The 55291-nt window shown below is 63.6% G+C and carries 58 protein-coding genes (2 of these 58 only partly in view); 25 read left to right on the top strand and 33 right to left on the bottom strand.

The genetic code is table 11. From position 1 onward, the window contains the following. On the top strand, positions 1-347 hold the 3' portion of the coding sequence (locus RFN28_RS10300; RefSeq protein ID WP_320287237.1) for a DUF1176 domain-containing protein. The gene continues 703 nt to the left of window position 1, outside the view; the window shows 347 of its 1050 coding nt (coding positions 704-1050); its start codon lies beyond the left edge, outside the window; the stop codon is at positions 345-347. A 29-nt stretch (positions 348-376) separates the two neighbouring features. Here RFN28_RS10300 and RFN28_RS10295 read toward each other — a convergent pair whose 3' ends face one another. The 7 genes from RFN28_RS10295 to RFN28_RS10265 form a co-directional block, all read right to left on the bottom strand. Then, positions 377-1228, bottom strand: coding sequence for an alpha/beta hydrolase family protein (locus RFN28_RS10295; RefSeq protein WP_320287288.1), 852 nt, complete (start codon positions 1226-1228; stop codon positions 377-379). 237 nt (positions 1229-1465) lie between these two features. Beyond that, on the bottom strand, positions 1466-3088 hold the full coding sequence (locus RFN28_RS10290; RefSeq protein WP_320287236.1) for an NTP transferase domain-containing protein: 1623 nt from the start codon (positions 3086-3088) through the stop codon (positions 1466-1468). Continuing rightward, positions 3085-3789, bottom strand: coding sequence for an XdhC family protein (locus RFN28_RS10285; protein WP_320287235.1), 705 nt, complete (start codon positions 3787-3789; stop codon positions 3085-3087). Before RFN28_RS10285 ends, RFN28_RS10290 begins: the two co-directional genes overlap by 4 nt. Before the next feature lie 65 nt (positions 3790-3854). Continuing rightward, positions 3855-4193 carry an XdhC family protein gene (locus tag RFN28_RS10280; protein ID WP_320287234.1) on the bottom strand — a complete coding sequence of 113 codons (339 nt, stop codon included), beginning with the start codon at positions 4191-4193 and terminating at the stop codon, positions 3855-3857. Between the two features lie 61 nt (positions 4194-4254). Next, entirely contained in the window at positions 4255-5505 is a 1251-nt protein-coding gene (locus RFN28_RS10275) for a vWA domain-containing protein (RefSeq protein WP_320287233.1), read from the bottom strand. Positions 5506-5510: 5 nt separating this feature from the next. Then, positions 5511-6440, bottom strand: a complete 930-nt coding sequence (locus RFN28_RS10270; protein ID WP_320287232.1) for an AAA family ATPase — start codon at positions 6438-6440, stop codon at positions 5511-5513. 29 nt (positions 6441-6469) lie between these two features. Next, entirely contained in the window at positions 6470-6964 is a 495-nt protein-coding gene (locus tag RFN28_RS10265) for a flavin reductase (protein WP_320287231.1), read from the bottom strand. 180 nt (positions 6965-7144) lie between these two features. On the opposite strand from RFN28_RS10265, the gene RFN28_RS10260 reads away from it, so the two are divergent. Beyond that, positions 7145-8215, top strand: a complete 1071-nt coding sequence (locus RFN28_RS10260; RefSeq protein WP_320287230.1) for a branched-chain amino acid ABC transporter substrate-binding protein — start codon at positions 7145-7147, stop codon at positions 8213-8215. Beyond that, entirely contained in the window at positions 8215-9231 is a 1017-nt protein-coding gene (locus RFN28_RS10255) for a P1 family peptidase (RefSeq protein WP_320287229.1), read from the top strand. The genes RFN28_RS10260 and RFN28_RS10255 overlap by 1 nt, the downstream gene beginning before the upstream one ends. A gap of 8 nt (positions 9232-9239) precedes the next feature. On the opposite strand, the gene RFN28_RS10250 is transcribed toward RFN28_RS10255, so the two are convergent. Continuing rightward, entirely contained in the window at positions 9240-9491 is a 252-nt protein-coding gene (locus RFN28_RS10250) for a DUF2171 domain-containing protein (protein ID WP_320287228.1), read from the bottom strand. Positions 9492-9823: 332 nt separating this feature from the next. Here RFN28_RS10250 and purB point away from each other — a divergent pair, with 332 nt between their 5' ends. Then, positions 9824-11131, top strand: a complete 1308-nt coding sequence (gene purB / locus RFN28_RS10245; RefSeq protein ID WP_320287227.1) for an adenylosuccinate lyase — start codon at positions 9824-9826, stop codon at positions 11129-11131. 240 nt (positions 11132-11371) lie between these two features. Here purB and RFN28_RS10240 read toward each other — a convergent pair whose 3' ends face one another. Continuing rightward, entirely contained in the window at positions 11372-12184 is an 813-nt protein-coding gene (locus RFN28_RS10240; protein WP_320287226.1) for a VOC family protein, read from the bottom strand. Positions 12185-12394: 210 nt separating this feature from the next. On the opposite strand from RFN28_RS10240, the gene RFN28_RS10235 reads away from it, so the two are divergent. Together RFN28_RS10235 and RFN28_RS10230 are read left to right on the top strand one after the other, a co-directional pair. After that, entirely contained in the window at positions 12395-12943 is a 549-nt protein-coding gene (locus tag RFN28_RS10235; RefSeq protein ID WP_320287225.1) for an RBBP9/YdeN family alpha/beta hydrolase, read from the top strand. 176 nt (positions 12944-13119) lie between these two features. Beyond that, positions 13120-14289: an acyltransferase family protein gene (locus RFN28_RS10230; protein WP_320287224.1), complete on the top strand. Its 1170-nt coding sequence runs from the start codon at positions 13120-13122 to the stop codon at positions 14287-14289. A 31-nt stretch (positions 14290-14320) separates the two neighbouring features. Here RFN28_RS10230 and RFN28_RS10225 read toward each other — a convergent pair whose 3' ends face one another. Together RFN28_RS10225 and RFN28_RS10220 are read right to left on the bottom strand one after the other, a co-directional pair. Beyond that, complete coding sequence (locus RFN28_RS10225) at positions 14321-15094, bottom strand: HpcH/HpaI aldolase family protein (protein WP_320287223.1); 774 nt, start codon at positions 15092-15094, stop codon at positions 14321-14323. Positions 15095-15197: 103 nt separating this feature from the next. Further along, entirely contained in the window at positions 15198-15518 is a 321-nt protein-coding gene (locus RFN28_RS10220) for a DUF1476 domain-containing protein (RefSeq protein WP_320287222.1), read from the bottom strand. A 277-nt stretch (positions 15519-15795) separates the two neighbouring features. Between RFN28_RS10220 and purC the strand changes: the two genes are divergently transcribed. The 5 genes from purC (at position 15796) to RFN28_RS10195 (ending at position 18980) form a co-directional block, all read left to right on the top strand. Continuing rightward, on the top strand, positions 15796-16590 hold the full coding sequence (gene purC / locus RFN28_RS10215; RefSeq protein WP_059185109.1) for a phosphoribosylaminoimidazolesuccinocarboxamide synthase: 795 nt from the start codon (positions 15796-15798) through the stop codon (positions 16588-16590). Positions 16591-16651: 61 nt separating this feature from the next. Continuing rightward, positions 16652-16891 (top strand): phosphoribosylformylglycinamidine synthase subunit PurS, encoded by a 240-nt coding sequence (gene purS / locus RFN28_RS10210; RefSeq protein WP_320287221.1) that lies wholly within the window; start codon positions 16652-16654, stop codon positions 16889-16891. A 315-nt stretch (positions 16892-17206) separates the two neighbouring features. Continuing rightward, positions 17207-17875 (top strand): phosphoribosylformylglycinamidine synthase subunit PurQ, encoded by a 669-nt coding sequence (gene purQ, locus RFN28_RS10205; RefSeq protein ID WP_320287220.1) that lies wholly within the window; start codon positions 17207-17209, stop codon positions 17873-17875. 57 nt (positions 17876-17932) lie between these two features. Further along, positions 17933-18343, top strand: a complete 411-nt coding sequence (locus RFN28_RS10200; RefSeq protein ID WP_320287219.1) for a hypothetical protein — start codon at positions 17933-17935, stop codon at positions 18341-18343. A 7-nt stretch (positions 18344-18350) separates the two neighbouring features. Continuing rightward, on the top strand, positions 18351-18980 hold the full coding sequence (locus RFN28_RS10195; protein ID WP_320287218.1) for a Pr6Pr family membrane protein: 630 nt from the start codon (positions 18351-18353) through the stop codon (positions 18978-18980). Positions 18981-18997: 17 nt separating this feature from the next. Here RFN28_RS10195 and RFN28_RS10190 read toward each other — a convergent pair whose 3' ends face one another. After that, a complete protein-coding gene (locus RFN28_RS10190) occupies positions 18998-19234 on the bottom strand; it encodes a DUF1127 domain-containing protein (RefSeq protein WP_320287217.1) in 237 nt (78 codons plus the stop codon). A 93-nt stretch (positions 19235-19327) separates the two neighbouring features. On the opposite strand from RFN28_RS10190, the gene RFN28_RS10185 reads away from it, so the two are divergent. The 5 genes from RFN28_RS10185 (at position 19328) to RFN28_RS10165 (ending at position 25352) form a co-directional block, all read left to right on the top strand. Then, the gene (locus RFN28_RS10185; RefSeq protein ID WP_320287216.1) at positions 19328-20737 is read left to right on the top strand and encodes an aminotransferase-like domain-containing protein; all 1410 of its coding nucleotides are present in this window, start codon (positions 19328-19330) and stop codon (positions 20735-20737) included. Positions 20738-20897: 160 nt separating this feature from the next. Further along, positions 20898-23138 carry a phosphoribosylformylglycinamidine synthase subunit PurL gene (purL, locus tag RFN28_RS10180; protein ID WP_320287215.1) on the top strand — a complete coding sequence of 747 codons (2241 nt, stop codon included), beginning with the start codon at positions 20898-20900 and terminating at the stop codon, positions 23136-23138. A gap of 95 nt (positions 23139-23233) precedes the next feature. Continuing rightward, complete coding sequence (locus RFN28_RS10175; RefSeq protein ID WP_023674714.1) at positions 23234-23467, top strand: BolA/IbaG family iron-sulfur metabolism protein; 234 nt, start codon at positions 23234-23236, stop codon at positions 23465-23467. A 150-nt stretch (positions 23468-23617) separates the two neighbouring features. After that, positions 23618-23953: a Grx4 family monothiol glutaredoxin gene (gene grxD, locus RFN28_RS10170; RefSeq protein WP_040969554.1), complete on the top strand. Its 336-nt coding sequence runs from the start codon at positions 23618-23620 to the stop codon at positions 23951-23953. A 154-nt stretch (positions 23954-24107) separates the two neighbouring features. Further along, positions 24108-25352: a multidrug effflux MFS transporter gene (locus tag RFN28_RS10165; RefSeq protein ID WP_430677697.1), complete on the top strand. Its 1245-nt coding sequence runs from the start codon at positions 24108-24110 to the stop codon at positions 25350-25352. A gap of 30 nt (positions 25353-25382) precedes the next feature. On the opposite strand, the gene RFN28_RS10160 is transcribed toward RFN28_RS10165, so the two are convergent. The 4 genes from RFN28_RS10160 to rpsD all read right to left on the bottom strand — a co-directional run bounded on the left by RFN28_RS10160 (position 25383) and on the right by rpsD (position 28316). Further along, the gene (locus RFN28_RS10160) at positions 25383-25790 is read right to left on the bottom strand and encodes a UCP034077 family protein (RefSeq protein ID WP_320287214.1); all 408 of its coding nucleotides are present in this window, start codon (positions 25788-25790) and stop codon (positions 25383-25385) included. 71 nt (positions 25791-25861) lie between these two features. Continuing rightward, positions 25862-26689, bottom strand: coding sequence for an inositol monophosphatase family protein (locus RFN28_RS10155; protein ID WP_320287213.1), 828 nt, complete (start codon positions 26687-26689; stop codon positions 25862-25864). Then, complete coding sequence (ttcA, locus tag RFN28_RS10150) at positions 26679-27590, bottom strand: tRNA 2-thiocytidine(32) synthetase TtcA (protein WP_320287212.1); 912 nt, start codon at positions 27588-27590, stop codon at positions 26679-26681. The genes RFN28_RS10155 and ttcA overlap by 11 nt, the downstream gene beginning before the upstream one ends. 108 nt (positions 27591-27698) lie before the next feature. Beyond that, complete coding sequence (gene rpsD, locus RFN28_RS10145; protein ID WP_278202326.1) at positions 27699-28316, bottom strand: 30S ribosomal protein S4; 618 nt, start codon at positions 28314-28316, stop codon at positions 27699-27701. 406 nt (positions 28317-28722) lie between these two features. Here rpsD and RFN28_RS10140 point away from each other — a divergent pair, with 406 nt between their 5' ends. Next, entirely contained in the window at positions 28723-28926 is a 204-nt protein-coding gene (locus RFN28_RS10140) for a hypothetical protein (protein WP_320287211.1), read from the top strand. Positions 28927-29057: 131 nt separating this feature from the next. Here RFN28_RS10140 and RFN28_RS10135 read toward each other — a convergent pair whose 3' ends face one another. The 4 genes from RFN28_RS10135 to RFN28_RS10120 form a co-directional block, all read right to left on the bottom strand. Next, complete coding sequence (locus RFN28_RS10135) at positions 29058-29240, bottom strand: DUF3008 family protein (RefSeq protein WP_192253902.1); 183 nt, start codon at positions 29238-29240, stop codon at positions 29058-29060. Positions 29241-29297: 57 nt separating this feature from the next. Next, positions 29298-30098, bottom strand: a complete 801-nt coding sequence (gene murI / locus RFN28_RS10130) for a glutamate racemase (RefSeq protein ID WP_320287210.1) — start codon at positions 30096-30098, stop codon at positions 29298-29300. A gap of 117 nt (positions 30099-30215) precedes the next feature. Then, entirely contained in the window at positions 30216-30824 is a 609-nt protein-coding gene (locus RFN28_RS10125) for a hypothetical protein (protein ID WP_320287209.1), read from the bottom strand. 80 nt (positions 30825-30904) lie between these two features. After that, entirely contained in the window at positions 30905-31744 is an 840-nt protein-coding gene (locus tag RFN28_RS10120; RefSeq protein ID WP_320287208.1) for an RNA methyltransferase, read from the bottom strand. Between the two features lie 207 nt (positions 31745-31951). Here RFN28_RS10120 and RFN28_RS10115 point away from each other — a divergent pair, with 207 nt between their 5' ends. Genes RFN28_RS10115 through RFN28_RS10105 form a run of 3 tightly spaced genes read left to right on the top strand, consistent with a single transcriptional unit; the run spans position 31952 to position 34532 of the window. After that, positions 31952-33163, top strand: a complete 1212-nt coding sequence (locus RFN28_RS10115; RefSeq protein WP_320287207.1) for an NADP-dependent isocitrate dehydrogenase — start codon at positions 31952-31954, stop codon at positions 33161-33163. A gap of 2 nt (positions 33164-33165) precedes the next feature. After that, complete coding sequence (locus tag RFN28_RS10110; RefSeq protein ID WP_320287206.1) at positions 33166-33900, top strand: hypothetical protein; 735 nt, start codon at positions 33166-33168, stop codon at positions 33898-33900. A 5-nt stretch (positions 33901-33905) separates the two neighbouring features. Beyond that, positions 33906-34532, top strand: a complete 627-nt coding sequence (locus RFN28_RS10105; RefSeq protein WP_320287205.1) for a glutathione S-transferase family protein — start codon at positions 33906-33908, stop codon at positions 34530-34532. A gap of 249 nt (positions 34533-34781) precedes the next feature. On the opposite strand, the gene alaS is transcribed toward RFN28_RS10105, so the two are convergent. Both alaS and recA read right to left on the bottom strand, forming a co-directional pair. Further along, entirely contained in the window at positions 34782-37451 is a 2670-nt protein-coding gene (alaS, locus tag RFN28_RS10100; protein ID WP_320287204.1) for an alanine--tRNA ligase, read from the bottom strand. Positions 37452-37853: 402 nt separating this feature from the next. Next, positions 37854-38951 carry a recombinase RecA gene (gene recA, locus RFN28_RS10095; RefSeq protein ID WP_320287203.1) on the bottom strand — a complete coding sequence of 366 codons (1098 nt, stop codon included), beginning with the start codon at positions 38949-38951 and terminating at the stop codon, positions 37854-37856. 281 nt (positions 38952-39232) lie between these two features. On the opposite strand from recA, the gene RFN28_RS10090 reads away from it, so the two are divergent. Together RFN28_RS10090 and RFN28_RS10085 are read left to right on the top strand one after the other, a co-directional pair. Continuing rightward, complete coding sequence (locus RFN28_RS10090) at positions 39233-40171, top strand: carbohydrate kinase family protein (RefSeq protein ID WP_320287286.1); 939 nt, start codon at positions 39233-39235, stop codon at positions 40169-40171. Between the two features lie 50 nt (positions 40172-40221). Further along, entirely contained in the window at positions 40222-41139 is a 918-nt protein-coding gene (locus RFN28_RS10085; RefSeq protein WP_320287202.1) for a pseudouridine-5'-phosphate glycosidase, read from the top strand. A gap of 250 nt (positions 41140-41389) precedes the next feature. Here RFN28_RS10085 and RFN28_RS10080 read toward each other — a convergent pair whose 3' ends face one another. After that, positions 41390-41713 (bottom strand): TfoX/Sxy family protein, encoded by a 324-nt coding sequence (locus RFN28_RS10080; RefSeq protein WP_320287201.1) that lies wholly within the window; start codon positions 41711-41713, stop codon positions 41390-41392. A gap of 89 nt (positions 41714-41802) precedes the next feature. Here RFN28_RS10080 and RFN28_RS10075 point away from each other — a divergent pair, with 89 nt between their 5' ends. Continuing rightward, positions 41803-42300, top strand: coding sequence for a GFA family protein (locus RFN28_RS10075; RefSeq protein WP_320287200.1), 498 nt, complete (start codon positions 41803-41805; stop codon positions 42298-42300). Between the two features lie 133 nt (positions 42301-42433). Here RFN28_RS10075 and sufA read toward each other — a convergent pair whose 3' ends face one another. The 7 genes from sufA to RFN28_RS10040 all read right to left on the bottom strand — a co-directional run bounded on the left by sufA (position 42434) and on the right by RFN28_RS10040 (position 49655). After that, entirely contained in the window at positions 42434-42814 is a 381-nt protein-coding gene (gene sufA, locus RFN28_RS10070; protein ID WP_320287199.1) for a Fe-S cluster assembly scaffold SufA, read from the bottom strand. Positions 42815-42922: 108 nt separating this feature from the next. Continuing rightward, on the bottom strand, positions 42923-43309 hold the full coding sequence (locus tag RFN28_RS10065; RefSeq protein ID WP_320287198.1) for an SUF system Fe-S cluster assembly protein: 387 nt from the start codon (positions 43307-43309) through the stop codon (positions 42923-42925). A 5-nt stretch (positions 43310-43314) separates the two neighbouring features. Continuing rightward, positions 43315-44556 (bottom strand): cysteine desulfurase, encoded by a 1242-nt coding sequence (locus RFN28_RS10060; protein ID WP_320287197.1) that lies wholly within the window; start codon positions 44554-44556, stop codon positions 43315-43317. 103 nt (positions 44557-44659) lie between these two features. Beyond that, positions 44660-45940 carry a Fe-S cluster assembly protein SufD gene (gene sufD, locus RFN28_RS10055; protein ID WP_320287196.1) on the bottom strand — a complete coding sequence of 427 codons (1281 nt, stop codon included), beginning with the start codon at positions 45938-45940 and terminating at the stop codon, positions 44660-44662. 25 nt (positions 45941-45965) lie between these two features. Then, complete coding sequence (sufC, locus tag RFN28_RS10050) at positions 45966-46721, bottom strand: Fe-S cluster assembly ATPase SufC (RefSeq protein ID WP_320287195.1); 756 nt, start codon at positions 46719-46721, stop codon at positions 45966-45968. A gap of 26 nt (positions 46722-46747) precedes the next feature. After that, positions 46748-48265, bottom strand: a complete 1518-nt coding sequence (gene sufB, locus RFN28_RS10045; protein ID WP_320287194.1) for a Fe-S cluster assembly protein SufB — start codon at positions 48263-48265, stop codon at positions 46748-46750. A 229-nt stretch (positions 48266-48494) separates the two neighbouring features. Then, on the bottom strand, positions 48495-49655 hold the full coding sequence (locus RFN28_RS10040) for a cysteine desulfurase family protein (RefSeq protein ID WP_320287193.1): 1161 nt from the start codon (positions 49653-49655) through the stop codon (positions 48495-48497). Positions 49656-49907: 252 nt separating this feature from the next. On the opposite strand from RFN28_RS10040, the gene RFN28_RS10035 reads away from it, so the two are divergent. Further along, complete coding sequence (locus tag RFN28_RS10035) at positions 49908-50582, top strand: alpha/beta hydrolase (protein ID WP_040969528.1); 675 nt, start codon at positions 49908-49910, stop codon at positions 50580-50582. A 25-nt stretch (positions 50583-50607) separates the two neighbouring features. Here the strand turns inward: RFN28_RS10035 and RFN28_RS10030 are convergent, their stop codons facing one another. Both RFN28_RS10030 and RFN28_RS10025 read right to left on the bottom strand, forming a co-directional pair. Then, positions 50608-51459 carry a phosphatase PAP2 family protein gene (locus RFN28_RS10030; RefSeq protein ID WP_320287192.1) on the bottom strand — a complete coding sequence of 284 codons (852 nt, stop codon included), beginning with the start codon at positions 51457-51459 and terminating at the stop codon, positions 50608-50610. 40 nt (positions 51460-51499) lie between these two features. Further along, on the bottom strand, positions 51500-53143 hold the full coding sequence (locus RFN28_RS10025) for an ArnT family glycosyltransferase (RefSeq protein ID WP_320287191.1): 1644 nt from the start codon (positions 53141-53143) through the stop codon (positions 51500-51502). Between the two features lie 234 nt (positions 53144-53377). Here RFN28_RS10025 and tyrS point away from each other — a divergent pair, with 234 nt between their 5' ends. After that, the gene (gene tyrS, locus RFN28_RS10020; RefSeq protein ID WP_320287190.1) at positions 53378-54631 is read left to right on the top strand and encodes a tyrosine--tRNA ligase; all 1254 of its coding nucleotides are present in this window, start codon (positions 53378-53380) and stop codon (positions 54629-54631) included. An 8-nt stretch (positions 54632-54639) separates the two neighbouring features. Here tyrS and RFN28_RS10015 read toward each other — a convergent pair whose 3' ends face one another. Then, positions 54640-55291, bottom strand: partial view of a YhdP family protein gene (locus RFN28_RS10015; RefSeq protein ID WP_320287189.1) — the final stretch only. Its footprint extends 2759 nt past the window's final position; only the last 652 of its 3411 coding nucleotides appear in the window; its start codon lies off the right edge, out of view — the gene reads right to left on this strand; its stop codon occupies positions 54640-54642.

Here is a 55291-nt window from a genome sequence, read left to right as displayed (position 1 = left end):
AGAGCGCGGTCTATTACATCTATGACGACGTCGCCGGCGTCAGACAGCTGCAGTTTGCCGCGCCGGAACTCGACATCCGCTACGAGAACAACAACAGCGAGGGCAAGGTCGAGGGCATCCACATCATCGGCTTCCAGACCGACGACCAGCTGGTCAATTCCGACTATGACGACAAGACCAACACGATCACCTCGATGAACAAATGGCGCGGCCTCGGCGACGCTTCATCGACCGGTACTTATCTGTTCCGCAACGGCATTTTCTCGCTGGTGCAATATGACGTCGACGCGTCCTATGACGGCGAGATCAACCCTGAAACCGTCTTGGACTATAACACCCCGCCTTGATTTGACGCGCCCCGGGCAAGGCGTTCCGTTCAAGGTGCTTTTGCGAGCATCCAATTCAGCGTGCCGCGCCAGTCGACCATGCGGATCGGCGTGCCGTGCGTGCCGGTCTCGAAACGCACAAAGCGGGTCGGATAGGTCTTCGACTTGGCGAGGATCGAGCGGAAGAACGCCTCCTGCTTCGCCACGTCGAACACCACGTCATGGCTGCCTTGGCCGAAAAACACCGGCACGCGGCGCCTGAAGGCGGGGCTGGTCAGAAAGCTGTCGTCCCAGAGCGACCCGAGCAGCAGCAGACCGTTGATGCGCGCGCCCGTATCTTTGCGGTCGGCGAGCTTCCAGCACAGCATGCCGCCCATCGAGCCACAGGCGACGAAGATTTTCGCGCCCGGGGATTTCTCGGCATAGTGATCGATCAGCGCCGCCACCTGCGCCGCGCCCTTGTCGCCGAAATCGGGAAAATCCGGCGAAAGATAGAGGCCGCCATTTTCCGCCATCAGATTCTTGATGCGGTTGAAATTGCCGCCGAAGGTGAAGTCGTCGACGCCCTGCTTGCGGCTGCCGCCCTGCCCGTGCAGGTAGAGCACGATGATGGAAGCACCTTCGGTTCGGCCGACCGCGACATGCCTGACATCGCCGGCATCCGTCTTCAGCATCAGGTCCTGCTGCACCTTGCGCACGCCGGGGTCGGTATATTGCGCACGCACGCGCCTTTCCGGCACTTCGTCGCGCTGATTGATGTCGCGCATCTCGTGGTAGTCGAGAACCGTGTAGGCGCCGTTGTCGTCGCTCGACAGCGCCGCCGGATAGGCGAAAAGCTCGTCCTTGAAGGGTTTCAGTTCGATAGCGTCGGCTGAGCTGACGGACAAGAAAAGCAGCGAAATCAGACAGGCATGGAGCGTGGATACCCCCCTCTGGCCTGCCGGCCATCTCCCCCTCAAGGGGGGAGATTGGCAGCTCGTCGGACGGCTCGCATCCTGCTCCATTAGCGATTGGCGAAAGCATTGGTGACGTTCGATCTGCCCCCTTGAGGGGGAGATGGCCGGCAGGCCAGAGGGGGGTAAGCGGCGACGAAACAGGAAAGACATGCCGAGAGGCATGCGAAATTCGGCTCCGGTTTGTCAATCCTGAAGCACGCCGCCAGCGCCTTCCAGCGCCTCGCGCGTGTCGACATCGATCGCAGCACCCTGCCCGATCTCGACATCGATGACGTCGAGTCCTTCGGCCTCGACCAAATGGCGCGCGCCGGTATCGCCCTCGAGATGCGCGACGGCCGAAAACAGCGAGCGCGGCAGAAGCACCGGGTTGCCGCGTTTTCCGAGATGAGCGGCGCGAACGACCGCACGGCCGCCGGATTTGCGGAACGCATCGATCAGGCTGTCGAGGTCCTTCGACGAAACGCCCGGCATGTCGCCAAGCACAATCATGGCGCCGGCAGCATCAGGCGCGACCCGCGCAATGCCGGCCTTCAAGGACGAGGCCAGACCTTCGGCGAAGTCCGGATTGTCGGCGAGTGTGAGTTTGAGACCTGCGAGCGCCGCGCGCACCCGCTCGCGCTGATGGCCGGTGACGACGATGGTGCCGGCAGCCTTCGACCCCAGCGCCCGCTCGGCGGTGCGGCGGACTAGCGGCTTGCCGTCGAACAGCGCCAGAAGCTTGTTCGGGCCGCCCATGCGGCTGGAGCGGCCGGCGGCGAGAAGTACGATGTCGACTTTCGGCTCCGCTCTTGCCGACTGTGGAGCCGGCAACGGCTCGCGCGGCTGCGGCCTGGTCGGGATTTCCATCAGCAGTCCGCCGACGCCCATGCCGGCAATGTCGCGTGCCGTCACCTCGAGCCCGGCGATCAGTCGGTCCAGCACCCAGTCGAAACCGTTCTCCTTGGGGCTGCGGGCGCAGCCGGGCGCGCCGATGACGCGCTTGCCGTCGAGCGTTCCAAGTACGAGCAGATTGCCGGGATCGACCGGCATACCGGCGCGGATCACGCTACCTCCCGCGCGTTCGATCGCCGCCGGGACGACGTCGGCGAAATCGCTCATCGCCGAAGCGCCGAAGATCACCACCATGTCGTTATCGCGCGCCAACGCGGCCGCAGCTTCCGCGACAGGCGCGATCTCATGTGGCGTGCGCCGCTCCGCCGTCAGCCGCCCGCCCAAGCGCGCCAACCGCGCCTCGGTTACGCGCAGCGTCTTGTCGAGCACGCTCGGCTTCACCCCGGGCAGCGTCGTCTGGATGACGCCGACATTGACCGGCTGGTAGGCGTTGACGGCAAATATCTCGCCGCCGGCACAGATCTTGACCACCGCATCGACCACGCTTGCGACGACGGCAAAGGGGATGATCTTCACGGTCGCCACCATCTGGCCCTTCTCGACCGGCGCGTGCTGCGCCAGCGTGGCAATGGTGATCGCCGGATCGACGGCGTTGATGGCGTCGATCATTTTGACATCGACGGTGAAGACGCCCGCGGTTTCCGCATGCAGGTTGACACGTCCCGTTGCGGCGGGCTTCGTCTCGATATTGCGATGAGTCATGCCCAGGGCGATCTTTTCAGCCGCGGCGTCCTCGCCAAGATCGTCGGGTGATAGAACAGCCGCGACGACTTCCTTGATACCCGCCGCCTTCAGCACCGCAACATCGTCGCCGTTCAGCCGATGCGCCTTGCGGAATCGGCGGTCGCCGGCGGTGGTCGCATGCGCCAGCACCGCGCCTTCAGCCTGCTCGATTGGGACCGGGCCGAACTTCACGCCACGGCGCCTTTGCTTTCCAGGCCGCGCGAGCGGAAGGCATGGATGGTCTGTGCCAGCACCGCGACGGCGATCTCGGCCGGGCTGGCAGCACCTATGTCCAGCCCGATCGGCGCGTGGATGCGCGCGATCTGGTCGGCGCTGGCGCCCAGCGCCAGCAGGCGCTCGACCCGCTTTGCATGGGTCTTTCTGCTGCCGAGTGCCCCGACATAGAAGCACCTGGCGTCGAGCGCCGCCTTCAGCGCGAAATCGTCGATCTTGGGATCGTGGGTGACGGCGGCAAGCGCGGTGTAGCTGTCGAGCGGCTGACGCTTCAGTACATCCTCGGGCCATTCGGCATGCAGCGCGACATCGGGAAAGCGCTCCGGCGTCGCGAAGGCCGTGCGCGGGTCGACGATCTCGACCGGATAGCCGGCGATCCTGGCCATCGGCGCCAGAGCCTGGCTGATGTGCACCGCGCCGATCACCACCAGGCGCGGGCGTGGCAGATGCGCATTGAGAAAGAAGCTCCGTCCTTCCGCCTCCACCGTTCCCGAACTGCCTGTGCGGAACGCCCGGGCGATCGCCGCCCCGAGATCACCTGCGACGTGGTCGCCCTCGCGCACGATGCGGTCGCGGCCGTCGCCGAGATCGGTGACGAGCACTGCGGCGCGCCGGGCGCGGCGTTCTTCGTTCAGTGTCTTGAGAACGTACGGGTCCATAAGGAAGTCTCTTGTTTAAGCATGATCTTGTCCGCAAACCGGTTCCCACTTTGCGGGATCATGCTCTAGCCCAGCCGCTCCACATAGACCTTGATGCGGCCGCCGCAAGATAGACCGACCTGCCAGGCGGTTTCGTCGGCGACGCCGAACTCCAGCATCTTCGCCTTGCCCGAGTCGATAACGTCGATCGCTTCCGCCACGACGGCGCCCTCGACGCAACCGCCGGAGACGGAACCGTGGAAATTGCCCTCGGCGTCGATGACCAGATGGCTGCCGACGGGGCGCGGCGCCGAACCCCAGGTCTCGACCACGGTCGCGATGGCGACATCCTTGCCGTCCTTCATCCAGCCTTCCGCGATGATCAGGGGATCGCGGGCCTCATCGAGATAAATGCTCTCGTCCATCGTCGCTTCTCGCAAAGTCTGTTTTCCGGAAACCGTAAGTTCTCTCCCAACGAACATATGGCTACGCGGCGCGCCTGGCGCCAGTTTGCAACCAGTGCCGCGGGTCAACCGAGCCCGCCCGCCGCTGGTCGAGCGAGGCGCAAAGATCGGCCAGAGCGTCGAGGTTGTGCACCGCGCGGAACTCGTCGACATGCGGCAGCATCGCCTTCACGCCGCGGGCGCGCGCCTCGAACCCGTCGAAGCGCAACAACGGATTGAGCCAGATCAGGCGCCGGCAGGATTTGTGCAGCCGCTCCATCTCCTCAGACAGGCCGGTGACGTCGTCGCGCTCCAGCCCGTCGGTGATCAGCAGCACCACGGCGCCCTGCCCGAGCACGCGGCGCGACCACAGGCGATTGAATTCGGCCAGCGCGTCGCCGATCCGGGTTCCGCCCGACCAGTCCTTCACGGCTGTCGAGCATTCGGCCAGCGCCTCGTCGGGATCGCGATGGCGCATCTGCCGGGTCAGGTTCGTCAACCGCGTGCCGAAGACGAAGGCGTGCACGCGCCGGCGATTTTCCGTCAGCGCGTGCAGGAAATGCAGGAAGATACGGGTGTACTGGCTCATCGAGCCGGAAATGTCGGCAAGCACCACGAGCGGCGGATGCACTTCGCGCGCCGAGCGGAATTTCGGCAGGATCAGCGCGCCGCCGGTGCGTGACGCAGACCGCATCATGGCGCGCGGATCGATGCGGCGCCCTTGCGCATCTGCCTTGAAACGCCGCGTGCGGACCAGATCGACGGGCAGCCGCAACGCCGCGATGGCCTTTTTGGCCTCGGCCAGCTCGGCCGCATCCATCTGGGCAAAATCCTTGGCCCTCAGCACCTCATTGCCGGAGAAGGTGAAGCGCGCGTCGACCTCGATCTCCGGCACCTCGCGCACCGGCTGGTTCTTCTGATGGCCTTCGAACATCGCCTGGCTGACGCGGTTCTCGGCCGCGCGCGGCTTCTGCTTCTCAGCGTTGTCCGGCGCAACCGGCGAGAACATCGCCAGCATCTTCTCGATCAGCTCGCGCGACTTCCAGAACAGGCGGAAGGCCTCGTCGAAGACGGGATGGTCCTCGTGGCGCGAGACCAGAACCGCATGCAGCGTCCAATAAAAATCGTCGCGCGAGCCGATGCCGGCGGCAAGCACCGCCTCGATGGCGTCCTTGACCGAGGCCGGACCGACGCGCATGCCGGCCTTGCGCAGCGCACGCGCGAAATAGACGATGTTGTCGGCGATGCGTCCATCCGCTGTCGCCTCTCTGGGTTCCGGACGCGGCGACGGCATCGCGCTTACTCCGCGGCCGAAAGCTCGGCCTTCACCTCGTTGAGGATGCGCCGGCCCTCGCCTTGTTCGATGCGGGCAATGTCGTCCTGGTATTTAAGCAGCACGCCAATCGTGTCGGAGACCGTCTCCGGGTCGAGCGCCACCTTGTCGAGCTCGGTCAGCGCGCCGGCCCAGTCGATCGTCTCGGCGACGCCGGGCGCCTTGAACAACTCGATCTGGCGCAGCTTCTGGATGAAGGACACAACCTCGGCCGACAGCCTGCTGTTTGCCTGCGGCACCTTGCGCCGCACGATCTCCAGCTCGCGCTCGGCGTTCGGATAATCGACCCAGTGATAAAGGCAGCGCCGCTTCAGCGCGTCGTGGATCTCGCGCGTGCGGTTGGTTGTGATGATGACGATCGGCGGCTCTTCGGCCTTGATCGTGCCGAGTTCCGGGACAGTCACCTGGAAGTCCGACAGGATCTCGAGCAGGAATGCCTCGAAGGCTTCGTCGGTACGGTCGAGCTCGTCGATGAGGAAGACCGGAGCGGCGCCCGCCTTGCCGGTCAAGGCATCCAGCACCGGACGGCGGATCAGGTATTTTTCGGAGAAGACGTTGCGCTCCATGTTGGAGCGCACGACCTTGCCGGCCGCCTCTTCCATGCGGATCTCGATCATCTGCGCGGCGTAATTCCACTCATAGACGGCGGAGGAGACGTCGAGCCCTTCATAGCATTGCAGACGGATCAGCCGGCGTCCGAGCGCATCGGCCAGCACCTTGGCGATCTCGGTCTTGCCGACGCCCGCCTCGCCTTCGAGGAACAGCGGCCGCTTCATGCGCAGCGACAGGAACAGCACGGTCGCCAGCGAGCGATCCGCGACATAGTCCGCGCCAGTCAGCAGGTCGAGCGTCTCGTCGATCGACTTCGGCGCGGGGCGCGGCGCAAACGCGGTCATCTTGTCTCCGTGAATCCCGCGCACCCGTTTCACAGAACGTGGTAGCCGCGGTTGTGGTAGATCAGCGGCCGCAAATTATCGCCGATGCGCAGGCCTGTCACCTTGCCAAAAAGCACACGATGGGTGGCGAAATCCTTGGCGTCGATGATCTCGCAATCGAATACGGCAAGCGCGCCTTTCAGCGTCGGCGCGCCGGTCGAGATCACATCCCATTCGCCGAGCGCGAAGCGCTCCTCGGGCGGCAGGCCGGTGATGCCGGAGAAGCCGACCGACAGTGCTTCCTGGTCCGAGGCCAGCGTGTTCAGCGCGAAGTTGCCGTTCCTGACGAACGGCTCATTCTTGGGATTTTCGCGATTGAGGCAGACGAGAAGCGTTGGCGGCGTGTCCGAAACCGAGCAGGCGGCGATCACCGTGGCGCCCCTTTTGCCCGCCGGACCGTCGGTGGTCACCACATGCACATGGCCGGCAAAATGCGCCATCGCATCACGATAGGCCTGCGGCCCGATGTCGTTGATCTTCAGCACCCGATGATCCACCTGTCAAAAAAACCAGCCCGTTATATATGGCCACATATTGCATGCCACAAGCGAAGTGCTTGACCGCAATCCTGAAATTCGCGTGTTGCGCGGGGCTTAGCCAGACTTTAGGTCTTTGCTGGAATAGTGTCGGACTATAAGTCCGGCACGGAGGACCTCTTCGCCCGAATGCGCCATATAACGACGACATTAGCCGCGCTGTTCTGGCTGTCGCTGGCCGCGAGCGCCGATGCCGATATTCTGGTTGGCGTCGCCGCGCCGCTCTCTGGTCCATCGGCGATCCTCGGCCAGCAGATCGAGAACGGCGCCGGTCTGGCGGCTGAGGCCCAAGGCGTCGCAGTCAAGAGCGTCGATGACGCCTGCACAGCCGATGGCGGCGCAGCGGCCGCCAGGCAGTTCGCGGACGCCAAAGTCACTATCGTCGTGGGCTTTCTCTGCACCGAGGCGATCGAGGCTGCGCTTCCGATCCTGAAGGACGCCAACATTCCGGTCATCACGGTCGGCGTGCGCACGGAGAGTCTGACCGACCGGCGTGCCAAGACCGGCTGGCCGGTCTACCGTCTCGGGCCGCGCGGCGACGACGAACGCAATGCGGTGGCCAGGATCCTCACGCAGCTCTGGCAGAACGAATTGTTCGCCATAATCGATGACGGTACCATCTATGGCCGGGAGATCGCCGAGACTTTCCGGGCGGCCGCCGAGCAGGCGGCGCTCAAACCGGTCTTCGTCGATACGTTCCGGCCGCAGCTCGACAACCAGATCGGGCTGATCGGCCGCTTGAAGAAAGCAGGTGCTACAAGAGTGTTTGCCGGCGGTGATGGGGACGATATCGCCATCATGGGGCGGGATGCCGCGCAGCTCGATACCGGCATAACCTTCGCCGGTGGCGAGACGTTGCGGACGCAGCCCGGCGATGTTCCTTACGAGGTCGGCACGCTGATGATCGCCTTGCCGGAATGGGCGGAAGTCGCGAACCCCAAGATCATGCAGGCCTTTGCCGAAAGGAAAATCGTGACGGACGGCTATACCCTGCCGGCCTATGCGGCCGTCGAGGTCGCCAAGGCGGCAGCAGCCGATGCGGAAAGTTCCGGCAAGCCGCTCGCCGAGACGCTGACAGGTCATGATTTCGCGACCGTGATCGGCACGTTCCGTTTCGACGAAAAGGGCGATCTCAGCCAGAACCCCTTCCGTATCTTCCGCTTCGACGGCACGCATTTCGTGCCGCTGGAGGAAAACTGATGTTCCGCACCGGGCCTCGCAACCTGATCACCGACGTGGCCGGCCTCAGCGTCGGCAATGCCGCCGACGCCAGGCTGAAATCCGGGGTCACGGTGGTGCTATGCGAGGAACCGGCGGTGGCGGGCGTCCAGGTGCTGGGCGGCGCGCCTGGCACCCGCGAGACCGATCTGCTCGAGCCGCAGAATTCGATCGCGGCCATTCATGCTGTTGTGCTGTCCGGCGGTTCGGCCTTCGGCCTCGACGCGGCCTCCGGCGTGCAGGCGGCGTTGCGGGAGAAAAACATCGGCTATGAGGTCGGCGGCTTCCGCGTGCCGATCGTGCCGGCGGCTATCCTCTTCGACCTGCCCAATGGCGGCGACAAGGACTGGGGCCGTTATCCGCCCTATCGCGAGCTGGGCTATGAGGCGGCTCAGGCGGCAACGGCCGACTTCCCGATCGGCACGGTCGGCGCCGGCACAGGCGCGCTGACTTTCGGGCTGAAAGGCGGGCTGGGTTCAGCCTCGACGGTGCTCGACAGCGGCGTCACCATCGGCGCGCTCGTCGCGGTCAACCCGACCGGCTCGGTGACGGTTGGGCGCAGCCGTCACTTCTGGGCGGCGCCCTTCGAGATCGGCGACGAGTTCGGCGGCCTGGGCTATCCCGATCCGCTGCCGGAAGACGCCAGAAAAATACTGTTGAAATACCGCGACAGCCACGTCGGGGCACAGGTAGAAGGCGGCAGCACGACGATTGCCGTCATCGCCACCGACGCTGTTCTGACCAAAGCCGCCGCCAAGCGGCTGGCGATTTCGGCGCATGACGGGTTCGCGCGCGCCATATGGCCGACGCATACGCCGGCCGACGGCGACTTGGTCTTTGCGCTGGCGACCGGCAGGAGCGGCATCGAGCTCAGCGCCGACGCCGCGATCGACCTCTATGCGGCTGCAGGCGCCACCACGGCGCGCGCCATCAGCCGCGGCGTCCATGCGGCAACGCCCGCCGACGGCGATTTATTTCCCGTATGGTCGTCACGCTGAGTAGCCGGTCAGGTCGGGTCTTTCTCTTCCTCGAAGGTCACCGCGACATCCGAATTCGCCGACAGCCAGACTTTCCCGCCGTCGACCTCGGCGACTAGGCTCAAGGGAATGAAGTGGTGATGCCTTCGATGCGAACCCTGGCCGCTGTCGGCCTTGGTCAGCTTGATCCGCTTCCCCTCGATCCCGTCAACGGTGCCAATATGGACACCGTCAGCGCCGACGACTTCCATGCGTTCGCGAATTTTGCTGGTGTCGGTCATGGTAGTTCTCCATTGGGGCTGCCGACAATAACAGATAAGGGCCGGATTGGATGCATCATCACAAGGCGCTTCCTGTCCACCATGACGCAACCCCACCCACTCGGCCGGAGGCGAAATCCAGTGCGAAACCAGCATGACTGCAAACGGGACAGGGTCCCGTCGATCGCCATGACCAGACACCTGTGACACGCGTCCTCAACCCTTCGTGCGCAGTTGCGTCCGAGGTTATGGCGGTCGCCGGCATCTGGTTTGCGTGCCGGCGGCGTTGAGCATTGGCCCGGCCTCTGTTAGGACGCGGCCGAAGCTTCTCCCAAGGCAGGACTTGGAACACGATGATCCCTCGCTATTCCCGGCCGGAAATGGTCGCCATCTGGTCGCCCGAAACCCGATTCCGCATCTGGTTCGAGATCGAGGCGCATGCCTGCGATGCGCTGGCCGAACTCGGCGTCATCCCGAAAGAAGCCGCGAAAACCATCTGGGAAAAGGGCGGCGCCGCCAAATTCGACGTCGACAAGATCGATGAGATCGAGCGTGTTACCAAGCACGACGTGATTGCTTTTCTCACCCATCTCGCCGAATTCGTCGGGCCGGACGCCCGCTTCATCCACCAGGGCATGACTTCATCCGACGTGCTCGACACCTGCCTGGCGGTGCAGCTCAAGCGCGCCGGCGACATCCTGCTTGCCGACATCGACGCCCTGCTTGCGGCGCTGAAGCGCCGCGCCTTCGAGCACAAGGAAACCATCACCATCGGCCGCAGCCACGGCATCCATGCCGAGCCGACGACCTTCGGGGTCAAGCTGGCGCAGGCCTATGCCGAATTCTCGCGCTGCCGCGAGCGGCTTGTGCATGCCCGTGAAGACGTCGCGACCTGCGCCATCTCGGGCGCGGTCGGCACCTTCGCCAACATCGATCCCTATGTCGAAGAGCATGTGGCGAAGCAGCTCGGGCTGAAGCCGGAGCCAGTATCGACCCAGGTCATCCCGCGCGACCGCCACGCCATGTTTTTCGCCACGCTCGGCGTGATCGCCTCGTCGGTCGAACGCCTCGCCATCGAGATCCGCCATCTGCAGCGCACCGAGGTGCTGGAAGCGGAAGAATATTTCTCGCCGGGGCAAAAGGGCTCGTCGGCGATGCCGCACAAGCGCAACCCGGTGCTGACCGAAAACCTGACCGGCCTTGCCCGCATGGTTCGTTCCTATGCGATGCCGGCGATGGAAGATGTGGCTCTCTGGCATGAGCGCGATATTTCGCACTCCTCGGTCGAGCGCATGATCGGGCCGGATGCGACGGTGACGCTCGACTTCGCCTTGGCGCGGCTTACCGGCGTCGTCGACAAGCTGCTCGTTTACCCTGAGAACATGCTGAAGAACCTGAACAAGTTCCGCGGCCTGGTGCATTCGCAGCGCGTGCTTCTGGCGCTGACGCAGGCCGGCGTCTCACGCGAGGACGCCTACCGGCTGGTCCAGCGCAACGCCATGAAGGTTTGGGAGCAAGGCGCTGATTTCCTTGAAGAACTGCTTGCCGACAAGGACGTGACCGCAGCGCTGCCCGAGGCGGAGATCCGCGAGAAGTTCGACCTCGGGTACCACACCAAGCATGTCGACACGATCTTCAAGCGGGTGTTTGGAAAGGCTTGAGATCGAGTAAGGGACTCCGTCGGCGCCAAGCTGGAGCACCCCTCATCCGTCTTGTCGCTTCGCGACAAGCCACCTTCTCCCACAAGGGGAGAAGGGGGCGTCTGGCTTACGTCCCAGCGGACAACCTTGGCGATTGGCGGTAACGCTGGCGCGGCCTTCCCTTCTCCCCGGTGGGAGAAGGTGGATCGGCGCTTTAGCGCCGAGACGGATGAGGGATGCTCCAGCTTGGCGCAGCCCCGATCAAGCCTTGCCAGGAACAGTCCTGATCACCGTGCCCCAAGGATCCTCACGCGTCGTCTCGGCCGCCACATTGTCCGAGCGCATCTCCACCCAGGCGAGGCCCGAGCGGGCCGGATCGCGGCGGCCGGCGCCGGCGCTGCGCCAGGCATTGGCGCCGATATGGTGGTGGTAATGGCCGGACGACAGGAATACCGCCTGGCCGCCATATTTGGCGACCGTGTCGAAGCCGAACTCGTCATGCCACCAGGCCTCGGCCTCTTCCGGACGGCCGACGCGCAGATGCACATGGCCGACAATCGTGTTTTCCGGCGCGCCCTGCCAGCCGGCGTCGCCTGCCGGCACGCTGGCCACGACCGCAGGCAGGTTCAGCCGCTCGGTCGACATCGCAATCTTGTCGCCGTTCCACTTCCAGTCCTGCGGGCGGCGATCGGCATAGATTTCGATGCCGTTGCCTTCCGGATCGGTGAGATAAAGAGCCTCGCTGACCAGATGGTCGGAAGCGCCTTCGATGCCGATCCTGTTGGCGGCGGCATGGTTGATCCAGCGCCCAAGATCGGCGCGCGACGGCAGCAGGAAAGCGGTGTGGAACAGGCCGGCGCTGCGCGGATCGTCCGGCTTGGCCGAAGCATCCTGTTCAAGCACCAGCAGCGGCCGGTTGGCGGCGCCAAGCGTGATCGCGCCATCGGCGCGGCTTAGCTCCTGCAGGCCGACGACGGCGCGGTAATAGGCGGCCAGGTTTTCGGCGTCGCGCGCCTTCAACCCGACGCGCGAAACGCTGACCGGGGTGGTCGCGGCAAAAGGCAGTTCACTCATCAAACTCTCCGTTCGGGCGACTGTCTCTCCATGGGAGCCCCGTGGGAGCCGCGCCGGCTGATCTATTAGTTGTTCCTGTTTCACACCTCAGATCGTCCATCGCGACCGTTCACACAAGACGGAAAGAATAGAACAGGTTGTTCACAATTGTGAATGCGACGTGCCGACGGCATGGTTGCATGAGACAAGGCCGCTCGCTACATCCGCGCGATGAAAGTCAAGGACGCAGATATCCTCATCGTGCCGGGCTACACCAATTCCGGCCCCGAGCACTGGCAGACCCGCTGGCAGTCGAAACTATCGACGGCGCGCCGGGTCGAGCAGGCCGAATGGTCGAAGCCGGTGCGCGAGGACTGGACGGCAAGCGTGGCGAAAGCCGTCAACGAGGCCGAGCGGCCGGTCGTGATCGTCGCGCATTCGCTCGGCGTGGCGGCGGCGGTTCAGGCCATCCCGCAATTCCAAAGACCGGTTGCGGGCGCCTTCTTCGTCGCGCCACCCGATGTCTCCAATCCGGAGATCAGGCCGAGGCACCTGATGACCTTCGGTCCCTATTCGCGCACGCCCCTGCCCTTTCCGTCGATCGTGATCGCCAGCCGCAACGATCCGTTCTGCGCCTTCGCAGTTGCCGAGGACATCGCAGCCGCCTGGGGTTCGCTGTTCATCGACGCCGGCGACGCCGGCCATCTCAATGCCGATGCGGGCTTCGGCCCCTGGCCAGAAGGCTCGATGACCTTCGCCAAGTTCCTGACAGAATTATAAGCATCGGCTAAAATATATAAAGTCGGGATGCTCGACTCCATATATAGTAATTTAAGGCGTCATTCGCTAGTTTGTTCCGACGCAACGTGGTTTAGATTCTATCCGCAAACAATCAGAAACCTCGGATACCTGCGCATTGCGTAACCAGGGAGCTATTCGTCAAAAAAGGTAAATCCTTGTGCAAGGATCATTCACTTGAATTCTTGAGGGGTGCCGCAGCCTTTGTCGTTCTGAACTGGCACATTTTGCTTGGCTTTGCGCCCCAAGCGGTCGGTCTCGGAGATCGGGCCTCACAATCGATCAAAACGAGCCCGGCTTTTGTCGCCTTCAACGGGCGTTCTGCCGTGTACTTATTCTTCGTGCTTTCGTCCTACGTTCTGGTGAAACGCTATTTTGAAACCCGCAAAGCGGAAGATCTTCTGTTCGGCGCGGTGAAGCGCCTGCCGCGCCTGGCCGGTCCGGTGCTGGTCAGCGTGGTGGCGTCCTGCATCCTCTTCAAGCTGGATTTTTATTTCTTCAGAGATGCGTCCGCCCTGACCCAATCAGGCTGGCTGGCCAAGTTTGGCGGCGCCTCGCGGATACTTTCGCCAGAGAGCGCCAATTTCGCCGACGCGTTCCTGCAGGGAGCCTGGCTGACATTCATCGACGGCGACAGCTATTACGACACCAGCCTGTGGACCATGGTGTACGAGTTCTGGGGCAGCCTGCTGGTCTTCGCTCTCGCTCCGATCATCTTCTTCCTGCAGGCTCGCTCGCCGTTGCTGTCATGGCTGGCAGTCGCAACAGGCATATGCCTGGCTTGGCAAGGCAATTTCGTCTTTGGCGCCTTTGCTGCCGGCCTCCTGCTCTACCCTCTGCTTGCGACGGGATTTCGGCCGAATTCGTGGGTGAGAAGCGTTATCACTGCAGTTGCTCTCGGGCTGCTGGGTTATGCGGGAGAGGCTGTGGGCGTGTACCGACCTTTCGCCGTCCTTGAGGTTGCAGGCTTGGACGCTCAATTGCGGCAGGCCTGCGTGGCCATCCCGGCAAGCATCATTCTGGTGTATGCGACGCTTGCCACGGACAACCCACCCTCATGGCTCTCGGGCAAGGCGGTACGTTTCCTGGGCGATCTGTCGTTCCCGCTCTACCTCGTTCATGTGCCCGTCATCTGCTCGCTGGGATCATGGACCCTGCTGGCCACGGGCTCCGCCACGATCGGCGCCGCTGCCGCCATTATCGGCTCGATCCTGGCGGCGCTGCCGCTGATGGCCTTCAACAACTGGTGGGTTCTGGCAGTCGGCGCTCTGTTCGGCCGGTTCAGGCGCGGCAAGCCGATCGTCGCGGCCACCGCGGCGGAGGCCTGATCGCAAATTGCTTGGAACGGTAAGCCGAAATTCAAGATCCGATCGAATCCCGCATGCTCTTCAAAAGGGTTTTCGCGCCGAGCGAAATCAGCGTGTGGTCCGAGCCCATGGCGAGCAGCCGGTAGCCCATCGACACCACGCGGCCAGCAACGGCCGGCTCGATCACATAGATCGCTGCGTGCTTGCCGGCCTTGCGCGTCCGCTCGGCGATCGAGGCGACCGTCTCCATCATGCTTTCCAGCGTCGAATTGACGGTGGTGCCGTTCGACCAAGCGATCGAGAAATCCGACGGACCGACGAAGATGCCGTCGATACCGGGCGTATCGAGGATACCGTCGAGCGCCTCAAAGGCCGCCCGCGTCTCGACCATGGCGAAGGCCATGGTGCGCTGGTTGCTATCGCGCAGCCATTCGGCGTGGTCGCCCTTGCCATGGCGAGGGAAGGCATAGGTCGGGCCCCAGGAGCGCTCGCCCATCGGCGGATATTTCATCGCTGCGGCAAACTGCCTGGCATCGGACACCGAATTCACCATCGGCGCAATCACCGCCTCGGCGCCGAAGTCAAGCGCGCGGCTTGCCATGTCGAAGCGGCCGACCGGAATGCGCACCAGCGCCGGCTTGTTGGCGGCAAGCACCGGCACAAGGCCGCGCAGCACGCTGTCCTCGTGATGGCCGCCGTGCTGCATGTCGAGGGTTACGGCGTCAAAGCCCTGCTTGGCGATGATTTCGACCGTCAGCGCGTCCGGCACCCCGGACCAGGCGGTGAACAGCGTTTCGTCGGCGGCCAGGCGGGACTTGAGCGACATCAGAACTTTCCTTGTTAACAATGCGCAGTTTCAGCCGGAAACGGCGGCAAAGGCAAAGAAAAACCGCCCGGCTAGGCCGGGCGGTCGATTGGTCCAATGATATTTATGCGTTCTTGATCTGCTCGATCGCCTCCGCCATCAGCTCGTCCATGGTGCGGCGGATCTGGTGGTCCGACTGGTTGACGCCGGCCGCGTCGAAATCTTTGCGGATCTTGCGGAAGACATCGTGGTCGCCGGCTTCCTCGATATCGGAGACAACCACCTCCTTCGCATAGGCCTCGGCATCGGCACCTGTCTTGCCGAGCTTTTCGGCGGCCCACAGTCCGAGCGCCCGGTTGCGGCGCGCCGCGGCCTTGAAGCGGAGCTCCTCGTCGAAGACGAATTTGCGCTCGAAGCCCTCTTCGCGGTCTTTCATGCTGCTCATGACGTCCCTCCGGTCAAACCGATTCGCGTGGCGACAAAAATGCGTTCTGGCCAAGCACAAACCAAAAGGTCGCGGGCCGGTCAATATGCTACATCGCATGCTGCGCTGCGGCATTTCGGTCCCGAAACCGGTTGATTGGCAGGATTTGCCGATTGAGCAAACATTGTGATTGCTATAGACACCGCCATTGAACGCCACCGTCGGCGCAACTAATTTAGGCAGACGGACAGGAACTGGTCGCTTGCCGCCTGCCCGCCAATCCAGAGAAAAAAATCAGATGAAAAATCGCCGCCGCATATACGAAGGCAAGGCCAAGATCCTCTATGAAGGCCCGGAGCCGGGAACGCTGATCCAGTTCTTCAAGGACGACGCCACCGCCTTCAACAAGAAGAAGCACGAAGTGGTCGATGGCAAGGGCGTGCTCAACAACCGCATTTCCGAGCACATCTTCAACCACCTGAACCGCATGGGCATCCCGACCCATTTCATCCGCCGGCTCAACATGCGCGAGCAGCTGATCAAGGAAGTCGAGATCATCCCGCTCGAAGTGGTGGTGCGCAACGTCGCCGCCGGCTCGCTGGCCAAGCGCCTGGGCATCGAGGAAGGTACCGTGCTGCCGCGCTCGATCATCGAGTTCTATTACAAGGCCGATGCGCTGGACGATCCGATGGTGTCGGAAGAGCACATCACCGCTTTCGGCTGGGCAAGCCCGCAGGAGATCGACGACATCATGGCGCTGGCCATCCGCGTCAACGACTTCCTCTCCGGCCTGTTCCTGGGCGTCGGCATCCAGCTCGTCGACTTCAAGATCGAATGCGGCCGCCTTTTCGAGGGCGACATGATGCGCATCGTCGTCGCCGACGAGATCTCGCCGGATTCCTGCCGGCTGTGGGATGTCGCCACACAAGACAAGCTCGACAAGGATCGCTTCCGCCGCGATATGGGCGGGCTGGTCGAGGCCTATCAGGAAGTCGCCCGCCGCCTCGGCATCATGAACGAGAACGAGCCGCCGCGCCCGACGGGTCCGGTGCTTGTCGCTTCCTCCGAGCCGTCGAAGGGCACGAAGCACTGACAGCAAGCGGCCTGCCAGCAACGGCAGGTCCGTCGCAGCATAGGATGACTCAGGAGTATCGATGAAAGCCCGCATCACCGTGACCCTCAAGAACGGCGTGCTCGACCCGCAGGGCAAGGCGATCGAGCATGCGCTCTCAGGTCTGGGCTTCGACGGCGTCGGCCAGGTGCGGCAAGGCAAGGTGTTCGACATCGAGCTCGCCGGCACAGACAAGGCCAAGGCCGAAGCCGACCTCAAGGCCATGTGCGACAAGCTTCTGGCGAACACAGTGATTGAGAATTATAGTGTGGCCATAACCTGAGGTTGTGCCGGAGAGGCCGATGGCCGACGCGAGATCGCCATTGTGGGGTCACCGACTTAGCGGCAAATCGATCTTGGGACCTGGGCTGCACGTTCTGGGATTGGCATGTGCCCTACCCGGAGTACTGATTGCGGCGCTCATGCTGTATGATTCGGCGCGGCTTGCGACTGACTGGCACGATCTTCTGTTTGGGCCGAAGAGTGGTCTGGGCTGGGTCGGTTTGATGATACTCGGGATCGCGCTTCTTTTTTACTTCTGCCTGGCGCTGCTTGCTCGCAGGATCAGGTTATCCCAAACGACCAGGGTACCAACAACATGAAATCAGCCGTCGTCCTCCTGCCTGGCCTCAACCGCGACCGCGACATGATCGCGGCGTTGACCAAAATTTCCGGGCAGGCGCCGGCGACCGTCTGGCAGACCGATACCGAAATTCCCGATGTCGACCTGATCGCCATCCCCGGCGGCTTCTCCTTCGGCGACTATCTGCGCTGCGGCGCGATCGCCGCGCGCATGCCGGTGATGCGGGCGGTTGCCGAAAAGGCGGCCAAGGGCGTCATGGTCATCGGCGTCTGCAACGGCTTCCAGATCCTGGTCGAAGCGGGGTTGCTGCCCGGCGCCCTGATGCGCAATGCCTCGCTGAAATTCGTCTGCCGACAGGTGAAGCTCGAGGTCGCCAACGCCAACACCATGTTCACCCGCCGTTACAAGCCGGGTGAGATCATCCGCTCGCCGGTGGCGCACCATGACGGCAATTATTTCGCCGATGCCGACACACTTGCGCGCCTCGAAGGCGAAGGCCGGGTGGTGTTCCGCTATGCCGAAGGCACCAATCCCAACGGCTCGATCAACGACATCGCCGGCATCGTCAGCGAGAAGGGCAATGTGCTCGGCCTGATGCCGCATCCGGAAAACCTGATCGAGGCGGCGCATGGCGGCAGCGACGGCCGGGCGCTGTTCGAAGGCGCACTCGGCATCGCCGCTTGATCCTTTCCAGACATTCCTTTCAGAACAATTCTTTCAGACCAACGGGGCGGCCTGACCATGAGACTGACGTTTGCTCGCCTAGCTCTCCTGGCCGCCACCGGGCTCGCGCTGGCGTCCTGCCAATCCGGCTCGAAATCCACGCCGGCGCCTTCGGGCAAGAGCGCCTCGCTGCTTGCCATGGAGCAGGTGGCGATCGCCGCGCATAAATGCTGGATCGCCAGCAAGGACCCGGCCTTCAAAGCCTATCAGATGGCCAACGAGCTCAATTCCTACAGCGGCACGCCACGTTTGCTGCTGGTACCCGCCAAGCACTATGGCGGCAAGCCGCTGCTGGTCGTGCAGGCGCAGGGCAATTCCAGCAAGGTGGACGTATTCGGGCCGCTGATGGCCGAACCGCTCGGCGCGCGCATTGGCTCCGACATCGCCCGCTGGCAAACCGGCAATCCGTCCTGCGCCGCTGCCGCGTGAGCCTGCCATGGGCCGGTTCCTGCAAATTGCGGGATTGATCGTCGGGCTTTTCGCGCTTGTCCTGCAGTTCGCGATCAGCATACCGACGTCGATGGCGGCGGGCCGCGGCCCGGTCGGCTCTATTATCTTCTATTTCAGCTTCTTCACCATCCTGACCAACATCGCCGCAGTGCTGGTGCACGCTTCGCTGGTCTCGCCCGCCGGCTACGCCTGGTTCCCGGCCTTTGCCGGGAAGCGCATGCAGGCGGGCGTAGCGGTCGCCATAACGCTGGTCTTCATCGTGTACGCGACGGTGCTCGCGCGCCTTTGGGCGCCCGAAGGTCTGTTCTTCATCTGCGACGCCCTCTTGCACTATGTGGCGCCGCTGATCTTTGTTCTTTGGTGGCTGTTCGCTGGCGCCGACGGCAGCACGCGCTGGCGCGACATTTCCTGGTGGATGGTCTATCCGCTTGCCTATCTCGCCTACGCGCTGATACGCGCGCCATTCGCCGGCGAAGTGCCCTACCCGTTCCTCGACGTGGCCAAGAACGGTGCGGCCAGCGTCGCCATTTCGGCGCTGACCACGACGGCTCTGTTTCTCGGACTTTGCGTGCTCGCCGTACTTGCCGACCACGGCATCGCCAGGCTGCGGAAGTAGCCGCCGAAGCCCGGCGATTACTCCCAAAACGGCCTGATGCCTTCGCGGTGCGCATCGCAGCGCGAGACGCCTATGTCCTTGAGCTGCTCGTCGGTCATTTCCAGCAGGGCCAGGCGGCTGCGGCGCCGCTCCAGCATACGGCCGACCTGTCTGGCGATGGAGCCAAGCACGAACACGATACGATCGACAAACCCGCGGCGAACCGCGGGGCGCCCATGCAATTCGGCGCCACGGAATGTATCAATTGTATTCATCTTTCATTCCACCAATTGATGAATTGTACCCTTGCTGCCCGCGATTTCATATCGATTGACTCGTATCGCGGTGCAATATAGAAAATTGTCACCATGACAAATTGGCTCCCCGATGTCTCTTCCGGCTCCGGCCCTCTGTATCAGCGCCTTGCTGACAGCATTGAGTCAGATATCGACAAGGGTGTCATCGATGCCGGTGCAAAATTGCCGCCGCAGCGCGACCTCGCCTATGACATCGGCACGACGGTCGGCACCGTCGGTCGAGCCTATCAGCTGTTGCGGGAACGTGGCCTGGTAAGCGGTGAGGTCGGGCGCGGCACCTATGTGCTGGCTCAGCGCACGGAGACCCCGAAAGCGGATCTGGAGCCCGCCATCCAAGGCACGCGTGCCATCGATGCGCCAGGCGGCAAGCTGCGCTTCGACAGCACTGCCGCGCCCGATGTCGGCCAGGGCGCGATCATCGCCGAAGTGCTGGCGCGGACGGCGCAGGATCATCCTCACGACATTTCGAGCTACACCAGGGATTTTCCCGAACGCTGGTACGAGGCGGGCAGCCACTGGCTGGGGCGCAATTCCTTCCGCCCCTTGCCCGATTCAATCGTGCCGACGCTTGGCACCCATGCCGCCGTGATGGCGGTAATAGCCGCACTGACCACTCCCGGCGATTACATCGTCTTCGAGCACCTCACCTATTCGCAGATCTCGCGCAGCGCCGGGCTGATCGGGCGCCGCACCGTCCTGGTCTTGGCGGACGACGAAGGCATCGACCCCAACGATTTCGAGCGCGTCTGCGCTCAGAAGCATCCGAAGATGATGTTCCTGATGCCGACGGCGAAGAACCCGACCCTGGTGACGCTCTCGGCGGAACGCCGGCAGGCGATCGCGCGCATTGCGCGCGAATACAATGTTGTGCTGATCGAAGACGACCTTTATGGCGAGCTGACCGACGATCCGACGCCGCTGCTGGCCGAATATGCGCCCGAGCGCACCATCGTCGCCGGCGGCCTGTCGAAATCGGTCGCGGCCGGTGTGCGCGGCGGCTGGCTCTCCTGCCCGCCGGCCTATCGCCACCGCATCCGCGTCGCGCACAAGATGATGACCGGCGGCCTGCCCTTCCTGCTGGCCGAGGTCGGCTCGAGGCTGGTGGCCTCCGGCCAGGCGCGTGAAATCCGCAGGCGCTGCATCGCCGAGATCCAGGCCCGCCTTGCCACCGTGCGCGTGATGCTCGCCGGGTTCGATTTCAAGACAAGGGACAATGTGCCCTTCGTCTGGCTGACCTTGCCTGACCCGTGGCTTTCCGGCACCTTCAAGAATGCCTGCCTGACGCAGGGCGTGCTGATCGACGACGAGGACGAGTTCAAGGCAGGCCGCTCCGAGCAGGTGTTCCACAGCGTCCGCTTCGGCATCTCGCAGCCACGGCAGAGCCAGGATGTCGCCGGCGGCGTCGCGGTCATCCGGCGCCTCCTCGACGAAGGCCGCGCCGGCTACGACAGTTTTTCCTGACCCGCCCTTTTCCTCGCCCGCACCGAACGCTATCGGCCTGGCGCTCGCCGACGCGACGGTTTTCCGGCGTTTTTCGTCATCCGGTGGGGTGTATCGCGCCAAAGCTTGCGATAAGAGGAGACTCGAAAACCCCCTCTCCCACGGATACAAATCGCCGCTCATGACCATTTCAAATTCCGTGCCGATCACTCCCGAGCTCGTCGCCGCGCATGGGCTGAAGCCCGATGAATACCAGCGCATCCTCGACCTGGTCGGCCGTGAGCCGAGCTTCACCGAGCTCGGCATCTTCTCGGCGATGTGGAACGAGCACTGCTCCTACAAGTCCTCCAAGAAATGGCTGCGCACGCTGCCCACCAGCGGTCCGCAGGTCATCCAGGGGCCGGGCGAGAATGCCGGCGTGGTCGACATCGGCGACGGCGACTGCGTCGTCTTCAAGATGGAGAGCCACAACCACCCCTCCTACATCGAACCCTATCAAGGGGCCGCGACAGGCGTCGGCGGCATCCTGCGCGACGTCTTCACCATGGGCGCGCGGCCGATCGCGGCGATGAACGCGCTGCGCTTCGGCGCGCCGGACCATCCCAAGACCCGGCATCTGGTCGCCGGCGTCGTTTCGGGCATCGGCGGCTACGGCAATTCCTTCGGCGTGCCGACCGTCGGCGGCGAGGTCAATTTCGACCCGCGCTACAACGGCAACATCCTGGTCAACGCCTTCGCCGCCGGCCTTGCCAAGACCAATGCCATCTTCCTGTCGCAGGCCAAGGGCGTCGGCCTGCCGGTCGTCTATCTCGGGGCCAAGACCGGGCGTGACGGCGTCGGCGGCGCCACCATGGCCTCGGCCGAATTCGACGATAAGATCGAGGAGAAGCGCCCGACCGTCCAGGTCGGCGACCCCTTCACCGAGAAATGCCTGCTGGAGGCCTGCCTCGAGTTGATGGCGTCGGGCGCAGTCATCGCTATCCAGGACATGGGTGCGGCCGGCCTCACCTGCTCGGCGGTCGAAATGGGCGCCAAGGGCGATCTCGGCATCGAGCTCGACCTCGACAAGGTGCCGGTGCGCGAAGAGCGCATGAGCGCTTACGAGATGATGCTGTCGGAAAGCCAGGAGCGCATGCTGATGGTGCTGCGCCCCGAAAAGGAAAAGGAGGCCGAGGCGATCTTCCACAAATGGGGGCTCGACTTCGCCATCGTCGGCAAGACCACTGACGACCTGCGCTTTCGCGTTCTGCACCAGGGCGACGAGGTCGCCAACCTGCCGATCAAGGAACTGGGCGACCAGGCGCCGGAATATGACCGCCCATGGGTCGAATCCAAGAAGCCGGCGCCGCTTGCCGCGGATGATGCGCCGAAGGCCGACGTCGCGGATGCGCTGCTCAGGCTGCTCGGCGGGCCGGATCTCTCCTCGCGCCGCTGGGTGTGGGAGCAGTACGACACGCTGATCCAGGGCAATTCGCTGCAGCTTCCCGGCGGCGACGCCGGCGTGGTGCGCGTCGAAGGCCATCCGACCAAGGCGCTCGCCTTCTCCTCCGATGTGACGCCGCGCTATTGCGAGGCCGATCCCTACGAGGGCGGCAAGCAGGCGGTAGCCGAATGCTGGCGCAACCTGACCGCCACCGGCGCCCTGCCGCTTGCGGCGACGGACAACCTCAATTTTGGCAATCCGGAACGGCCGGAGATCATGGGCCAGCTGGTCGGTGCGGTGAAAGGCATCGGCGATGCCTGCCGCGCGCTCGGCTTCCCGATCGTCTCCGGCAATGTCTCGCTCTACAACGAGACCAATGGCCGCGGCATCCTGCCGACACCGACCATCGGCGGCGTCGGGCTGATCGCCGATTGGTCGAAGATGGCCCGCATCGGCTTTGCCGCCGAGGGGCAGATGATCGTGCTGGTCGGCGCGCCGGCGACGTGGGGGAGCCATCTCGGCCAGTCCGTCTATATGCGCGACATCCATGGCCGCGCCGACGGCCCGCCGCCGCCCGTCGATCTCGCGCATGAGAAGCGCGTCGGTGATCATGTGCGAGCGCTTATCGCTTCCGGTATCGTGACTGCCGCGCATGACGTTTCGGATGGCGGCCTTGCGGTGGCGCTTGCCGAAATGGCGATGGCCTCCGGCATCGGCGCCACCGTTCCGGGGCTCACCGGCACCGACCCGACCCCGGTCTGGTTCGGCGAGGACCAGGGCCGCTATCTGTTGACGCTCTCGATCGACCCGCAAAGCGGCGAATGGGACAGGATCCGCCAGCAGCAGGAGAAGCTCGGCATCTTCGCCCCCTGGATCGGCACGACCGGCGGCGACACCCTGAAACTCGGAGAGGCACGTGCCGTATCGGTCAGCGAATTGACCGCCGCTCACGAATCCTGGTTTCCTCGCTTCATGGCAAACGAGGTCGTCGACCCGTGATATGATGGAATGGCGTTTTGGCGGCCTTCGGATATAGCCCATCCGCCATTTCGACCATATCTAATGATATCAAGACCCAGACAGGGAAAACCCGCATGGCAATGGACGCGCACGACATCGAACGGCTGATCAAGGAAGGCATTCCCGACGCCAAGGTGACGATTCGCGATCTGGCCGGCGACGGCGACCACTACGCGGCCGAGGTGGTTGCGGAAAGCTTCCGGGGAAAAAGCCGCGTGCAGCAGCACCAGATGGTCTATGACGCGCTGAAGGGCAATATGGGCGGCGTGCTGCACGCGCTGGCCCTGCAGACCAGCGTTCCGGACTGAGCCCGATCGCCACCCAGGCTTGGCCCAAAATCGCGTTATCCCTTGCGCCATTCCGATGGCGTCGTGGCTAACGTCTTGTTTCAGCCAACCTATGGGTCTATTTGAAGGACATGCTTCGAGCCTGACTCCCACAGGCGTGAAAGGATTCCCATGAGTGGCATCAACGACTACATCGACAGTGAAGTAAAGAGCAACGACGTGGTGCTCTTCATGAAGGGCACACCCGGCTTCCCGCAGTGCGGCTTTTCCGGCCAGGTTGTGCAGATCCTCGACTATGTCGGGGTCGACTACAAGGGCGTGAACGTGCTGACCTCGGCCGAGCTGCGCCAGGGCATCAAGGACTATTCCAACTGGCCGACCATTCCGCAGCTCTACGTCAAGGGCGAGTTCGTCGGCGGTTGCGACATCGTGCGCGAGATGTTCCAGGCCGGCGAGTTGCAGAGCTTCCTGGTCGAAAAGGGCGTCAGCGTCAAAGGCGCCGCCTGAGTTGAGTTCGCGCAGGCCTGCTGTTTAGCGGGCATAGCCAAGACTTCCGGGGCCGCCCCCACCTCGGCATTGTAGTTCTCAAGGTTTTTTGGGAACGGGACGAATCGATGCGCCGGTAATCCGGCGCATGTTCGTTTGATGATCGGATTTTGCCGTGGACAAGCAGGTAGTGGCGCAGCAATCGGCAAGCAGCTTGCCCATTCCGCGCTGGGAATTCATCGCGCTCTGCGCGGCGCTGATGGCGCTCAACTCTCTGGCCATCGACATCATGCTGCCGGCGTTGCAGCAGATCGGCGCCTCGCTCGGCGTCGAGAACGAAAACCACCGCCAATACGTCATCACCGCCTACATCCTCGGCTTCGGCAGCGGGCAGCTTTTCTTCGGACCGGTCTCGGATCGTTTCGGCCGCCGCGCGCCGCTGGTCGCCGGCCTGATCATCTATGTCGCGGCGGTTGCTGCCGCCGCGATTGCTCCGACCTTTGGTATCCTGCTCGCCTGCCGTGCCGTGCAAGGCATCGGCGCCGCGGCGACGCGCGTCATCGCCGTCTCGATCGTGCGCGATACCTTCGAGGGTCGCCGCATGGCCGAGGTGATGTCGCTGATCTTCATGGTGTTCATGGCGATCCCGGTCGTCGCGCCCGGCATCGGCCAGTTCATCATGCTGTTCGCCACCTGGCACTGGATCTTCGTCACCATGGCCGTCGGCGCGCTGATCGTCTCGACATGGTCGCTGCTGCGCCTGCCGGAAACGCTGCATCCGGAATATCGCCGGCCACTGACGGTCAACGCGATCGTTGGCGGCTTCCGCATCGTGCTCACCAACCGCATCGCGCTTTGCTATGCGTTCGCCAGCACCTTCATCTTCGGCGCCATGTTCGGCTTCATCAATTCGGCACAGCAGATCTATCTCGACGTCTTCCATGTCGGCGAGCTGTTTCCGCTGATCTTCGCCGGCGTGGCCGGCGTGCTCGCTTTCTCGAACTTCCTCAACGCGCGGCTCGTCGGCAAGATCGGCATGCGCCGCCTGTCGCAAAGCGCGCTGCTGCTCTTCCTCGCCATCAGCCTGATCTGGCTCGTCGTCTCGCTGGAGATCGAGATGCCGCTCTGGCTGTTCATCGCCTTCTTTGCCGGTGCGATGGTTCCGTTCGGCTGCCTCGGCGCGAATTTCAACGCGCTCGCGATGGAGCCGCTCGGCGAGCTCGCCGGCACCGCGTCCTCCATCCTCGGCTTCATGCAGACCTTTCTCGGCGGCCTCCTCGGCACGCTGATCGGCCAAGCCTATAACGGCACGGTGACGCCGCTCGCCGCAGGCTTCTGCAGCGTGTCTGTCGCTGCCCTGCTGATGATCTTGGTCGCCGAGCGCGGGCGCCTGTTCCAGCCGCACAACCCACCGGTATAGAGACGAGCTCGAACCCGCCGTTGGATGTATTCAGGATTTGCGTTCTGCTGCCGCGGTGAAGCGCGGGGAAAGTATGCGCCCTGCGATCGCCTCGCCCATGCTTTCAGTAAAGAGCAATGGCAGAGCTTTATCGAGAGCCTCGAGGACGGAAGCAACGAAAGCTCTATTCAGTCTGTCGTCCGGTCCCAACTCGGAGAAGGTGGCGCGTGGCTTGCCGATAAGTGTTCCGTCTCGGCGAAGCGAGAACCGTAGTGTCAAGGATAGACCAGCAGTTCCATGAGGCGGCTGCCAGCAGGCATAGATGGCAGCCGACATTTCCGCTATGGAGTTGATGGGATCGCGGTTGCCGCAAGCGCGTTGCTGCGCTGTCGCTTCGTCGAGACCGGCGACCATAGCGATGGCAAGAGCAAGAGCGACCATCGCGGACCGAGGGCTCATTCGCATCTCCGATGCTTACGGTCCTGTCGATCTTTCCGTCAACCGTCAGAACTCCGCCGGCAGCGTCGATCCTAATCTGCCCAGAGCTCGCGGCGCAGTTCGTCCCAGCTGTCTTTATCCGGCGCTACGAGCAGGCTGCCGTCGACATGCGACGGCAGATAAGGATTGCCGTCGATCCGCGCTGCATGGCCGCCGGCTTCCCGATGGATGAGCACGCCGGCCAGGTGGTCCCACGGCATCAGCTTATTGTAGACGACGAAATGCGCGTGGCCGCTGGCCAGCAGCCGATATTCGTGCGCGGCGCAGCGATAGCCGAATTGCGACAACGCCTTGGTCTGGTTGCGTGCGAGCCGCGAGCGCTCCGGCTCTTTCAGAAACTGCCAGGAAACCGCGCCCGTCATCTCAGAGATCGGCACCGGTTCGGCAACCCGCACCTTCTCCAGCGCGCCATGCGCATGGCGGATATGGCTGCCCGCGCCCTTGGAGCCGATCAGCCAGTCCTTGCCCACCGGGTCGTGGATGATGCCGGCAACCGTCTCGCCCCCGACCACCGCGCCGAGCATGACGCCGAACAGCGGCACGCCGGAGGCGAAATTGAAGGTGCCGTCGACCGGATCGATGACGAAGGCAAGCGCGGCGTCGCCGAGACCCTTGAGCAGGGCCGGATTGTCGGAGCAGGCCTCCTCGCCGATGATCATCGCTGAAGGGTAACGCTCACGCAGCCTGGCTGTGATCAGCCGTTCAGCGTTCACATCCGCCTCCGTCACCAGATCGGCGGCGGAGGTCTTCTGGCGGACATCGCCCTCGCCCAGCCGGCGGAAGCGCGGCATGATTTCGGCCCTGGCTGCATCGGCGAGAAGGTCGGCCAGCCAGTCGATCGCGCGGTCGTCAAATGTCATCGGAAATGTCTTGCCCTGTGGTGAGGCCGGCATCGAGCGCGGCGAAGTCGAAGAGTTTTCGGTCGAGCAGGTGTGAGGGCCGCACATTGGTCATGGCGCGAATCATCGTATCCTTGCGGCCGGGCATGCGCTTCTCGATGTCGTCGAGCATCGCCTTCATCGCATTGCGCTGCAGCCCTTCCTGGCTGCCGCAGAGGTCGCAAGGGATGATCGGGAACTTCATGGCGTTGGCGAATTTCTCGAGGTCAGCCTCCGTGCAATAGGCAAGCGGACGCAGAACCATCACGTCGCCCTCGTCATTGATCAGCTTGGGCGGCATGGCGGCGAGACGCCCGCCATGGAAGAGGTTCATGAAGAAGGTTTCGAGGATGTCCTCGCGGTGGTGGCCGAGCACCAGGGCGGCGCAGCCCTCCTCGCGCGCGATGCGGTAGAGGTGCCCGCGCCTCAGCCGCGAGCAGAGCGAGCAATAGGTGCTGCCTTCGGGTAGCTTGTCGGTGACCACCGAATAGGTGTCCTGGTACTCGATGCGGTGCGCAATGCCGTTGGCGCTGAGATAGTCCGGCAGGATGTGTTTTGGAAAATTCGGCTGGCCCTGATCGAGATTGCAGGCCAGCAGCTCGACCGGCAGCAGCCCGCGCCATTTGAGGTCGAGCAGCAGGGCAAGCAGGCCATAAGAATCCTTGCCGCCGGAGAGCGCCACAAGCCAGCGCTCGCCTGGCTTCACCATGGTGAAGTCTTCGATCGCCTGGCGGGTAAGCCTCAAGAGCCGCTTGCGCAGCTTGTTGAACTCGACCGACGACGGCACGTCGCGAAACAGCGGATGAAACCCGCCCTCGTCCTCGTCGGCGATCGGTTCAAGCGATTTGATGCCAAGTGATTTGGTATCTGGCAGCATGTTCATGGCGCAAATGCCCCACGGTCTTCGTTACGGCCCGGCTTAGCGGACATGGCACACAAAGAAAAGGCCGCCTCGAGGGCGGCCTTGGATGGTATCGCCGATTGGCTTCTATCAGCGCGAATAGAATTCGACGACCAGGTTCGGTTCCATCTGCACGGCGAACGGAACGTCCGAGAGGCCCGGAACGCGGCCGTAGGTCGCGGTCATCTTGTTGTGGTCGGCCTCGATGTAGTCCGGCACGTCGCGCTCGGCCAGACCAACCGATTCCAGCACGATGACGAGCTGCTTCGACTTCTCGCGCACCTCGATGACGTCGCCCGGCTTGCAGCGGTAAGAGCCGATGTTGACGCGCTTGCCGTTGACGTTGACGTGGCCGTGGTTGACGAACTGACGGGCAGCGAAGATGGTCGGCACGAACTTGGCGCGATAGACGATCGCGTCCAGACGCGACTCGAGCAGGCCGATCAGATTCTCGGAAGTGTCGCCCTTGCGGCGGTTGGCCTCTTCATAGACCTTGCGGAACTGCTTTTCCGAAACGTCGCCATAGTAGCCCTTCAGCTTCTGCTTGGCGCGCAGCTGCAGGCCGAAGTCGGAAAGCTTGCCCTTGCGGCGCTGGCCGTGCTGGCCGGGGCCGTACTCACGCTTGTTGACCGGGGACTTCGGGCGGCCCCAGATGTTTTCGCCGAGACGGCGGTCGATCTTGTATTTCGCGGATTCGCGCTTGCTCATCGCATTCCCTTTCAAGACAATATACCCGGAACCCCATGGCTCCAGGCGAAGGAAACGCGCCCTCCTCTGGCCTCCGTTTTCGAGACCTGACAGGGTTTTCCACGCGACGCGACGGAAAACCCACGGGACACGTCAGTTCGAACAAGACCGCCGACAGACTGGCTTCCGGTGAGGTCCTGCCCATGCAAAAGAAACCACCGGGCGTCGCCACCCGGTGTTGGTGGTCCTGTTAAACAGAGATTTAACTGCTGTCAAGCTTGTGACTGGCGGCCCGGCGGGCGACCCTGTAACAATTCAGCGTTGCATGCGGTGCTGGCGGACGGCATCAGGGCGGGGTGCAATCATTTGGACGTTAGCTCGCCCTGACACTTGATGAAGGGACTGGAGCAGAGGAGTCCGAATTCTAATGAAGAAGTTCTTCCTTGCCCTGACCGGAGCCGCGGTGTTGGCGGGATCGATGACGGTCACCACGCCGGAGCCTGCCATGGCAAGACACTGGCACGGCCACAGGCAGGTCTGCCGCGTCGTGGTGACGAAAAGGGTCGTCTGGCGGCACGGCCACCGTCACGTCGTCCGCTACAAGGTGCGGCGCTGCTGGTGGCGCTGGTAATTGCTGACCTAATCCAATCCAGACGAAGCCCGCGGTTCATCCCGCGGGCTTTTTCATCAGGAGCGCCCGCGGCGCGTGCAGACGCCGGCACCACTCTCGTGGTTGCCGGGAAAGCAGCCCGCGATAAGCCCTTACGACTTCTTGTTGGGCAGGCCCTTGCGCTTGGTTTCGGCGAACTCCTCGAGCTGCTTTTCGCTCATCGATTCATACATGTCGCGCGAAGCGCCCTTGAGTTCGCTCTTCTTAATCTCGCCGCGCTTGGCCGCAAGCGCCGCGCCGGCAGCCTTTTGCTGAGCTTGCGATGTGGCAGGCATGGTGGTTTCTCCGTTGTTGTAAAGAGAAACGCTGCGCCATAGGCCGCAGTTCCAGCCCTAACGCGCGGTCAATCCAAAGCCTTGGATGAGCCGTCTCGTAGCGAAATCCGTCTTGCCCGAGGTGAAGAGGGCGATATCGGGCTCGTTCTCGCCCGACGGTTCGCTGACGGGCTCCAGCAGCGACATCGCGCGCCGCGCGATCGCTTCGGCCGGATCGATCCAGTCGACGGGCCAGGGCGCCGTCTTGCGCATGCGGTTGGCGAGAAACGGGTAATGCGTGCAGGCTAGCACAACGATGTCGGTGCGATTGCCGTCGCGCTCGATGAAACAGGGCGCGATCTCGGCGCGCACCGCCTCCTCGTCGACAAAACCCTCGCGCATATAGATCTCGGCCAGTCCGGCGAGCCGGTCGCTGCCGACCAGTCGGACATGGCATTTCTGCGCCCACTTGCTGATCAGGTCGCGCGTGTACTGGCGCTTCACGGTGCCCGGCGTCGCCAGCACCGACACCAGGCCGGAACGCGTGCGCTCCGCGGCCGGCTTGATCGCCGGCACGGTGCCGACAAAGGGATGACCGGGGAATTTTTCGCGCAGCGCGTCGATCACCAGGGTCGAGGCGGTGTTGCACGCGATCACCGAAATCGCCGGCTGCAGCCGGTCGAGCAATTTGCCGAACAGCGAAAGGATGTGCTCCTTGAGCGCCGGCTCCTCCCAGGCGCCATAAGGGAATGCTGCGTCGTCGGCGACATAGACGAAGCGCCGATCCGGCATCAGGACTCGCGCTTCGCGCAGCACCGTCAGCCCACCGACGCCGGAATCGAACATCAGGATCGGACGATGGGTTGGTTGATCGTTCATTGTCATCGGACCAGAAGCAAACCTTGGCCCGTGATTTGGCCAACGTGGCTTCTATCCTGAACGATCATGGTGTTGAAATGGCAAATGCCAGCAGCTTTTGCACAGCCTTGAAACGGCTCAGAGTCCGCGCTTGCCGAATCCGGCCGGCCGCGGCCGGCCAAGCGGCTGCGGTGCCGGCGCCGAACGCGCGGCAGGCGCAGCGGCACGCGGAGTGGCTGGGGCAGCAGCCGTGGCTGTCCGTTCGGCGCGCGTCGGCGCCGGCACGGAACCGTCGAAATCGAAGGCGGACGTGAGCTCGTCGATGTCGCTGCCGGCGACCGGCTTCGCCCACAGGATCGTGGCCCAGAGGCCGAAAATGGAGAGGCCGAGCAGGTTCAAGCCACTTGGTGCGCTCTCTGGATTGCCGAAATCGATCACCAGCAGTGTGCCGGCCTGCAGGAAGGCGTAGATGCCGGAAAAGACGATATAGGTCCACAGGATCCACTTGGCCCCGTTGGCGTCGCGGCTGCGGCGCCAGGCTATGTTGCCGCGCAGCGCAACGAAGATCAGGGACACCACGAGAGCAGCGCCGGCCAAGCCTTGCCGCGAATGCCCCGGCATCGAATTGATCAATCCTGCGAAGCCGATCGTTCCGGCAATGCAGAGCACGATCGCCACTGCCTCCGCCATGAACAGGCCGAGCGAATAGAAGAAAAAACGCAAACGGCCGATATTGGATGTGAACATTTGCCACCCCACCGTTCCAATAACGATGGGCCAGAACCGAATAATATTCGGTTACGTTAAAGGCTTGGGGGTTAGAGATTTCAACTTTCTTTGTCTGCCGCGCGCTTCCGCGCGGCGGGCAGCCGCCGCGGATCGTCGCCTGGCGAACCGTCGCCGCGCGGCATTGCCGGCGAAAACCGGTCGAGTGACGAGATGATGCCGCGCAGCACCTTGAGTTCCGGCTCGGCAAAACCCGCCCGAGTCAGCACGGCGCGCAGATTGTCGACCATCTTCGGCTTCTTTTCTTCCGGGCGGAAATAGCCGCGCGCTTCCAGCGCGCCTTCGAGATAGGCAAACAGGCTGTGCAGTTGTTCCTTGGTTGCGGGCACCAGCTCCGGTCCGGAGAAATTGGTCGCGGTCTCTTCGGCGAGGCCTGATTTCATCCATTCATAGGACATCAAGAGCACGGCCTGCGCGATGTTGAGCGAGGAGAAGCTCGGATCGACGGGAAAGGTCACGACCTCGTCGGCGAGGCCGACCTCTTCATTGTAGAGGCCGAAGCGTTCACGACCGAAGAGGATGCCGGTGCGCTGCCCAGCCTGCTCGCGGGCCCGGAGCGCCCTGCCCGCCTCCACCGGACCGCGCACAGGCTTGAAGCCGTCGCGCTCGCGCGCCGTGGTGGCGAAGACGAAGTTGAGGTCGGCGACCGCCGAGGCCAAGTCGTCGAACACTCTTGTAGCATCGATGACATGGTCGGCGCGACTGGCGGCGGCGCGCGCCTTCTCGCTCGGCCAGCCGTCGCGCGGATTGACCAGCCGCAGCTCCGAAAGGCCGAAATTCGCCATGCCCCGCGCAACCATGCCGATATTCTCGCCGAGCTGCGGCTCGACGAGGATGATCGCCGGTCCGGCGGTCTTGGCGGGATCCTTTGTGGTTGGCATGGCTCTCGGTAACCGGGGTTTGCGGCGTTTCGGCGTCCCCTGCCACATCCGGCCCGGAAAATGAAGCACTCACGACAGCGACGCCCGTGTATGGCGGCCTTATCGCGGTTTGCGCGCTCAAAAAGGCTTTGATATACGCTCCGCAACCCCGGCCGAAACCATGCGGGCAAGGCCGTTCAGATCCCCCAGCAACGAGGCATTCTTTCCATGGCGAAGATAAAGGTGGCGAACCCGGTCGTCGAGCTCGACGGCGACGAGATGACCCGCATCATCTGGCAGTTCATCAAGGACAAGCTGATCCACCCTTATCTCGACATCAAGCTCGACTATTACGACCTCAGCATCCAGCATCGCGACGACACCAACGACCAGGTGACCATCGACTCGGCCAACGCCATCAAGAAATACGGCGTCGGCGTGAAATGCGCGACGATCACACCCGACGAGGCGCGCGTCGAGGAATTCAAGCTGAAGAAGATGTGGAAGTCGCCGAACGGCACCATCCGCAACATTCTCGGCGGCACCATCTTCCGCGAGCCGATCATCATGAAGAACGTGCCGCGCCTGGTGCCCGGCTGGACCAAGCCGATCGTCGTCGGCCGCCACGCCTTCGGCGACCAGTACCGCGCCACCGACTTCCGCTACCCCGGCAAGGGCAAGCTGACGATCAAGTTCGCCGGCGAGGACGGCACAGTGATCGAGCATGATGTCTACGACGCGCCGAGCGCCGGCGTTGCCATGGCCATGTACAATCTCGACGAGTCGATCCGCGAATTCGCCCGCGCCTCGCTGAACTACGGCCTGCTGCGCAACTATCCGGTCTACCTCTCGACGAAGAACACCATCCTCAAGGCCTATGACGGCCGCTTCAAGGACATCTTCCAGGAAGTCTACGAGAAGGAGTTCGAGGCCGAGTTCAAGGCGCGCAAGCTCTGGTACGAGCACCGCCTGATCGACGACATGGTAGCCTCCAGCCTGAAATGGTCGGGCGGCTACATCTGGGCCTGCAAGAATTATGACGGCGACGTGCAGTCCGACACGGTGGCGCAAGGCTTCGGCTCGCTCGGCCTGATGACCTCGGTGCTGATGACGCCGGACGGCAAGACGGTGGAAGCGGAGGCCGCGCACGGCACCGTCACCCGTCACTATCGCCAGCACCAGAAGGGCGAGGAAACCTCGACCAACTCGATCGCCTCGATCTTCGCCTGGACGCGCGGTCTCGCCCATCGCGCCAAGCTCGACGACAATGCCGAGCTGAAGCGCTTCGCCGAGACGCTGGAAAAGGTCTGCATCCAGACCGTCGAGGCCGGCTTCATGACCAAGGACCTGTCGCTGCTGATCGGTCCCGACCAGCCCTGGCTGTCGACCACCGGCTTCCTCGACAAGATCGACGAGAACCTGCAGAAGGCCATGGGGTGAGGATGCGGACCTTGGCAGACAAGGTCCGCATCTGTGCGGCAAACAATGCCGATCTTTACGAAGCGGTGTTTCGGGCTCTCGGATTGAGGGAGCACCGAAATCCGTTCATTTGGTGGAGTGAGTCGCCGGCTCCGCCTTATTATTCCAATCTGACGACGTTGAATCCCGATCCTATCGAGCTTCAACTGAAAGCGATAAAGCAATTAAGTTTGGCGCTTGAAGGTCCCTTTGCAGTCAAGGACGGGTTTAGTCGGCTCGACCTCGCCGATCTCGGGTTCAAGCTTCTTTTCAGCGCAAGCTGGGTATGGGCTGATCCGGATAGTGCAATCGGCGACACCGGTGGTCGCATGGCAGTTGGATGGCGGCGCATCTGTGATGCCGATGCGCTCAGTGCCTGGGAAAATGCGTGGGCATTCGACAACCCAAGTGACCGACGTGTGTTCCCACCGGCAATACTCGACAACCCTGACGTTGCATTTTTTGGGCGCGTCACCACCGACGGCTTTGATGCCGGCTGCATCGTGAACCGCTCGCAAGAGGCAATGGGCTTATCGAATGTCTTTGCGAAAGGCAACGATGCTGAAACCGTCTATCGAGATGCCGCGAATGCAGCTTTTACCCAAGCCAACGGGCTTCCGCTCGTGGGCTACGAGCACGGTGACGCGCTGCAGGTCGCGCGCATAGCTGGCTTCGAACCGGTCGGGGACTTGCGCATTTGGCTTCAGCTTAGCAAGTGAACAGTTTGAACACCCCCCTCATCTACGGCGCCGACTACAGCGTCTATGTCCGTATCGTAAGGATGGCGCTGGAGGAGAAGGGCATCGACTATGAATTGGTGCCGCTCGACATCTTCGCGGCCGACGGCATTCCGGCCTGGTATCTCGAACATCACCCGTTCGGCCGCATCCCGGCTTTCGAGTATGACGGTTTTCGGCTGTTCGAGACCAGAGCGATCGCGCGCTACGTCGATGAGGCCTTCGACGGTCCGTCCCTGCAGCCTAACGACCCACGCGGCCGCGCGAGGATAAGCCAGATCGTGGGCCTGCTCGATGCCTATGGCTACCGCGCCATGGTCTGGGACGTCGCGGTCGAGCGGCTGGAAAAGGCGCCAGCTGACGAGGCGCTGATCGCGGGTGGCCTGACCCAGGCTGAGACGGTGCTGAAAGTGCTGACCTCACTGAAGACGAAAGGCCCATGGCTGCTGGGCGACCAACTGACGCTGGCCGATCTGCACGCCGCGCCGATCATTGCCTATTTCGTCAAGGTTGCCGAAGGACGCGACATGCTGGCGCGCTTTCCCGATATTCAAGCCTGGTATTCGCGCATGGCTGACCGCCCGAGCTTTGCCAAGACGGAGAAGGTCACCTGATTCCAGTGAGCTTGCTCGACGCCGGCGCCGCCCCTCATTGCCCTGCCGGGCATTTCTCCCCGTAAACGGGGAGAAAGAAGCCGGCCGCAACGCCGGCGCCTTTTCTGCAACGCTGGCGATTGGCGAAAGCCGTAATGACAGCCCCTTCTCCCCGTTCAACGGGGAGAAGATGGCGGCAGCCAGATGAGGGGCAGCGCCGCACTCGGAGGATAATAGGACCGGCCTGAGCTAAGCCGGTCACTTCGGTCTTCACGCCGCCTCGAGCGCGGCCCTCACCGCAGCAATCGCGTCATTGGCCCTGGAGGCGTCGGGGCCGCCGGCCTGCGCCATGTCGGGGCGTCCGCCGCCGCCCTGCCCGCCGAGCGCGGCGGAGGCGACGCGGACGAGGTCGATGGCGCTGAAGCGGCCGGTCAGGTCGTCTGTAACGGCGACCACCACGCTTGCCTTGTTGTCCTCGCCGGCGCCGACAAAGACGACGACGCCGGACCCAAGCGTCTTCTTGCCGGCATCGGCCAGCGGCTTCAGGTCCTTCGGCGCCACACCGCTGACCGCCTTGCCAAGGAAGCCGACACCGGCGACGGTCTCGTTGGTGGGCGGGGCATCGGACACGGCCGTGCCGGCGCCAAGCGCCAGCTTCTTGCGCGCCTCGGAAAGGTCCTTTTCGAGCTTCTTTCGCTCCTCGAGCAACGCCTCGACGCGCGCCGGCACGTCGGCCGGCGAGATCCTCAAGGTCGCCGCGGCGGCCTTGAGCCGCCTGTCCTGCTCGTCGAGATATTTGCGCGCCGCCTCGCCGGTCAGCGCCTCGATGCGGCGCACGCCGGCAGCGACCGCGCTGTCCGAAAGGATGCGCACCAGGCCGATGTCGCCGGTCGACTTGACATGCGTGCCGCCGCAGAGCTCGACCGAGTAGGGCCGGTTGGCCTTGGCGCCATGCAGGCCCGTGCCCATCGAAACCACGCGCACCTCGTCGCCGTATTTCTCGCCGAACAGCGCCATGGCGCCCTCGGCAATGGCATCATCGACAGACATCAGGCGCGTCGTCACCGGGCTGTTCTGCACGACGATCTCGTTTGCCATGCGCTCGACATCCTCGAGCTCGTCCGACGAGATCGGCTTGTTGTGCGAGATGTCGAAGCGCAGACGATCCGGCGCGACCAGCGAGCCCTTCTGCGCCACATGTGTGCCCAGCACCTCGCGCAGCGCCTCGTGGATGAGATGCGTCGCGGAATGGTTGGCGCGCAGCTTCGAGCGGCGCGCATGGTCGACCTTCAGTTCGACGGCCGCGCCGGTTCTGACCGTGCCGCTCGCCACCTTGCCGAGATGCACGAACAGGCCGTCCGCCTTCTTCTGCGTGTCGGAGACCTCGATCGAGAAGCCGTCACCGGAGATCACGCCGGTATCGCCCATCTGGCCGCCGGATTCGCCATAGAACGGCGTCTGGTTGACGACGACGGCAACTGCATCGCCCTGGCCGGCGCTGTCGACGGTCTTGCCGTCCTTGACCAGCGCCTGGATCAGGCCTTCCGCCTCTTCCGTCTCGTAGCCGAGGAAATCGGTCGCGCCCACCTTCTCGCGTACCGGGAACCAGACTGTCTCGGTCGCGGCTTCGCCCGAGCCCGCCCAATGCGCGCGCGCCTCAGCCCTCTGCCGCTCCATCGCATCGGTGAAGCCGGCGATATCGACCGAGATACTGCGCTGGCGCAGCGCGTCCTGCGTCAGATCGAGCGGGAAGCCGTAGGTATCGTAGAGCTTGAAGGCCGTCTCGCCGTCCAGCATGTCGCCGGCGCCGAGCTTTTCCGTCGCCTCCGACAGCAGGCCAAGACCGCGCGCCAGCGTCCTGCGGAAGCGCGTCTCTTCGAGCTTCAGCGTCTCGGTGATCAGCGCCTCGCCGCGGCCGAGCTCGGGATAGGCCTGGCCCATCTCGCGCACCAGCGCCGGCACCAGCTTCCACATCAGCGGCTCCTTGGCGCCCAAGAGCTGCGCATGGCGCATGGCGCGGCGCATGATGCGGCGAAGCACATAGCCGCGGCCTTCATTGGAGGGCAACACGCCGTCGGCCACCAGGAAGGAGCATGAGCGCAGGTGATCGGCGATCACGCGAAAGGATGCGACGTTCTCCTTGCTGGGACCGTGCCCGAGCGCCGAGGACGCGGCATCGATCAGGTGCTGGAACAGATCGGTCTCGAAGACGCTCTCCACCCCCTGCAGGATGGAGGCCATGCGCTCCAGGCCCATGCCGGTGTCGATCGACGGGCGCGGCAGGTCGATGCGCTCGTCCTTCGTCACCTGCTCATACTGCATGAACACCAGGTTCCAGAATTCGAGGAACCGGTCGCCGTCCTCTTCCGGGGTACCGGGAGGGCCGCCCCAGATGTGCTCGCCGCGGTCGATGAAGATCTCCGAGCACGGCCCGCAGGGGCCGGTGTCGCCCATCGCCCAGAAATTGTCGGAGGTCGGGATCCGGATGATGCGGTCGTCGGAGAAGCCGGCGATCTTCTTCCAGTAGCCCGCCGCCTCGTCATCGGTGTGATAGACGGTGACCAGGAGCTTGTCCTTCGGCAGGCCGAATTCCTTGGTGATCAGGTTCCAGGCTAGTTCGATCGCGCGCTCCTTGAAGTAATCGCCGAACGAGAAATTGCCGAGCATCTCGAAGAAGGTGAGATGGCGCGCGGTGTAGCCGACATTGTCGAGGTCGTTGTGCTTGCCGCCGGCGCGCACGCTCTTCTGCGCCGTCGAGGCGCGCGAATAGGGACGCTTCTCCAGGCCGGTGAAGACATTCTTGAACTGCACCATGCCGGCGTTGGTGAACATCAGCGTCGGATCGTTGCGCGGCACCAGCGGGCTGGAGGCGACGATCTCGTGACCCTCCTTGCGGAAGTAGTCGAGGAATGTCGACCGGATCTCGTTCACGCCACTCATGGATCTGCCTTTTTCTCGCGAGAACCGCCGGCCTGGCCGGCGGCAAATGGGCTTTTCGTGTTTCAGAAGATGGATTGGCCTTTTAGCCGTAGCTCTTGACCCTGTCTAGAAACACGGATCGAGGCATGTCGCCCAAAGGTGCGTGGCGGTTGTGGGAGAACGACATGCTTGAAGAATGACGTAAAGCGCGTCGCCACAATCCGTTCCAACGCGACGCGCGTTAGGCCAATCAGCGAGGTCAGCTGGCTGCATCCGCGTTACCGCTAACGCAAACCGCCGGCGCGAGGGCCGGCGGTTCGGGACGCAATACTAAAACTCGATTACATAAGCATATGCCGATATAGCAGGATTGTGGCCAAACTCCGACTATTCGGACGGGAACCGCTCCCGGAATTGCTGGCCTCACATCGCGCCGGCTTCGTCCCCGTAACCGTCGTCGCCGCCTTCGGAGCCGCCATTCTCGAGGAATTTCTCGGCGATCAGGCCGGCATTCTGTCTCAGCGCCATCTCGATCTCGCGCGCCGTGTCGGGATTGTCGCGCAGGAACAGCTTGGCGTTCTCGCGGCCCTGGCCGAGACGCTGCGAATTGTAGGAGAACCAGGCGCCCGACTTCTCGACCACGCCGGCCTTGACCCCGAGATCGATCAGCTCGCCGGTCTTCGAGACGCCCTCGCCATACATGATGTCGAACTCGACCACCTTGAAGGGCGGGGCCAGCTTGTTCTTCACCACCTTGACGCGGGTCTGGTTGCCGACCACCTCGTCGCGGTCCTTGACCGAGCCGATGCGGCGGATGTCGAGGCGCACCGAAGCGTAGAACTTCAGCGCGTTGCCGCCGGTGGTGGTTTCCGGCGAGCCGAACATGACGCCGATCTTCATGCGGATCTGGTTGATGAAGATGACCATGGTGTTGGAGCGCGAGATCGAGGCGGTGAGCTTGCGCAGCGCCTGGCTCATCAGGCGGGCCTGGAGACCAGGCAACGCATCGCCCATCTCGCCCTCGATTTCGGCGCGCGGCGTCAGCGCCGCCACCGAATCGACCACCAGCACGTCGATGGCGCCGGAACGCACCAGCGTGTCGCAGATCTCCAGCGCCTGCTCGCCGGTGTCGGGCTGCGAGATCAGGAGGTTTTCCAGGTCGACGCCGAGCTTGCGGGCATAGACCGGATCGAGCGCGTGCTCGGCATCGACGAAGGCGCAAATGCCGCCCTTCTTCTGGGCTTCGGCAACTGTATGCAGCGCCAGCGTCGTCTTGCCCGAGCTTTCCGGCCCGTAGATTTCGATGATGCGGCCGCGCGGCAGGCCGCCGACGCCGAGCGCGATGTCGAGGCCGAGCGATCCCGTCGGCACGGTTTCGATCTCGACGACCTGCTCGTTCGTGCCGAGCCGCATGATCGAGCCCTTGCCGAAGGCGCGCTCGATTTGCGACAGCGCCGCATCCAGAGCCTTTGATTTGTCCACTGCCTTATCCTCTACAAGCCGCAAAGTATTCTGAGCCATGATACATCACCCCTTGGTCGTCAATGAAGGCCGGACAATCCGTGATCCCTGGTGTTTTGTACCTTTTTTGTTCTCATTTGGCAAGGGGCGATAAATAACTGAAAAACAATCAATATCTGGATTTGTTCTATTTTTGTCTCACCAGGACTAGAGCGGATTGGCGCTGCTGACCCAAAAAGACTTCGACATCCCGCCGGCCCGAATCGCGGCCCCGATTGCGGGGTGACGCGCAGAAACCTAGTGTGCGCGCGCGAACAATCAACGAAGGTTTCCACCCCGGCATGCCGACATCTCCAAAGATCCTGGCGCTCGGCGGCGCCCATATCGACCGGCGCGGCCAGGTCTCGGGCACTTACGTGCCCGCCGCCTCCAACCCCGGCATCATGCGCGAGGATGTCGGCGGCGGCGTCTTCAACGCGCTGCGCAGCGTGGTGAAGCGCGGCGTGTCGGCTTCGCTGCTTTCGGTGCGCGGCGGCGACGCGGCGGCGGAGACGGTCGCATCGGCGATCGCCGGAGCCGGCATCGCCGACCTTTCGGTGGTGTTTCTCGACCGCACGACGCCAAGCTATACGGCACTGATCGACAGCGAAGGCGAGCTGATCGTCGGCTTCGCCGATATGGGCCTCTACGACCTCGCCTTCCCCAAGCAGATCCGCCGCGCCAAGGTGCGCGAGGCGATCGCCGAGGCGGACGCGATTCTCTGCGACGCGAACCTGCCGACGGCAGCGCTCGAGCGCCTCGTCGCGCAGGCCGGCGGCAGGCCGGTCTTCGCCATCGCCATCTCGCCGGCCAAGGTGGTGCGGCTGATACCGTTGCTGGGCTCTTTCTCGCTGCTGTTCATGAACCGCCGCGAGGCAGCGGCATTGGCCAGCGCAGACATCTCCGGCCCGGATCTTGTCAAGGAGCTCAGGCGGATCGGCCTCACGGCAGGCGTGGTCACCGCCGGCAGCGCCCCGGTGCTTGGCTTCGACCAATCCGGTGTCTTCGCCATCGACCCGCCCGCACCGCGACGGGTCGCCGACGTGACCGGCGCCGGCGATGCGCTGACCGGAGCCACGGTCGCCGCACTGCTGCGAGGCCTGCCGTTGCGGGCAGCATTGCGCGAAGGTGTTGCCGCGGCGATCCTCGCCATCGAGAGCGCCGAGGCGGTACCCTCCTTCACGACCGCCAGTTTCGGCCAGGCGCTTGCCCTTGTGCCGGAGGCACGGGAGGTGGCATAGGGCCGCCAGATCATCTTGCCGGAGTGTTTTCTCCGGATTGGAGAACAGACATGACACCCGAAACCGCCCGCCCCTTCATCGATATCCATCCGCCGGTAGCGGAGGCGCTCGCCGCCGGGCGGCCAGTGGTGGCGCTGGAAAGCACCATCATCACCCATGGCATGCCCTACCCCGACAATGGCGCGATGGCCGCCAAGGTCGAGCAGATCATAGCGGGCAGCGGCGCTGTGCCGGCGACGATCGCGGTGGTCAACGGCCGCATCAAGATCGGCCTGTCCGACGGCGAGCGCGAATCGCTTGCCATGACCGGCGACGCCATGAAGCTGTCGCGCGCCGATCTCGGCTTCGCCGTCGCTCAAAGGCGCACTGGCGGCACAACGGTGGCGGCTACAATGATCGCCGCGCATATGGCCGGCATAAAGGTGTTTGCGACCGGCGGCATCGGCGGCGTCCACAAGGGCGCCGAAAAGAGCTTTGATATCTCGGCCGACCTCGACGAGCTGGCGCGCACACCGGTCATCGTCGTCTCGGCCGGCGCCAAGGCGATCCTCGATATCGAAAAGACGCTGGAAGTACTGGAAACGCGCGGCGTCCCAGTCATCGGCTACGCTTGCGAGACAATGCCGGCCTTCTGGTCGAGGCAGTCGCCCTTCCGCGCGCCACTGACGCTGCACGCGCCGCAGGACATCGCGCATTTCTACCGGACACGCGAGGCGCTCGGCCTGGGCGGCGGCATTCTGGTCGCCAATCCGGTGCCGCAGAATGATGAGATTCCGGCCGCGGAGATGGACGGCTATATCCAGGCGGCGCAAAAGGCCGCCGAGGCGCAGAGCGTCACCGGCAAGGCGGTGACGCCGTTCCTGCTGTCAAAGATCCTGGAGCTCACCGGCGGCCGCAGCCTCAAGACCAACATCGCGCTGGTCGAGAACAATGCCCTGCTGGCGGCGGAGATTGCCAAGGCGCTGTAGGTTCGTGCGTTCGACGGCAGGAGGCTGAACGCCACTGCCTCGTTCCTTCACACCCCCCTCTGGCCTGCCGGCCATCTCCCCCGCAAGGGGGGAGATCAGCAGCTTCACCGCCGACGCTCTTCTCGCAACGTCGGCGATTGGCGAAATCGGCGGTGACGACCAATCTCCCCCCTTGCGGGGGAGATGTCCGGTAGGACAGAGGGGGGTGGGCGGGAACTCGGCGTTTGCAAAAACCGCCTTAACTCAAACGTCATCGCCCCGCCCTTCGTCCCGCTTCATAGGCGCGGCGCGCCCAGACAGCCATCTCGTCGGGATCGTCGAAGGCGCTGTCCGGCACGCTCCAATAGGGCATCGCCACCTCCTTGCCGTGGCGCGAGCCGGTATAGGTCCACTGGCTGCAGCCGGCAGCCTCGAAATCCGGGATGCTCTTTTCGTCGGCCTTCAGCATCAGCTCGCCGCGCACGACCACCGCGACGATGACGCCGTCGCAATAGATGCCCTTGCCGCCGAACAGCTTGCGGATGCTGATCGGTCCAAGGCTTTCGAACAATTCCCGAAGGTGCTCATCGTCCATGCCGCCATCATCTCATCCGGCATGGGCCTTGTCATCGCCGCAACCAAAGGCATGCTGACAGGTTGAGACACCAGAACGGAGTTCCCGCAATGCCTGTCCTGCTCAAAGGCTCCTGCCGCTGCGGCGCCGTCAGCTTCGAGGTGGACAGCCACACGCCCGTGCCGTTCATGCTTTGCTACTGCTCGATCTGCCGCAAGCAGCAGGGCGGCGGCGGTTTTGCCATCAACCTCGGCGCCGACTACGAGACCATGAAGATCAGGGGCAAGCGCAACCTTGGCGTCTACCGCGCCGAGATCGAGGACGACGAGCATCCGCATTGCGAGGTATCGACAGGCGAGCGCAATTTCTGCAAGAAATGCGGTTCGGCGCTCTGGCTTTACGACCCCACCTGGCCGGACCTCGTCCACCCCTTCGCCTCGGCGATCGACAGCGACCTGCCGAAGCCGCCCGAAAAGGTGCATCTGATGCTGAAATACAAGGCCAACTGGGTCGAGCCGGTGATCGGCAAGAACGACAAGGTGTTCGATGTCTATCCCGAGGAGTCGATCGCCGACTGGCACAAGCGGACAGGGATGTGGGTGGATTAGCCTTCTTCGCCCCGTTTACGGGGAGAAGATGCCGGCAGGCAGATGAGGAGCGGCGCGAACCTTAGAGAGGCTGCCGCTGCCCCTCATCCGGCCCTTCGGGCCACCTTCTCCCCGTAAACGGGGCGAAGGGAGATCAGGCCGAAGCGCGCGCCTCGGCAAGCGCCTTGAGGTCGGCCGGCTTCAGCTCGACGGATTCGCCGCAGCCGCAAGCCGAGCTCTGGTTCGGATTTCTGAAGGTGAAGCCGGTGCGCAGCGTCGTCTGCTCGAAATCCATCTCGGTGCCGAGCAGGAAGAGCGCCGCTTCCGGCGCTACATAGACATGCGCACCGTCGCGCTCGACATGGTCGTCCTTGGCGCTCGGCTCGGTCACCAGATCGATCGTGTATTCCATGCCGGCACAGCCGCCCTTGCGGATACCGAGGCGAATACCATGCGCGTTGTCGCGCGCGGCGACGATCTCGCGCACCCGGTCTGCGGCCTTGTCGGTCATCGTGATGACGGCGAAGCGTCCCATGTCATTCTCCACGTTCGCGCGGGTTCAAGGCCCGCGGAATGAGTCTGCCCTTAAGATGGTGAAGTTTCACCTTTGCTGCAAGCCAGCCAATCTCTGTTGGGTCGTTGGTTAATACCACCCGACCGCGACCTGCGCCTCTTCCGACATCCGGTCGGGCGTCCACGGCGGATCGAACACCATGTTGACCTCGACACCGGAGACGCCCTCGACGGCGCCGACGGCATTCTCGACCCAGCCCGGCATTTCGCCGGCTACCGGGCAGCCGGGCGCGGTCAGCGTCATGTCGATCTTGACGGTGCGGTCGTCCTCGATGTCGATCCTGTAGACGAGGCCGAGCTCATAGATATCGGCCGGGATTTCCGGATCGTAGACGGTCTTCAGCGCCGACACGATGTCGTCGGTCAGCCGCGCCAGCTCGTCGGCGGGGATCGCCGAGGCTGAGACGACGCCATTCGTGGCCGGTGCGGTCTCTGCGCTGGTGCTCACATCATCCATGGTCGTCACCCGAAGAATTTCCGCGCCTTTTCCAGCGCATCGGCCAAAGCGTCGACTTCGGCCCTGGTGTTGTACATGCCGAACGATGCCCTGCATGTGGAGGTCACGCCGAAGCGTTTCAACAGCGGCTGGGCGCAGTGGGTGCCCGCGCGGACAGCTACGCCCTGCCTATCGATCACCATCGACACGTCATGGGCGTGGATGCCCTGCAGTTCGAACGAGATGATGGCGCCCTTGCCCGGCGCGTCGCCGAAGATGCGCAGCGAGTTGATCGCGCGCAGCCGCTCATGCGCGTAATTCTTCAGATCCGCCTCATGTGCCGCGATACGATCGCGGCCGACCTTCTCCATATATTCCAGCGCCGCGCCCAGCCCGATCGCCTGCACGATCGGCGGCGTGCCGGCCTCGAAACGGTGCGGCGGCTCATTGTAGGTGACGATGTCCTGCGTCACCTCCTCGATCATCTCGCCGCCGCCCATGAAGGGCCGCATCTCCTCCAAGAGGTGCTTCTTGCCATAGAGGACGCCGATGCCGGACGGACCGTAGACCTTGTGGCCGGTAAAGACGAAGAAGTCGCAGTCGAGATCCTGCACGTCGATCGGCATGTGCACGGCGCTCTGGCTGCCGTCGACCAGCACCGGAATGCCGCGCGTATGCGCGATGCGCACGATCTCCTTGATCGGCGTCACCGTGCCCAGCGCGTTGGACATCTGCGTGATGGCGACGAGCTTGGTGCGCGAGGTCAGCCGCTTCTCGAATTCCTCGATGTGGAAGGCGCCGAGATCGTCGACCGGCACCCAGACCAGCTTGGCACCCTGCCGCTCGCGGATGAAATGCCAGGGCACGATGTTGGAGTGGTGCTCCATGATCGAGATCACGATCTCGTCGCCCTCGCCGATCCTGGGCATGCCCCAACCATAGGCGACCGTGTTGATCGCCGACGTCGTGTTGGAGGTGAAGACGATGTTGTCGGTGCTCGGCGCGTTGAGGAAGCGGCGCACCGTCTCCCGCGCCTTCTCATAGGCGTCGGTCGCGGCGTTCGACAGGAAATGCAGGCCGCGATGGACGTTGGCATATTCCTGGGAATAGGCGTGCTGGATGGTGTCGAGCACCACCTGCGGCTTCTGCGCCGAGGCGCCATTGTCGAGGTAGACCAGCGGCTTGCCATAGACCTGGCGCGACAGGATCGGAAAGTCGCGGCGGATCGCCTCGACTTCATAGGGAGCGGTTTCGATCTTCTGGTCCATCACAGCTCTTCCGAGGCTTCGCCTCATTCCGTCCAGCACCCCTCATCCGTCTTGGCGCTCCGCGCCAATCCACCTTCTCCCACAAGGGGAGAAGGGAAAGCGCTTACCCGTGCGTCAAAAACCAGCCGTCGAGCCGCGCTTCGAGCGCATCGACCAGCGCCTCGTCTTCCAGTTCCTCGATCACTTCCGCCACAAAGGCCTTCACCAAAAGGCCCCGCGCGGTCTTCTCGTCGATGCCGCGCGCCATCAGGTAGAACAGATGGTCGTGGTCGATCTCGGTGACGGTCGCGCCATGGCCGCAGACGACGTCGTCGGCAAAAATCTCCAGCTCCGGCTTGGTCGAGAACTCGCCGTCGTCCGACAGAAGCAGCGTGTTGCAGGCCATCTTGGCGTTGGTCTTCTGCGCATATTGGTGGACGTTGATGCGACCCTGGAAGACGCCGCGGGCCCTGCCCGTCACCACATTGCGCATCACTTCGGTCGAACTCGTGTGCGGCACGGTATGATCGAGCACCATGGTGGTGTCGGTATGCGTGTCGCCGGCCAGAAGATTGATACCGCGCAGCTTGAAATCCGCGCCCTCGCCCGTCGTCCTGACCACGACCTCCTGCCGCACCAGCTTGCCGCCGGCATTCATGACGAACAGCGTCAGCTTGGCATCCTTGCCGATATGCGCCTTGAACTGGGCGAGATACGTGGCCGTGTCGGGCTGCTCCTGAACGATCAGCCAAGTCACCTCGGCGCCTTCGTCGAGGACGAGCTGGCTGACCGAGCTGACGAGCGCCTCGCCGTCTTCGCTTGCCTCGCCCGCTTGGCGCTCGACGATGATCGCTTTGGCGCCGGCGCCAACGCGCGCCAGCAGCCGCACATGCGCCTGGCCGCCGGCCTGCAGGTTCTGCAGCTCGATCGGCTTCTCCAGCTGGGTGCCGTCGGCGATATCGACGAAATAGCCGTCGGCGACGAAGGCGGTGTTCAGCGCGCCGATCGCGTCGTCGGCACCATAGCGATCGAGTCCGGGCGCAACGCTGCCGTCGGTAAGCTTGTCCGACAAGCGCTGCACTGTAACGCCCTCGACCTCGGGCAGCTTGGCGCTCGAAACGCCGTTCAGCACCGGCAGAACGGCAGACCCGTCCAGAACCGGCTCAAGCGCCTTCGCAACCGCATCGGCTTCGAAGACCGGCACCTTCGTCAGCATGCGGCGCAGGTCCGTATAGTGCCACGATTCAATGCGCCGCGTCGGCAGGCCGTGCTTGATCGCCTCGATCGCGTCGTCGCGCTTCGTCATCACCGCGCCATCGCCGGGCAGCAGCGACAGCCGCTCGCCGAAGGCATCGATCAGCGCCGTCTCGGCCAATGTCCGCTGGGGCTGTGCGTGCATGTTCATTGCTCTCGCCTCACTTAGCCCCATCTCACGCGGCTTGCCCGATCACGCCGGCATAGCCGTTGGTTTCGAGATCGAGCGCCAGCGACTTGTCGCCCGACTTGATGACCTGCCCCTTGTAGAGCACGTGCACGCTGTCCGGCACGATGTGCTCGAGCAGGCGCTGGTAGTGGGTGATGACGACGATTGCCCGCTCCGGCGAGCGCAGCGCATTGACGCCGTCGGCGACGATCTTGAGCGCGTCGATATCGAGGCCGGAATCGGTCTCGTCGAGCACGCAGAGCTTCGGCTCGAGCAGCTTCATCTGCAGGATCTCGGCGCGCTTCTTCTCGCCGCCCGAGAAGCCGACATTGAGCGGCCGCTTCAGCATGTTCATGTCCATGTTGAGCGAGGCTGCGGCTTCCTTCACGCGCTTCAGGAATTCCGGCACCTTCAGCGGTTCCTCGCCGCGCGCCTTGCGCTGCTCGTTCATCGCCACCTTCAGGAACTCCATGGTCGCGACGCCCGGTATCTCCATCGGATACTGGAAGGCGAGGAAGATGCCGGCACTTGCGCGCTCGGCCGGATCCAGTTCCAGGATCGACTGGCCGTTATAGAGGATGTCGCCTTCCGTCACCTCATAGTCCTCGCGGCCGGCGAGGATGTAGGACAGCGTCGACTTGCCCGAGCCGTTCGGACCCATGATGGCCGCGACCTCGCCGGCTTTGACCGTCAGGTCCAGCCCGCGGATGATCTCGGTGCCGTCATCGACGATGCGCGCATGCAAATTCTTGATCTCAAGCATATTTTTTTCCTGAATATCTTCTGCGGTCAGCCGACCGAACCCTCTAGGCTGATACCGATCAGCTTCTGCGCCTCGACGGCGAACTCCATCGGCAGCTGCTGGATGACGTCCTTGACGAAGCCGTTGACGATCAGCGCGATCGCCTCTTCCTCGGGGATGCCGCGCTGCATGACGTAGAACTTCTGGTCCTCGGAGATCTTCGACGTCGTCGCCTCGTGCTCGAACTTCGCCGTCGCGTTCTTGGCTTCCATGTAAGGCACGGTGTGCGCGCCGCACTGGTCGCCGATCAAAAGCGAGTCGCAGTTGGTGAAGTTGCGGGCGTTCGTCGCCTTGCGGTGTGCCGAGACCTGGCCGCGATAGGTGTTCTGCGAGAAGCCTGCAGCGATGCCCTTGGAGATGATGCGACTCGACGTGTTCTTGCCGAGATGGATCATCTTGGTACCCGAGTCGACCTGCTGATAGCCGTTCGAGACCGCGATCGAATAGAATTCGCCGCTGGAATCGTCGCCGCGCAGAATGCAGCTCGGATATTTCCAGGTGATGGCCGAGCCGGTCTCGACCTGCGTCCACGAGATCTTCGAGCGGTCGCCGCGGCAATCGCCGCGCTTGGTGACGAAATTGTAGACGCCGCCCTTGCCCTCTGCATCGCCCGGGTACCAATTCTGCACCGTCGAATATTTGATCTCGGCATCGTCGAGCGCGATCAGTTCGACCACCGCCGCATGCAGCTGGTTCTCGTCGCGCTGCGGCGCCGTGCAACCCTCGAGATAGGAGACATAGGCTCCCTCCTCGGCGATGATCAGCGTGCGCTCGAACTGGCCGGTGTTCTTCTCGTTGATGCGGAAGTACGTCGACAGCTCCATCGGGCAGCGCACGCCCTTCGGCACGAAGACGAAGGAGCCGTCGGTGAACACCGCCGAATTCAGCGTCGCGTAGAAATTGTCGGAGGTCGGCACGACCGAACCCAGATATTTCTGCACCAACTCCGGATGCTCGCGGATCGCCTCCGAGATCGAGCAGAAGATGACGCCGGCTTCGGCCAGCTCCTTCTTGAAGGTGGTGACGACCGAGACGGAATCGAACACGGCGTCGACGGCGACGCGGCCCGACTTGTAGACGTTGTCGTTGGCCTCCTCCAACTCCGAGACGTCGGCCTTCTGCACGCCGGCCAGGATCTCCTGCTCCTTCAGCGGAATGCCGAGCTTTTCGTAAACCTTGAGCAGCTCGGGATCGACCTCGTCCAGCGACTTCGGGCCCGGCGTGCTCTTCGGCGCGGCGTAGTAATGGATGTCCTGGAAGTCGATCTTCGGATATTTGACGCGCGCCCAGGTCGGCTCTTCCAGCGTCAGCCAGCGCCGAAAGGCCCCCAGACGCCATTCCAGCATCCAGTCCGGCTCGCGCTTCTTCTTGGAGATCAAGCGAATGATGTCTTCGCTCAGGCCCTTGGGGGCCTTGTCCATCTCGATCTCTGTCTGGAATCCGTATTTATACTGGTCGACGTCGATCTTTCGGACTCGATCGATCGTCTCCTGCACAGCAGGCATAAGCGTTCTCCATCCTCGCCGGGGTCAAGGCCCGGCAGTTTTCAAACTATGGCACCGCCAACCCGGCCCCGGAGAGGGACTGCAGCGGAGTAAGCTCCATATAGTGCATTCCCGCCGGGAATTCACCCGGCCAAGACGAAACGCACGGCTCTACCAGGCCGGATGGCCTGAATTCGTTCGAGCAGCGGATCCGAGAGCCCAACGGCTCCAGCCCGACGCCCCGCCGCCGTCAGGCGGCTTTTTCCTTTCCAGCCCGGCGCGCGACAACGCCTGCCAGGGCGGCCCGGAACGCCTCGATCTCCTCAACGCCGGTCGCGCGGCCGATCGAGACGCGCAAGGCGCCAAGGCTGTCGCCATGCCCCATCGCCTTCAGCACGTGGCTTGGCCCGACTTTCCCCGACGAACAGGCCGAGCCAGCCGACAACGCCACGCCTGCAAGATCGAAGGCGATCTGCGCCGTCTCGGCCTTGATGCCGGGAATAGCGAAGAATGTCGTGTTGGCAAGCCTCGGCGATGCCGCTCCAAAGATTTCCGCGTCCGGGACGAGCTTCCGCACGATCGCCTCGACCTCGTCGCGGCACCGCGCGATCGCGCCGATGTGTTCCAGAGCGGCAAGTGCGGCCCGCGCCGCGGCGCCGAAGCCGGCGATGCCGGGAAGATTCTCGGTGCCGGCGCGATGGCCTTTTTCCTGGCCGCCGCCATTGATCAGCGGTTTCGGCATCATCAGGTCGGCCTGAGCGACGATGGCGCCGACGCCCTTCGGGCCGCCGATCTTGTGCGAGGACAGGATCAGGTAGTCGGCATAACCGGCTGAAATATCTATCGGAATCCGCCCAGACGCCTGGACGGCGTCGACGACCAGCACGCCGCCCGCTTCCTTGACGATCCCGGCGATGCGGTCGATCGGCTGGATCACGCCCGTCTCGTTGTTGGCGGCATGGATCGCCACCAGCGGCAGGCCCTCGGTCTTGTCATGCGCCAAGAGCGCGCTGGTCAGCGCCTCGAGATCGGCAATGCCGTTCCGATCGACGCCGAGCCGCGTCACCTGCGCGGCCGGGAAGCGCCCGCCGCTCAGCAGGCAGGGATGGTCGGCCTCGCAGACGTAAAGATGGCTCATGCGGATGGCGCCGCGCCCCATCTGCCAATCGCAGGTAAGCAGCGTCGATGCAGCTTCGGTCGCGCCGGACGTGAACACGACATGCTCGGGCCTGGCATTGACCAGCCTCGCCACGTCGCGCCTGGCGTCCTCGATCAGCCGGCGCGCCGCACGGCCCTCGGCGTGGACCGATGACGGATTGGCGGCATCGAGCGCGGCGACCATCGCAGCGCGTGCCTCTGGAAGCAGAGGCGCGCTGGCGTTGTAGTCGAGATAGGCGCGAGTTGCGGCCATTTTCCTTCAGTCGATCCTGTCAGCAGCCATTCCGCGAGGATAGCGCGTTATTTCCTTGAAATTGCAAGGCAAGCCGTCCTATTTACCCGGCTTGCGGCGCGGGCGGCCGGACGAATGTGTTCGGCCACCCAGTTTTGAACAATTCTAAACTAGCTTCTAGGAAGACGCTTGCCCGGCGTCAAGGCCACAGAAGACTTGGGGCCAAAGGAAGAGTTCCAGGCTTGCGCCTTCGTATGCCACGTGGAGTATTTTATGCCTGAGGTCATTTTCGCCGGTCCGGCTGGTCGCCTGGAGGGACGTTATCAGCCCTCGAAGGAAAAGAGCGCGCCGATCGCCATCGTGCTGCATCCGCACCCGCAATTCGGCGGCACGATGAACAACAAGATCGTCTACGACCTCTTCTATATGTTCCAGAAGCGCGATTTCACCACGCTTCGCTTCAATTTCCGCGGTATCGGCCGCAGCCAGGGCGAGTTCGACCACGGCACCGGCGAACTGTCGGACGCGGCTGCCGCGCTCGACTGGGTGCAGTCGCTGCATCCGGATTCCAAAAGCTGCTGGGTCGCCGGCTACTCCTTCGGCTCATGGATCGGCATGCAGTTGCTGATGCGCCGGCCCGAGATCGAGGGCTTCATCTCGGTCGCGCCGCAGCCCAATACCTACGATTTCTCCTTCCTGGCGCCCTGCCCGTCGTCCGGCCTGATCATCCATGGCGATGCCGACAAGGTGGCGCCGCCCAAGGACGTGCAGACGCTGGTCGACAAGCTGCATACGCAAAAGGGCATCACCATCACGCAGAAGACGATCCCCGGCGCGAACCATTTCTTCGCCAACCACGCCGAACTGCTGATCGAGGAATGCGCCGACTATCTCGACCGGCGGCTGGCGGGCGAGCTGGCCGATCCGCGGCCGAAGCGGCTGAGATAGGCCTTCGCACGCTCTTAGGCGTTATCTATGGGCGGTCAGCCGACAGTTGCTCGCGGCTCCGCCCTGCCGCCGATGATTTACCCGTCGACCCGCTGGAAGACAGCAGCCGGAACGTGCGCTTCGGCACCGGCCTTGTCGACGACGGCCGGCGGAAGATGAAACCGAGCCGCGCGAAGACCATCCCCGAGACGATAGCGAAGGCAAGCCCGAGCCCGAAGCCGGCCACCGTGTCGCTCGGATAATGCGCGCCGACGAAGACTCGCGTCGAAGCGATGCAGCCGGTGACCGCCAGCGCGATATACCAGCGCCTAGGGAAGAGCAGCAGCAGTATCCCGAACACCGCCCCCATCGTCGTGGCATGGCCGGACGGAAAGCCGGCGAAGCGCGCATCCATGGCGAGGGGATGCAGGGATAGAACCCCGAAGCTGTCGAAATAGAGCGGCCGGGCGCGGCCGATGCCGTACTTCAAGAGATTGACCGCCAGCCCGGAAAGGCCGACCGCGCAGAGCACCAGGAAGGCGAAGCAGGTCCAGTTGTAGACGAGCAGGCGCGATCGCCGGGAAAGGCTGCGCCAGTCCGTCAGATTGGCCGCGATCAGGCAGAGAGCCGCAGGGATGAGATACCAGCCGCCCAGGCCGAAATCTGTGAAGAAATCGGTGAAACGGACAAAGGTGGGCGTCCACTCTCCCCGCATCCTGCCGGCGGCGCTGTCCAGGCTGAGGCCGACGGCTACGGCAAGCAGAAGCCATGCAGCGACCCAAACCAGCCAGGGGATCTCCGGATAGCGCGCCGGGCGAACGGCAAAGCGCCGCCTCACGATAGCAATCGTGTCGCGGAAGTTGCCGAGCGAGCGGCGGTAAAGGGCGACGGCGGACATGGCTGAGCCTATAGGGTCGTTCGAGGCCTGACGCTATTCCTCAAGGGGCCACCCGATAAAGGCCGAGCGCCAGCTTGTCTCCTGACGAATAATTGACCCCGTCAATCTCGGTAAGGCGCTTGGCCGCTTTGCCCTGCCCGGCAAGCAACTCGTTGAGCTTCTGCTCTTCCTTGACCGGGGCGAGCCCCAGCGCGCAGGCCGGATCGGCAAGAAGGTGCTTTGCGACTCCGTCGACATCGGTCAGCACGGTATTGGTGCCGACCAAGAAGACAAGGCTTGGCTCGTGATAGGGAGACGAGGCGAGCACGGTGGTATCGCAGAGGCGATTGGCATCGACCGCTGCCTTGATGGCAGGGCTCAGCCAGATCGGCTTCAGCGACGGCGCAATGACGCCGAACAACAGGCTGAAGGTGATGCCGGCGCCAATGGCGATCGCCGCTATGCGCCCGAGCGGAACCTGCAATTGGCGCGGGAAGGCCAAATAGCCGGTGACGAGCGCGGCGATCGCCGCCGGAATGCTCCACCAAGAAAACGCCTTGGTTAAATAGATCGGCGCCCCGATGCACACCGCGGCTAGCCCGATCGACACGACGACAACGCCGAAGGCTGTCGACCACCACAGCCAGGTCTGCCAGCGCTTGAGCGGCGCGTTGGCCTTGTCCGCCGGCAAGGTGAGCAGCCAGCCGATCAGCAGCGCCATACCCGGATAGGCAGGCATGACGTAATGCGGCAGCTTGGTCGGGATCGCCTCGAACACCAGCCAGAATGGGATGTACCAGGCGAGGCAGAAGCGCAGGCGCGGATCGTCCCAGAAGCGGTTAATCGCCTGCAGGCCTGCACCGACTGCGATCAGGCCGAAGGGCCACATGAACAGCGAATAGGTGAGCATGTAAAAACCCGGCGGCAGGCCGTGCGATTCCTCGCCTTGCGCCACCTTGTTCAGCATGTCCTTGCCGACCGCCTCCTGGAAGAAGGCGCCGCCGCTCTTCCAGCTGATGAGGATTAGCCAGGGTAGCACGATGACGAGGACGATGATGATGCCGCGCACCAGTTTCAGCTTCAAAAGCCAGCGCCAATCGCGTTCGAAGGCGAACAGCGCGGCGGCCGTCAGCAGCGACAAGAGCGGTGTCACCGGTCCCTTGATCAGGATGCCCAGCCCCTGCGCGATCCAGAAGATCCACGGTAGATGGCCGGCGACCGGCTCCTTGCGGCGCGCGGCCAGATAGATCTGCGCCAGCGCGCCTTGGGCGGCCACGCAGCAGGCGAGCAGCATGGCGTCGGTCTTGGCGTTGCGGCCTTCGAAGGCGGTGGCGAAGATCGCCGCCATCATCAGGCCGGCGGCCAGGCCGGCATCGGCGCCGAAGAGCTTTGTGCCTGTCCACCCGATGCCGACGACGGCGAACGCGATGCCCAGCATGGAAACCAGTCGATAGACCCAGATCGGCGCCCCAGCCCCCTCGCCGCTCAGGGCGACCGCCGCCGATTGCAGCCAATAGATGCCGACCGGCTTCTTGTAGCGCGTCTGATCCTGCAGACGGATGTCGATATAATCGCCGGTCTCGACCATCTGCTTGGTCGCCTGGACGAAGCGGGCTTCATCGCGGTCGACCGGCGGCAGGCTTGCCAGCCCGCTGACGGTCATAAGGATGCTGAACAGAAAGAGGATGAGATAGTTCCTGTTCATCGCGGGAGCTTGTCCGATCTGAGATTGCGGGATGGCCCCGTCGCGGCGCTTGCGGCGCGCTGCCCTTGCGCGGGCGCCTCATTACGCCAGCAAAAGCGACGAAGCAAGGACGCGCCGGATCGTGCGCGATCGAACGCAAAACCGGAAACCACTTTTGCTGATCGCGCTTGGATGCTAAACGCGCCCCTTCACGTCAGGCTCGGCCAATTGCCGGGCGATCTCCGGGAAGCAAAGATGTCCGCCTTCAAATCCGATTTCCTGCGCATCATGAGCGAGCGCGGCTTCATCCATCAGATTTCGGATGAAACTGGCCTCGACCAGCTTTTCGCCAAGGAAACAGTGAGCGCCTATATCGGTTTCGACGCGACGGCGAAAAGCTTGCATGCCGGATCGCTGATCCAGATCATGATGCTCCACTGGCTGCAGCAGACCGGCCACCGGCCGATCGCCCTGATGGGCGGCGGCACCTCGATGATCGGCGACCCGTCTTTCAAGGACGAGGCGCGCAAGCTGCTGACGCCGCAGGACATCGAAGACAATCTCGTCGGCATCCGCCGCAATTTCTCGCCCTACCTCAAATTCGGCAGCGGCGCCGGCGAAGCCATCATGGTCAACAACGCCGACTGGCTGATGGAGATCAACTACGTCAATTTCCTGCGCGATGTCGGCCGGCATTTCTCCGTCAACCGCATGCTCGCTTTCGATTCCGTGAAGCTCAGGCTCGACCGCGAGCAGTCGCTGTCGTTCCTCGAATTCAACTACATGATCTTGCAGGCCTACGACTTCGTCGAGCTCTACAAGCGCGTCGGCTGCCGGCTGCAGATGGGTGGTTCCGACCAGTGGGGTAACATCGTCAACGGCATCGACCTCGGCCACCGCATGGAAGGCGTGCAGCTGTTTGCGATGACCACGCCGCTGCTCACCACCTCGTCCGGCGCCAAGATGGGCAAGTCGGCTTCGGGCGCGGTCTGGCTCGATGCGGATATGCTGAGCCCTTACGAGTTCTGGCAGTACTGGCGCAACACCGAGGACGCCGATGTCGGCCGCTTCCTGAAGCTCTATACGACACTGCCTCTCACCGAGGTCGCGCGCCTCGAAAAGCTCGGCGGATCGGAAATCAACGAGGCGAAGAAAATCCTCGCCACCGAGATCACCGCCATGCTGCACGGCCGGGAGGCGGCCGAAACGGCTGCCGAGACCGCGCGCAAGACCTTCGAGGAAGGCGCGCTTGCCGACAAACTGCCGAGCGTGGAAGTGGCCAAGGCCGATCTCGAGGCCGGCATCGGCATCCTGTCGCTGTTCGTGACCGCCGGCCTCGCGGCTTCCAATGGCGAGGCGAGACGGCACGTCCAGGGCGGCGCGGTGCGCCTCAACGACCAGCCGGTCACGGACGACCGGCGCATGGTGACGCTTCAGGATCTGGGCGCGGAGGGTGTCGCAAAGCTCTCGCTCGGCAGGAAGAAGCACGTCCTGGTGCGGGCGGCATAACCGCCGCGCTACCGATATTCGAAGATCGAACGGAATATTCCGGGCGCCACCACGGACAATGGGTTGATGTTGAGCGTCGGCTTGTTGGCATTGCCGCGCAGGCGGTAGGTGACGCCGATCAGGCCGCGGTCGCGGCCGTTGCCGAGCAGCGGGCCGAACAGCGGCAGTTCGCCGAATATGCGGTTCAGCCCATAGACCGGCATGAAGGTGCCGGTCATGTCCATGTTGTTGTCCTGGTCGTAAAGCGTGCCCTGGAAGGTGGTGCCGATGCGCGGACCGCGCAGCAATCCGTTTGTCAGCCTGAGATAGCCCGAGCCCTTGTCGATCTCGGCAAAGCCGCGTTCGAACTGCACCCTTGAGGTGTCGATATCGGCCCTCACCGCCTGATTGAGGCTGCGCGTATCGCCGGCCGGCTTGGTCGAGACGATCGAAGCGAGCTTCGGTTCGTTGACGACGTAGAAATTGCTGGCGTCGACCTGCCCCTTCATCGGCCCGTCGGCGGCGCCCGCGAGCGACAGCGTGATCGCCCCGCCCTCCATGTGCTCGTAGATGTTGAGGAAACGCAGGATGGCGCCGGCATCGGCCGATTTCATCCTGAGCGATCGGCCCTCATCGCCGGTGCTGTTCCTGACCGTGATCGCGGCACCGGAGCTTGCGGTT

Origin of the sequence: Mesorhizobium album (assembly GCF_033977205.1) — a bacterium.
GTDB classification, from domain to species: domain Bacteria; phylum Pseudomonadota; class Alphaproteobacteria; order Rhizobiales; family Rhizobiaceae; genus Mesorhizobium; species Mesorhizobium album.
This window is presented reverse-complemented; position numbering and strand designations above follow the sequence as displayed.

Bases quoted from the DNA above. Each gene is read 5' to 3' on its own strand.
- RFN28_RS10285 (WP_320287235.1), bottom strand. From the start codon at position 3,789: ATGGACCCGTACGTTCTCAAGACACTGAACGAAGAACGCCGCGCCCGG.
- RFN28_RS10280 (WP_320287234.1), bottom strand. From the start codon at position 4,193: ATGGACGAGAGCATTTATCTCGATGAGGCCCGCGATCCCCTGATCATC.
- RFN28_RS10275 (WP_320287233.1), bottom strand. From the start codon at position 5,505: ATGCCGTCGCCGCGTCCGGAACCCAGAGAGGCGACAGCGGATGGACGC.
- RFN28_RS10270 (WP_320287232.1), bottom strand. From the start codon at position 6,440: ATGACCGCGTTTGCGCCGCGCCCCGCGCCGAAGTCGATCGACGAGACG.
- RFN28_RS10260 (WP_320287230.1), top strand. From the start codon at position 7,145: ATGCGCCATATAACGACGACATTAGCCGCGCTGTTCTGGCTGTCGCTG.
- RFN28_RS10255 (WP_320287229.1), top strand. From the start codon at position 8,215: ATGTTCCGCACCGGGCCTCGCAACCTGATCACCGACGTGGCCGGCCTC.
- RFN28_RS10250 (WP_320287228.1), bottom strand. From the start codon at position 9,491: ATGACCGACACCAGCAAAATTCGCGAACGCATGGAAGTCGTCGGCGCT.
- purB (WP_320287227.1), top strand. From the start codon at position 9,824: ATGATCCCTCGCTATTCCCGGCCGGAAATGGTCGCCATCTGGTCGCCC.
- RFN28_RS10240 (WP_320287226.1), bottom strand. From the start codon at position 12,184: ATGAGTGAACTGCCTTTTGCCGCGACCACCCCGGTCAGCGTTTCGCGC.
- RFN28_RS10235 (WP_320287225.1), top strand. From the start codon at position 12,395: ATGAAAGTCAAGGACGCAGATATCCTCATCGTGCCGGGCTACACCAAT.
- RFN28_RS10225 (WP_320287223.1), bottom strand. From the start codon at position 15,094: ATGTCGCTCAAGTCCCGCCTGGCCGCCGACGAAACGCTGTTCACCGCC.
- RFN28_RS10220 (WP_320287222.1), bottom strand. From the start codon at position 15,518: ATGAGCAGCATGAAAGACCGCGAAGAGGGCTTCGAGCGCAAATTCGTC.
- purC (WP_059185109.1), top strand. From the start codon at position 15,796: ATGAAAAATCGCCGCCGCATATACGAAGGCAAGGCCAAGATCCTCTAT.
- purS (WP_320287221.1), top strand. From the start codon at position 16,652: ATGAAAGCCCGCATCACCGTGACCCTCAAGAACGGCGTGCTCGACCCG.
- purQ (WP_320287220.1), top strand. From the start codon at position 17,207: ATGAAATCAGCCGTCGTCCTCCTGCCTGGCCTCAACCGCGACCGCGAC.
- RFN28_RS10200 (WP_320287219.1), top strand. From the start codon at position 17,933: ATGAGACTGACGTTTGCTCGCCTAGCTCTCCTGGCCGCCACCGGGCTC.
- RFN28_RS10195 (WP_320287218.1), top strand. From the start codon at position 18,351: ATGGGCCGGTTCCTGCAAATTGCGGGATTGATCGTCGGGCTTTTCGCG.
- RFN28_RS10190 (WP_320287217.1), bottom strand. From the start codon at position 19,234: ATGAATACAATTGATACATTCCGTGGCGCCGAATTGCATGGGCGCCCC.
- RFN28_RS10185 (WP_320287216.1), top strand. From the start codon at position 19,328: ATGACAAATTGGCTCCCCGATGTCTCTTCCGGCTCCGGCCCTCTGTAT.
- purL (WP_320287215.1), top strand. From the start codon at position 20,898: ATGACCATTTCAAATTCCGTGCCGATCACTCCCGAGCTCGTCGCCGCG.
- RFN28_RS10175 (WP_023674714.1), top strand. From the start codon at position 23,234: ATGGCAATGGACGCGCACGACATCGAACGGCTGATCAAGGAAGGCATT.
- grxD (WP_040969554.1), top strand. From the start codon at position 23,618: ATGAGTGGCATCAACGACTACATCGACAGTGAAGTAAAGAGCAACGAC.
- RFN28_RS10160 (WP_320287214.1), bottom strand. From the start codon at position 25,790: ATGAGCCCTCGGTCCGCGATGGTCGCTCTTGCTCTTGCCATCGCTATG.
- RFN28_RS10155 (WP_320287213.1), bottom strand. From the start codon at position 26,689: ATGACATTTGACGACCGCGCGATCGACTGGCTGGCCGACCTTCTCGCC.
- ttcA (WP_320287212.1), bottom strand. From the start codon at position 27,590: ATGAACATGCTGCCAGATACCAAATCACTTGGCATCAAATCGCTTGAA.
- rpsD (WP_278202326.1), bottom strand. From the start codon at position 28,316: ATGAGCAAGCGCGAATCCGCGAAATACAAGATCGACCGCCGTCTCGGC.
- RFN28_RS10140 (WP_320287211.1), top strand. From the start codon at position 28,723: ATGAAGAAGTTCTTCCTTGCCCTGACCGGAGCCGCGGTGTTGGCGGGA.
- RFN28_RS10135 (WP_192253902.1), bottom strand. From the start codon at position 29,240: ATGCCTGCCACATCGCAAGCTCAGCAAAAGGCTGCCGGCGCGGCGCTT.
- murI (WP_320287210.1), bottom strand. From the start codon at position 30,098: ATGAACGATCAACCAACCCATCGTCCGATCCTGATGTTCGATTCCGGC.
- RFN28_RS10125 (WP_320287209.1), bottom strand. From the start codon at position 30,824: ATGTTCACATCCAATATCGGCCGTTTGCGTTTTTTCTTCTATTCGCTC.
- RFN28_RS10120 (WP_320287208.1), bottom strand. From the start codon at position 31,744: ATGCCAACCACAAAGGATCCCGCCAAGACCGCCGGACCGGCGATCATC.
- RFN28_RS10115 (WP_320287207.1), top strand. From the start codon at position 31,952: ATGGCGAAGATAAAGGTGGCGAACCCGGTCGTCGAGCTCGACGGCGAC.
- RFN28_RS10110 (WP_320287206.1), top strand. From the start codon at position 33,166: ATGCGGACCTTGGCAGACAAGGTCCGCATCTGTGCGGCAAACAATGCC.
- alaS (WP_320287204.1), bottom strand. From the start codon at position 37,451: ATGAGTGGCGTGAACGAGATCCGGTCGACATTCCTCGACTACTTCCGC.
- recA (WP_320287203.1), bottom strand. From the start codon at position 38,951: ATGGCTCAGAATACTTTGCGGCTTGTAGAGGATAAGGCAGTGGACAAA.
- RFN28_RS10090 (WP_320287286.1), top strand. From the start codon at position 39,233: ATGCCGACATCTCCAAAGATCCTGGCGCTCGGCGGCGCCCATATCGAC.
- RFN28_RS10085 (WP_320287202.1), top strand. From the start codon at position 40,222: ATGACACCCGAAACCGCCCGCCCCTTCATCGATATCCATCCGCCGGTA.
- RFN28_RS10080 (WP_320287201.1), bottom strand. From the start codon at position 41,713: ATGGACGATGAGCACCTTCGGGAATTGTTCGAAAGCCTTGGACCGATC.
- RFN28_RS10075 (WP_320287200.1), top strand. From the start codon at position 41,803: ATGCCTGTCCTGCTCAAAGGCTCCTGCCGCTGCGGCGCCGTCAGCTTC.
- sufA (WP_320287199.1), bottom strand. From the start codon at position 42,814: ATGGGACGCTTCGCCGTCATCACGATGACCGACAAGGCCGCAGACCGG.
- RFN28_RS10065 (WP_320287198.1), bottom strand. From the start codon at position 43,309: ATGGATGATGTGAGCACCAGCGCAGAGACCGCACCGGCCACGAATGGC.
- RFN28_RS10060 (WP_320287197.1), bottom strand. From the start codon at position 44,556: ATGGACCAGAAGATCGAAACCGCTCCCTATGAAGTCGAGGCGATCCGC.
- sufD (WP_320287196.1), bottom strand. From the start codon at position 45,940: ATGAACATGCACGCACAGCCCCAGCGGACATTGGCCGAGACGGCGCTG.
- sufC (WP_320287195.1), bottom strand. From the start codon at position 46,721: ATGCTTGAGATCAAGAATTTGCATGCGCGCATCGTCGATGACGGCACC.
- sufB (WP_320287194.1), bottom strand. From the start codon at position 48,265: ATGCCTGCTGTGCAGGAGACGATCGATCGAGTCCGAAAGATCGACGTC.
- RFN28_RS10040 (WP_320287193.1), bottom strand. From the start codon at position 49,655: ATGGCCGCAACTCGCGCCTATCTCGACTACAACGCCAGCGCGCCTCTG.
- RFN28_RS10035 (WP_040969528.1), top strand. From the start codon at position 49,908: ATGCCTGAGGTCATTTTCGCCGGTCCGGCTGGTCGCCTGGAGGGACGT.
- RFN28_RS10030 (WP_320287192.1), bottom strand. From the start codon at position 51,459: ATGTCCGCCGTCGCCCTTTACCGCCGCTCGCTCGGCAACTTCCGCGAC.
- RFN28_RS10025 (WP_320287191.1), bottom strand. From the start codon at position 53,143: ATGAACAGGAACTATCTCATCCTCTTTCTGTTCAGCATCCTTATGACC.
- tyrS (WP_320287190.1), top strand. From the start codon at position 53,378: ATGTCCGCCTTCAAATCCGATTTCCTGCGCATCATGAGCGAGCGCGGC.